This is a genomic window from Lientehia hominis (genome assembly GCF_021044755.1).
Taxonomy (GTDB): Bacteria; Bacillota; Clostridia; order Lachnospirales; family Lachnospiraceae; genus Lientehia; species Lientehia hominis.
The window spans coordinates 1-57,121 of the sequence record NZ_JAJNOR010000009.1; the positions used below are offsets into that span (position 1 = coordinate 1).

At 47.9% G+C, this 57,121-nt stretch carries 58 protein-coding genes and 1 other RNA gene (1 of these 59 cut by a window edge); 15 read left to right on the top strand and 44 right to left on the bottom strand.

Translation table 11 applies throughout. From position 1 onward, the window contains the following. Positions 1–312 precede the first annotated feature (312 nt). From LQE92_RS12625 to LQE92_RS12635, 3 genes are all read right to left on the bottom strand, one after another. Complete coding sequence (locus LQE92_RS12625; RefSeq protein ID WP_231063314.1) at positions 313–1,185, bottom strand: CvpA family protein; 873 nt, start codon at positions 1,183–1,185, stop codon at positions 313–315. A 95-nt stretch (positions 1,186–1,280) separates the two neighbouring features. Then, positions 1,281–2,108, bottom strand: a complete 828-nt coding sequence (locus LQE92_RS12630; RefSeq protein WP_231063315.1) for a Cof-type HAD-IIB family hydrolase — start codon at positions 2,106–2,108, stop codon at positions 1,281–1,283. A gap of 8 nt (positions 2,109–2,116) precedes the next feature. Further along, entirely contained in the window at positions 2,117–4,162 is a 2,046-nt protein-coding gene (locus LQE92_RS12635; RefSeq protein ID WP_231063316.1) for a tetratricopeptide repeat protein, read from the bottom strand. Positions 4,163–5,270: 1,108 nt separating this feature from the next. On the opposite strand from LQE92_RS12635, the gene LQE92_RS12640 reads away from it, so the two are divergent. Further along, complete coding sequence (locus LQE92_RS12640; RefSeq protein ID WP_231063317.1) at positions 5,271–5,951, top strand: AzlC family ABC transporter permease; 681 nt, start codon at positions 5,271–5,273, stop codon at positions 5,949–5,951. Beyond that, positions 5,948–6,271 (top strand): branched-chain amino acid transporter permease, encoded by a 324-nt coding sequence (locus LQE92_RS12645; protein ID WP_231063318.1) that lies wholly within the window; start codon positions 5,948–5,950, stop codon positions 6,269–6,271. The genes LQE92_RS12640 and LQE92_RS12645 overlap by 4 nt, the downstream gene beginning before the upstream one ends. 75 nt (positions 6,272–6,346) lie before the next feature. Here LQE92_RS12645 and recR read toward each other — a convergent pair whose 3' ends face one another. The 4 genes from recR to LQE92_RS12665 form a co-directional block, all read right to left on the bottom strand. After that, entirely contained in the window at positions 6,347–6,943 is a 597-nt protein-coding gene (recR, locus tag LQE92_RS12650; protein ID WP_231063319.1) for a recombination mediator RecR, read from the bottom strand. Further along, positions 6,943–7,287 (bottom strand): YbaB/EbfC family nucleoid-associated protein, encoded by a 345-nt coding sequence (locus LQE92_RS12655; protein WP_231063320.1) that lies wholly within the window; start codon positions 7,285–7,287, stop codon positions 6,943–6,945. Before LQE92_RS12655 ends, recR begins: the two co-directional genes overlap by 1 nt. Before the next feature lie 39 nt (positions 7,288–7,326). Next, a complete protein-coding gene (gene dnaX / locus LQE92_RS12660) occupies positions 7,327–8,961 on the bottom strand; it encodes a DNA polymerase III subunit gamma/tau (RefSeq protein WP_231063321.1) in 1,635 nt (544 codons plus the stop codon). A gap of 123 nt (positions 8,962–9,084) precedes the next feature. Beyond that, on the bottom strand, positions 9,085–10,188 hold the full coding sequence (locus LQE92_RS12665; protein ID WP_147597712.1) for a 6-phosphofructokinase: 1,104 nt from the start codon (positions 10,186–10,188) through the stop codon (positions 9,085–9,087). A 243-nt stretch (positions 10,189–10,431) separates the two neighbouring features. Between LQE92_RS12665 and ade the strand changes: the two genes are divergently transcribed. Next, positions 10,432–12,222: an adenine deaminase gene (ade, locus tag LQE92_RS12670; protein WP_231063322.1), complete on the top strand. Its 1,791-nt coding sequence runs from the start codon at positions 10,432–10,434 to the stop codon at positions 12,220–12,222. Positions 12,223–12,311: 89 nt separating this feature from the next. Here ade and ffs read toward each other — a convergent pair. The 10 genes from ffs to dapA all read right to left on the bottom strand — a co-directional run bounded on the left by ffs (position 12,312) and on the right by dapA (position 21,480). Beyond that, an RNA gene (gene ffs, locus LQE92_RS12675) (signal recognition particle sRNA large type) lies at positions 12,312–12,574 on the bottom strand. A gap of 53 nt (positions 12,575–12,627) precedes the next feature. Further along, positions 12,628–13,431 (bottom strand): pyrroline-5-carboxylate reductase family protein, encoded by an 804-nt coding sequence (locus LQE92_RS12680; RefSeq protein WP_231063323.1) that lies wholly within the window; start codon positions 13,429–13,431, stop codon positions 12,628–12,630. A 16-nt stretch (positions 13,432–13,447) separates the two neighbouring features. Beyond that, the gene (locus tag LQE92_RS12685; protein ID WP_231063324.1) at positions 13,448–14,359 is read right to left on the bottom strand and encodes a DMT family transporter; all 912 of its coding nucleotides are present in this window, start codon (positions 14,357–14,359) and stop codon (positions 13,448–13,450) included. Position 14,360: 1 nt separating this feature from the next. Then, positions 14,361–15,530 carry a pyridoxal phosphate-dependent aminotransferase gene (locus LQE92_RS12690; protein ID WP_231063325.1) on the bottom strand — a complete coding sequence of 390 codons (1,170 nt, stop codon included), beginning with the start codon at positions 15,528–15,530 and terminating at the stop codon, positions 14,361–14,363. Positions 15,531–15,561: 31 nt separating this feature from the next. After that, a complete protein-coding gene (locus LQE92_RS12695) occupies positions 15,562–16,272 on the bottom strand; it encodes an ABC transporter ATP-binding protein (protein ID WP_231063326.1) in 711 nt (236 codons plus the stop codon). Next, complete coding sequence (locus LQE92_RS12700; protein WP_231063327.1) at positions 16,265–17,044, bottom strand: ABC transporter ATP-binding protein; 780 nt, start codon at positions 17,042–17,044, stop codon at positions 16,265–16,267. The genes LQE92_RS12695 and LQE92_RS12700 overlap by 8 nt, the downstream gene beginning before the upstream one ends. Further along, a complete protein-coding gene (locus tag LQE92_RS12705) occupies positions 17,041–18,072 on the bottom strand; it encodes a branched-chain amino acid ABC transporter permease (protein WP_231063328.1) in 1,032 nt (343 codons plus the stop codon). The genes LQE92_RS12700 and LQE92_RS12705 overlap by 4 nt, the downstream gene beginning before the upstream one ends. 10 nt (positions 18,073–18,082) lie before the next feature. Then, on the bottom strand, positions 18,083–18,985 hold the full coding sequence (locus LQE92_RS12710) for a branched-chain amino acid ABC transporter permease (protein ID WP_231063329.1): 903 nt from the start codon (positions 18,983–18,985) through the stop codon (positions 18,083–18,085). Positions 18,986–19,096: 111 nt separating this feature from the next. Further along, a complete protein-coding gene (locus LQE92_RS12715; protein WP_231063330.1) occupies positions 19,097–20,326 on the bottom strand; it encodes an ABC transporter substrate-binding protein in 1,230 nt (409 codons plus the stop codon). A 233-nt stretch (positions 20,327–20,559) separates the two neighbouring features. Further along, positions 20,560–21,480, bottom strand: a complete 921-nt coding sequence (dapA, locus tag LQE92_RS12720) for a 4-hydroxy-tetrahydrodipicolinate synthase (RefSeq protein ID WP_231063331.1) — start codon at positions 21,478–21,480, stop codon at positions 20,560–20,562. Between the two features lie 210 nt (positions 21,481–21,690). Between dapA and LQE92_RS12725 the strand changes: the two genes are divergently transcribed. Next, positions 21,691–22,425, top strand: coding sequence for a FadR/GntR family transcriptional regulator (locus tag LQE92_RS12725; protein WP_231063332.1), 735 nt, complete (start codon positions 21,691–21,693; stop codon positions 22,423–22,425). Positions 22,426–22,480: 55 nt separating this feature from the next. Beyond that, the gene (locus LQE92_RS12730; protein ID WP_231063333.1) at positions 22,481–23,356 is read left to right on the top strand and encodes a dihydrodipicolinate synthase family protein; all 876 of its coding nucleotides are present in this window, start codon (positions 22,481–22,483) and stop codon (positions 23,354–23,356) included. A 73-nt stretch (positions 23,357–23,429) separates the two neighbouring features. Here LQE92_RS12730 and LQE92_RS12735 read toward each other — a convergent pair whose 3' ends face one another. Next, positions 23,430–24,122, bottom strand: a complete 693-nt coding sequence (locus LQE92_RS12735) for a FadR/GntR family transcriptional regulator (protein WP_231063334.1) — start codon at positions 24,120–24,122, stop codon at positions 23,430–23,432. 113 nt (positions 24,123–24,235) lie between these two features. Between LQE92_RS12735 and LQE92_RS12740 the strand changes: the two genes are divergently transcribed. Then, entirely contained in the window at positions 24,236–24,454 is a 219-nt protein-coding gene (locus LQE92_RS12740) for a helix-turn-helix domain-containing protein (protein WP_147597726.1), read from the top strand. A gap of 24 nt (positions 24,455–24,478) precedes the next feature. On the opposite strand, the gene tadA is transcribed toward LQE92_RS12740, so the two are convergent. After that, the gene (gene tadA, locus LQE92_RS12745) at positions 24,479–24,973 is read right to left on the bottom strand and encodes a tRNA adenosine(34) deaminase TadA (RefSeq protein WP_231063335.1); all 495 of its coding nucleotides are present in this window, start codon (positions 24,971–24,973) and stop codon (positions 24,479–24,481) included. Between the two features lie 114 nt (positions 24,974–25,087). On the opposite strand from tadA, the gene LQE92_RS12750 reads away from it, so the two are divergent. Further along, positions 25,088–25,783, top strand: coding sequence for an anaerobic ribonucleoside-triphosphate reductase activating protein (locus LQE92_RS12750; protein WP_231063336.1), 696 nt, complete (start codon positions 25,088–25,090; stop codon positions 25,781–25,783). A 19-nt stretch (positions 25,784–25,802) separates the two neighbouring features. Here the strand turns inward: LQE92_RS12750 and LQE92_RS12755 are convergent, their stop codons facing one another. Together LQE92_RS12755 and LQE92_RS12760 are read right to left on the bottom strand one after the other, a co-directional pair. Continuing rightward, entirely contained in the window at positions 25,803–27,173 is a 1,371-nt protein-coding gene (locus tag LQE92_RS12755) for a C39 family peptidase (protein WP_231063337.1), read from the bottom strand. Between the two features lie 64 nt (positions 27,174–27,237). Then, a complete protein-coding gene (locus LQE92_RS12760; RefSeq protein WP_231063338.1) occupies positions 27,238–28,326 on the bottom strand; it encodes a hypothetical protein in 1,089 nt (362 codons plus the stop codon). Positions 28,327–28,499: 173 nt separating this feature from the next. Here LQE92_RS12760 and LQE92_RS12765 point away from each other — a divergent pair, with 173 nt between their 5' ends. Beyond that, entirely contained in the window at positions 28,500–28,769 is a 270-nt protein-coding gene (locus LQE92_RS12765; protein WP_231063339.1) for a hypothetical protein, read from the top strand. A gap of 190 nt (positions 28,770–28,959) precedes the next feature. Here LQE92_RS12765 and LQE92_RS12770 read toward each other — a convergent pair whose 3' ends face one another. The 3 genes from LQE92_RS12770 to LQE92_RS12780 form a co-directional block, all read right to left on the bottom strand. Continuing rightward, entirely contained in the window at positions 28,960–30,303 is a 1,344-nt protein-coding gene (locus LQE92_RS12770) for a glucose-6-phosphate isomerase (protein WP_231063340.1), read from the bottom strand. A gap of 98 nt (positions 30,304–30,401) precedes the next feature. Further along, positions 30,402–31,226: a hypothetical protein gene (locus LQE92_RS12775; protein ID WP_231063341.1), complete on the bottom strand. Its 825-nt coding sequence runs from the start codon at positions 31,224–31,226 to the stop codon at positions 30,402–30,404. A 174-nt stretch (positions 31,227–31,400) separates the two neighbouring features. Beyond that, the gene (locus LQE92_RS12780) at positions 31,401–32,102 is read right to left on the bottom strand and encodes a 5'-methylthioadenosine/adenosylhomocysteine nucleosidase (RefSeq protein ID WP_231063342.1); all 702 of its coding nucleotides are present in this window, start codon (positions 32,100–32,102) and stop codon (positions 31,401–31,403) included. A gap of 125 nt (positions 32,103–32,227) precedes the next feature. Between LQE92_RS12780 and LQE92_RS12785 the strand changes: the two genes are divergently transcribed. Together LQE92_RS12785 and LQE92_RS12790 are read left to right on the top strand one after the other, a co-directional pair. After that, positions 32,228–32,476 carry a TIGR03905 family TSCPD domain-containing protein gene (locus LQE92_RS12785; protein ID WP_231063343.1) on the top strand — a complete coding sequence of 83 codons (249 nt, stop codon included), beginning with the start codon at positions 32,228–32,230 and terminating at the stop codon, positions 32,474–32,476. A 19-nt stretch (positions 32,477–32,495) separates the two neighbouring features. Beyond that, entirely contained in the window at positions 32,496–33,563 is a 1,068-nt protein-coding gene (locus LQE92_RS12790; RefSeq protein ID WP_231063344.1) for an undecaprenyldiphospho-muramoylpentapeptide beta-N-acetylglucosaminyltransferase, read from the top strand. A 65-nt stretch (positions 33,564–33,628) separates the two neighbouring features. On the opposite strand, the gene LQE92_RS12795 is transcribed toward LQE92_RS12790, so the two are convergent. Next, complete coding sequence (locus LQE92_RS12795) at positions 33,629–34,045, bottom strand: HIT family protein (RefSeq protein WP_231063345.1); 417 nt, start codon at positions 34,043–34,045, stop codon at positions 33,629–33,631. A 211-nt stretch (positions 34,046–34,256) separates the two neighbouring features. Between LQE92_RS12795 and LQE92_RS12800 the strand changes: the two genes are divergently transcribed. Further along, positions 34,257–35,072 (top strand): sensor histidine kinase, encoded by an 816-nt coding sequence (locus LQE92_RS12800; RefSeq protein WP_231063346.1) that lies wholly within the window; start codon positions 34,257–34,259, stop codon positions 35,070–35,072. Here the strand turns inward: LQE92_RS12800 and LQE92_RS12805 are convergent. The 11 genes from LQE92_RS12805 to LQE92_RS12860 form a co-directional block, all read right to left on the bottom strand. Continuing rightward, the gene (locus tag LQE92_RS12805) at positions 35,007–35,651 is read right to left on the bottom strand and encodes a rhomboid family intramembrane serine protease (protein WP_231063347.1); all 645 of its coding nucleotides are present in this window, start codon (positions 35,649–35,651) and stop codon (positions 35,007–35,009) included. The genes LQE92_RS12800 and LQE92_RS12805 overlap by 66 nt on opposite strands. 27 nt (positions 35,652–35,678) lie before the next feature. Continuing rightward, positions 35,679–36,896 carry a DUF6382 domain-containing protein gene (locus LQE92_RS14570; RefSeq protein WP_231063348.1) on the bottom strand — a complete coding sequence of 406 codons (1,218 nt, stop codon included), beginning with the start codon at positions 36,894–36,896 and terminating at the stop codon, positions 35,679–35,681. 15 nt (positions 36,897–36,911) lie between these two features. Continuing rightward, a complete protein-coding gene (locus tag LQE92_RS12815; RefSeq protein ID WP_231063349.1) occupies positions 36,912–37,328 on the bottom strand; it encodes a hypothetical protein in 417 nt (138 codons plus the stop codon). Between the two features lie 15 nt (positions 37,329–37,343). Then, positions 37,344–37,745 (bottom strand): prepilin peptidase, encoded by a 402-nt coding sequence (locus LQE92_RS12820; protein WP_231063350.1) that lies wholly within the window; start codon positions 37,743–37,745, stop codon positions 37,344–37,346. Positions 37,746–37,766: 21 nt separating this feature from the next. Further along, positions 37,767–38,531, bottom strand: coding sequence for a hypothetical protein (locus tag LQE92_RS12825; protein ID WP_231063351.1), 765 nt, complete (start codon positions 38,529–38,531; stop codon positions 37,767–37,769). Between the two features lie 282 nt (positions 38,532–38,813). Next, entirely contained in the window at positions 38,814–40,802 is a 1,989-nt protein-coding gene (locus tag LQE92_RS12830; RefSeq protein WP_231063352.1) for a DUF5702 domain-containing protein, read from the bottom strand. Then, positions 40,792–40,989: a Flp1 family type IVb pilin gene (locus LQE92_RS12835; protein WP_147597745.1), complete on the bottom strand. Its 198-nt coding sequence runs from the start codon at positions 40,987–40,989 to the stop codon at positions 40,792–40,794. Before LQE92_RS12835 ends, LQE92_RS12830 begins: the two co-directional genes overlap by 11 nt. Before the next feature lie 30 nt (positions 40,990–41,019). Next, the gene (locus LQE92_RS14575; protein WP_231063353.1) at positions 41,020–42,378 is read right to left on the bottom strand and encodes a type II secretion system F family protein; all 1,359 of its coding nucleotides are present in this window, start codon (positions 42,376–42,378) and stop codon (positions 41,020–41,022) included. Positions 42,379–42,422: 44 nt separating this feature from the next. Beyond that, complete coding sequence (locus tag LQE92_RS14745) at positions 42,423–44,339, bottom strand: ATPase, T2SS/T4P/T4SS family (protein WP_331001300.1); 1,917 nt, start codon at positions 44,337–44,339, stop codon at positions 42,423–42,425. Between the two features lie 2 nt (positions 44,340–44,341). After that, positions 44,342–45,370, bottom strand: coding sequence for a P-loop NTPase family protein (locus LQE92_RS12855; RefSeq protein WP_231063354.1), 1,029 nt, complete (start codon positions 45,368–45,370; stop codon positions 44,342–44,344). Between the two features lie 69 nt (positions 45,371–45,439). Next, positions 45,440–46,015, bottom strand: coding sequence for a prepilin peptidase (locus LQE92_RS12860; protein ID WP_231063355.1), 576 nt, complete (start codon positions 46,013–46,015; stop codon positions 45,440–45,442). A 162-nt stretch (positions 46,016–46,177) separates the two neighbouring features. On the opposite strand from LQE92_RS12860, the gene LQE92_RS12865 reads away from it, so the two are divergent. The 3 genes from LQE92_RS12865 to glgB are packed head-to-tail and all read left to right on the top strand — an operon-like array spanning position 46,178 to position 49,704. Next, entirely contained in the window at positions 46,178–46,432 is a 255-nt protein-coding gene (locus LQE92_RS12865) for a YaaL family protein (RefSeq protein ID WP_231063356.1), read from the top strand. A gap of 37 nt (positions 46,433–46,469) precedes the next feature. Further along, positions 46,470–47,819, top strand: a complete 1,350-nt coding sequence (locus LQE92_RS12870) for an alpha-amylase family glycosyl hydrolase (RefSeq protein WP_231063357.1) — start codon at positions 46,470–46,472, stop codon at positions 47,817–47,819. Between the two features lie 4 nt (positions 47,820–47,823). Further along, on the top strand, positions 47,824–49,704 hold the full coding sequence (gene glgB, locus LQE92_RS12875; protein ID WP_231063358.1) for a 1,4-alpha-glucan branching protein GlgB: 1,881 nt from the start codon (positions 47,824–47,826) through the stop codon (positions 49,702–49,704). Between the two features lie 147 nt (positions 49,705–49,851). Here glgB and LQE92_RS12880 read toward each other — a convergent pair whose 3' ends face one another. The 3 genes from LQE92_RS12880 to LQE92_RS12890 all read right to left on the bottom strand — a co-directional run bounded on the left by LQE92_RS12880 (position 49,852) and on the right by LQE92_RS12890 (position 53,249). Further along, complete coding sequence (locus LQE92_RS12880; RefSeq protein WP_147597170.1) at positions 49,852–50,298, bottom strand: MarR family winged helix-turn-helix transcriptional regulator; 447 nt, start codon at positions 50,296–50,298, stop codon at positions 49,852–49,854. A gap of 79 nt (positions 50,299–50,377) precedes the next feature. Further along, entirely contained in the window at positions 50,378–52,795 is a 2,418-nt protein-coding gene (locus LQE92_RS12885; RefSeq protein WP_231063359.1) for an HAD-IC family P-type ATPase, read from the bottom strand. 163 nt (positions 52,796–52,958) lie between these two features. Next, positions 52,959–53,249 (bottom strand): helix-turn-helix transcriptional regulator, encoded by a 291-nt coding sequence (locus LQE92_RS12890; RefSeq protein ID WP_231063360.1) that lies wholly within the window; start codon positions 53,247–53,249, stop codon positions 52,959–52,961. 427 nt (positions 53,250–53,676) lie between these two features. Between LQE92_RS12890 and LQE92_RS12895 the strand changes: the two genes are divergently transcribed. After that, on the top strand, positions 53,677–54,189 hold the full coding sequence (locus LQE92_RS12895; protein ID WP_231063361.1) for a helix-turn-helix domain-containing protein: 513 nt from the start codon (positions 53,677–53,679) through the stop codon (positions 54,187–54,189). Between the two features lie 91 nt (positions 54,190–54,280). On the opposite strand, the gene LQE92_RS12900 is transcribed toward LQE92_RS12895, so the two are convergent. From LQE92_RS12900 to LQE92_RS12920, 5 genes are all read right to left on the bottom strand, one after another. Beyond that, positions 54,281–54,898: a manganese catalase family protein gene (locus LQE92_RS12900; protein WP_231063362.1), complete on the bottom strand. Its 618-nt coding sequence runs from the start codon at positions 54,896–54,898 to the stop codon at positions 54,281–54,283. Continuing rightward, on the bottom strand, positions 54,885–55,175 hold the full coding sequence (locus LQE92_RS12905) for a spore coat protein CotJB (protein WP_231063363.1): 291 nt from the start codon (positions 55,173–55,175) through the stop codon (positions 54,885–54,887). Before LQE92_RS12905 ends, LQE92_RS12900 begins: the two co-directional genes overlap by 14 nt. Beyond that, positions 55,165–55,359: a spore coat associated protein CotJA gene (locus LQE92_RS12910; protein ID WP_231063364.1), complete on the bottom strand. Its 195-nt coding sequence runs from the start codon at positions 55,357–55,359 to the stop codon at positions 55,165–55,167. The genes LQE92_RS12905 and LQE92_RS12910 overlap by 11 nt, the downstream gene beginning before the upstream one ends. 138 nt (positions 55,360–55,497) lie before the next feature. Continuing rightward, complete coding sequence (locus tag LQE92_RS12915) at positions 55,498–56,040, bottom strand: DUF4340 domain-containing protein (RefSeq protein ID WP_231063365.1); 543 nt, start codon at positions 56,038–56,040, stop codon at positions 55,498–55,500. Continuing rightward, positions 56,037–57,121: the 3' portion of a GldG family protein gene (locus tag LQE92_RS12920; RefSeq protein ID WP_231063366.1), read on the bottom strand. It continues 439 nt past the right edge of the window; the window shows 1,085 of its 1,524 coding nt (coding positions 440–1,524); its start codon lies beyond the right edge, outside the window; it ends in the stop codon at positions 56,037–56,039. Before LQE92_RS12920 ends, LQE92_RS12915 begins: the two co-directional genes overlap by 4 nt.

Genomic DNA, 57,121 nt, shown 5'->3' on the forward strand with positions numbered 1-57,121 from the left:
TCAGGGGTTGGAATATACTGTTCAGTTATCAAGGTCCTGTGTCTCGCTGCGTTAGCGACAACTTCTATAGGATATCATAGCCGCCGCTTCCTGTCAACCATTTTTTTCTTTTTCTTCCACAGCGTTTTCTCGCATTTGCGGTTCTATCCGCCGTGGAGTTTTAATATATCATACCAAAATATGGTTTGTCAAGGGCAATCCCTGGTAAATTTTACACAGATTTTTCACTTGAAAAATAGACATTTTTACCCCCCTGAAAGACAGTCCACATATACCTGTGGCGCAGCTTCTATTCTATACAATCTATTGTGGTCAGAACGTCTTTCCAACGACCATCATCAGAAGCCTGATCAAGATATTTTTATGATACAACATACTCAAAAAAGCGTTATTCTCAATTTGCCCCAGCACATTTTGTCCAAAAGCGGTCGCCGTGAACGGAATCAGCAACAAAAATAAAATCTCCAGCAGCAAAAGTCCTTTTACGATTCCCAGAAGCGCCCCGGCAAAATGATTGATTCCATGTATAATAGGAAGTCTGTCTACTACATTAAATACCAGCATCAGAATCTGAAGCGCGAAGAACACAATCATGAACGTAACAATATATCCGATGATATTCAGACATATGTTGCTTATAAAGCTTCCTATATAATCTGTGAACTGATTCACGCCCAATTCCTTGTATATCGCGGAATTATTATTTTCTTCCAAAGAATTTCTAAGGCTCTCCGGTATCGGCAGGCTCTCTATGACCTTGCTTTGCTGCGCCGTAGAAAGGTTTTCGTTCACCTGCTCCAAAAGCTCATCAAGTCCAACTCCTTTAGGCAGCGTGGTCCCCGCCGGAAGGACCGTACCTGCCGGAAGGACTGTACCGTTGGGCAGCTGAATGTCCATAGGAAGCGTAATATCCTTTTCCAGCGTCACACTGTCTCCGTCCGCATTTATTCCCAAGTCTTGTTCCTCGGTGATCATTCCTGCTACTTTTCCTTCAATCCACTCGTCCAGCTTCGTATTGCTGCGTAAAAAACCAGTGACAAGCGGATTCAACGCCATTACGATGATACCTGATAAAATCAGGGCCACCAAAGACAGACTGCTTTTAAAGAATCCCCGAAGACCTCCCACTATTATGCTCATGATCAAAATTATTATCGTTACTATAAAAACCAGATTAATATCCATCGCGCCTTCCTATTTCAGATTATGCCCCAAGCTCTTACGTGGAACAAAGAACTCCGTCATATAGTATTCTCCGCCTGCAATATAAGCCTTTATCCTCATAAGACAAACTTTTCAATGGCCAAGGCCACTCCATCTTCATCATTGGACAAAGTGACCGTATCCGCCGATTCCTTTACTATGGAAGAGGCATTTTCCATAGCCACCCCCATTCCGGCCGCTTTCAGCATAGAAATATCATTTTCACCGTCGCCAAAAGCCATGACCTGCTCTCTTTCCAAACGCAGGTGATACGCCAGCGCAGATAATCCGCTGCCCTTTGTAGCCTCCAGGTGGTTGATTTCAAGATTATTACCAATGGAAGAGGTCACCGTCAGATAAGAAAAACGTTTCAGAGCTTCCCTCGCCTCTATGCGGCTGCATTCTCTTTCCTGTTTAAAGAACACGTTAAATTTTTCAACGCTGTTTCGCGCGTCCGCCACATAAGAGCGCATTCCCTCTGTAGGGACTCTGGTGGAACGAATCAAAAAGCTTCTGGATTCATCCGGCATGAAATCCTCTATATGCCAGTAATATTCAGGCTCCATCCTTGCAATGCCGTCAATGCAGGCATCCTGCATGGTTTGATAGCCGGAGATAAAATCCCATACCTCTTCCGCCTGGTCTCTGGAAAAAACCTTCTTGAATATCGCTCTCTGTTCCTTTAAATCCCATACCACGGCTCCATTCACAGTTATGGCATAACGAACAAACGGCAGGTCCCGCACCTCCGGTGCGAGACCTGTCACGCTTCGTCCCGTAGCTGGTACAATATGAATCCCCCTGGCCGAAGCCCTGGTGAGCACATCCAAGGTACGCTTTGTCAGCCGCTTGTCCGTGGTCAGCAGTGTTCCGTCCAGATCCAACGCTATCAGCCGAATACTCATAGTCCACCTTACAAATTCTTAAAATATTGTTCTTTTAAAATCAAATAGCCTTTTTTATCATATTTCGAGCCAAAAAGCCCCTTCAGCCCTCTATGCTCTGCCTTATCAATTGCTTCATCCACCAGAGCTTTTGCTTCCTGCTCCGACAGCGGAATGCCATCATTTCTCATCCGTTCCGCCAGCGCATAGATGGCCAAGCCCGCCATCTCATCAATAATACATTCTTCTTCCTCCGCATATGCATTGACGCTGGTCACAAAATCGTCCACGCTCATCTGTTCTTCGTCTTCCAGATAAACACACAGCTTGTCTAATTCCAGATTTTGAACCAGCAGCTTATCAATCCGTTCCGGAGAATCAACCAGCACAAGTACCATGGAAACAAACGGCTTCTTTAATTCTCTGACAAGCTCTTTGACCGCGGATCCCGTCAGGTCCGCTGCATTATCTACGATCAGATCCCTTCCAGCCAGCCGGGTGAATGTATTATGAATCCCTTTAGCACTCAGTTTCGCCCCTGAAATCTTAGCCACTTGAGTGGCAGGCACTCCCAATATCTCGTGGGTCTTTTTCAACTTTTCCACTGCCAGAGGAATCCTGCCTTCGCCAGGCTCCTCCTCCACAACTACACATGTTATCTGCTTCTCATCTATTTCTTCTTCTTCCAGCTCTTCTTCCGGCGTTTCAAATACTTCTTCCGCCTTCTCATCCGCTTCTGCCGGAGCCTTGTCTTCTTCCTGTCCCTCGTCTTCCGCGGCCGAATCAGCATCGACAGCCTTCGTTTCCGGAATCATCTCATCTGCCTTGTCCTCAGCCGGGATTTCTTCATTCTGTCCGTTTTCCTCAGATTCGCTCGACTCCGCATCTGGAATTTTCCCAGCTTCGTCTTTCTCTTCGGCAGCATCCTCTGCAGGGGTTTCCTCTGCTGCCTTAGGCTCTTCTTCCACTACTTCCGCGTCTATTTTTTTATCCGCTTCCTCTTCCGGAATCTCCAAATCCATCTCTTCTGCTTCATCTTCTTGTTCTGAATCAGCAAAAACGGAAGCAGCAAGTGCTGCGGAAACTTCATTCAAAAACTCTGTTGTCTGTGTGATTTCCGGCTTTGAGCTTTTAAGCTCTTTTGTCTGAGCCAGAATTTCTTTTGTATCTTGCCCAGCTGTTTCCTCAGCCTGAGGCATTTCTTCCGCCGCAGCTCTTACGGACTGCGCCAGATCCGCCTCCATGTCCTGAAACTGTGCGTTCTGCAAAAGCACATCGGATGTGATCCCCACTTCTTCGTCAACGGAAGCTTCTTCTGTCGCCTCAGGTTCATCCGTCATTGCGGCTTCCTTAAGCCCTTCGTCCTTCAAGGTAGGCTCCTCCCCCAGGAGGCCGGAATCCAGCGTTTCCTGAGAGTACTTTTCTTCGAATTCCCGTTCCACGGCTTTAATACGTTCTTCAAATTTCTTTTTATTTACAAGCTTCTCCTGCTGAGACGGAGTAAGCGGCTCATACTGCATTTTCAATTCCAGAGCTTTGTCCACATAAGGCCCTACGCTGAACCACAAAATGATTTCATTGCACAGCTGCACGCAGTCCTTGGACCTGCCTGCTTTATGATATAGGTAAGCCAGCTCGTAAGCCCACTTTTCTTCAAACTCATTTTTGCGGTAAAGTTCCAGAATGGTGATCAGCTTTTCCAAAGGTTCCCCTCTGGAGGACTCAATCTGATAAGCTAGAATCAGCTTGCTGATATCATTGGGAGCTATTTCCTGGAATTCTTCAAAAAAGTCTTCTGCTTCATCCAGATTGCCTGACTTAACGCAAAGCTCCGTCAATTTATACAGCATACGGCGCCCCACCGGAACGCGTTCATATGCAATCAGAAGAACGTTTTTTGCCTCGGCATAATTTTTGACCTTCTCATAGATCTGGGAAACAAGCGTCAGCATTTTTATGTTTTTAACGCGCCGCCAATCAATCGTATCCGCAATCTTCGCCGCAGTCACATAATCCTTTTTTTCAGCATGCTTTTTAATCTTATCTTCTTTGATACTTAATTCATATTTATCCACGGTATCACCTCAAAAATAATTGATAACCTATACGTGTGCACTCTAAGTTTAACATACTCGATTTTTCTTGTCAAAAACAACAGTAAAAAAAGGGTACTTTTCGTACCCTTTTTTATATTTTATATATTAAATTGTATTGAACTTCTTTTTCTTTCACTATCCAAGTCCGGCAACATCTCCTGTCATCTCTAATGGATTTTTATTTACAGGCTCTTGTCTGCCAGCTTTTTAAGCTTCAATCGAAGGAAACATGTGATATCCTGTTCGCCTTTTTCAAATTGTATATAGCCTATGTCCTTAACGTCAACTTCCTATCCTTTGACGCTTCATCTCCATTACCTACATGCATTCTGATTTTTATTTTAATTTCATTTACGATGAAAACTCTATGATTCTCATATACGCTATCACATCTGATCCGAAGCTCTTCTTCGATCTGTACATTTTCATATACTTAATTCGGATACTTACGATATTATTTATATATTCTCTATATAATGAAGGCGGTTCCAACAGGATTTATCTTTCATCATATGAGAACCATATTGAGTTTTCAATCGTGAGACTTCAGTGTCCAGCGGAATCTCCTCCTTCCCATTTTCCTGTCCACAATCCCTCTCAACTTCGATTGACGACCTTACACGAATTCTGAACCTCTCCATCTTGCAGCTTATGGATTTCTTTTATTCCTGTAATACGTCCCTGTTGTTTCGAAGAAGCTTTTTTTATCATCCATCGGCCGGTTCTGTCTAATTTTGATTGATATTCCTATGCAATCGCCACTGACTCCTTACTTCCTCTGTACTGATTTTACCAAATCAGATTCCTTTACATCTGATCTGTTTTCCCGAATCCTTTCTCGTCAGATTCTTCTATGGGCTTCTCTTGTTGTGAGGATTTGTTATTTGTTTATTTGTTGTAACTGTATAATAGCACACTCGATTTTGATTGTCAAGCGGTTTTTTTAGTTTTTTTATTTTATTTTTACCAATTAATTGATATAAATGTTATATTATTCAAAATTAACTGTAATTTCAAAAATGTTGCATACAGAAGATGAAATAGCTATAATAACAATGAGGAAAATATAGGCAAAGGGGTTTTTCATATGATAAAAAAAGCGTTCCGGGCGGCGTTTCCTTTAACGCTGCCTGTTTTCATGGGTTATTTATTTCTGGGTATCGCTTTCGGTGTTCTTCTGAGCAGCGAGGGCTTTCATGTAGGATGGGCTATTTTCATGAGCGTGATCATTTATGCCGGCTCTATGCAGTTCGTTGCCATAGAGCTTCTGACGCTTCCTTTTAATTTTTTGTCCACGCTTCTCATTACACTTATGGTCAATGCCCGGCATTTATTCTACGGGCTTTCCATGCTGGATAAGTTCAAAGATTCCGGTAAGCTGAAGCCCTACATGATCTTCTCTCTTACGGATGAGACATTTTCTCTCCTTTGTTCGGCCAATCCACCGGACGGAGTCAGCAAAAAATGGTTTTTCTTTTTCATTGCAGTCCTGAATCACTTTTATTGGATTCTGGGCGGCGTAATCGGAAACGCAGCGGGAAACCTGATTCCCTTTAACTCCAAAGGAATCGATTTCGCTATGACCGCCCTTTTTATTGTAATATTTGTAGATCAATGGGAAAACAGTAACAATCATCTGCCGGCCGTCCTGGGAATCGTCATTACCGCCGCCTGCAGACTGCTTTTCGGCACCAGCTGGTTCATACCCGCAGCTATGCTCTGTCTGCTCTTTTCTTTAACTATGCTCAGAAGGAGGGAATCCGCATGATATCCGTGATCCTTACGATCCTTACTGTCGCCGCAGTCACTTTTTTGACCAGGCTGCTCCCGTTCCTTCTGTTCCCCGCCAATAAAGAAACGCCGGCCTTTGTTTCTTATGCAGGCCGCGTTCTGCCCTATGCCATTATCGGCATGCTGATCGTCTATTGTTTCAAGGATATCCGATTTTATGCATGGCCCTTCGGCATACCGGAACTTCTGGCCAGCGCCTTCGTCGTCCTGATACATAAATGGAAGCATAACCTTCTCTTCAGCATCGGCGGGGGAACTCTTTTATACATGATTCTGGTACAGGCTGTATTCGTTTAGCAGACATTTCCCATCATATAAAAAAGAATCCCGCGGCGCAGGATTCTTTTTATTATTCTCATATATGCCGGACGGTCACAGCTCCGTCCTCCCCTCCAGAGCCCGGAGCAAGGTCACTTCATCAATATACTCCAGATCACCGCCCACCGGTACGCCGCTCGCTATCCTGGTCACTTTAATGCCCGTCGGCTTGATCAGCTTACTTAAATACATAGCTGTCGTCTCCCCCTCCAGGCTTGAATTCGTAGCGATGATCACCTCTGATATATCTCCCTGGAGCCTGGTCATCAGTTCCTTCAGCCGGATATCCGCCGGACCAATCCCCAATGCCGGGGATATCGCTCCATGCAGCACATGATATACACCTTCGTAACGTCCGGTCTTTTCATACGCCGCCAGATCCCTGGTACTTTCCACTACCATTATAGTGCCATGATCCCGTTTATCGCTGGCGCAAATAGGGCACAGCTCATTATCCGTCAGAGTAAAACACTCACGGCAGTACCGTACTCCTCGCTTTGCTTCCACCAAAACCTCTGCCAGACGCTTCACCCGTTCTTCCGGCATGTTTACAATATGAAAAGCGAGACGCTGGGCAGACTTGGCCCCTATGCCGGGCAGCCTGGACAGCTCTTCAATTAACGCTGTGATCTTACTGCTGTAATAATCCATCAGAAGGGGAAGCCTCCGCCAAGGCCGCCAGTCAGGCCGGACATGTTTGCCGAAGAAGCCTCTTCCATCTGCCGGAGCGCCTCATTGGTGGCCGCCATGATCAGATCCTGAAGCATCTCGATATCTTCCGGATCCACAACTTCTTCCGCCAGCTTCACGGATGTGATCTCCTTTTTGCCGGACACGGTCACCTCTACCGCCCCGCCTCCAGCAGATGCGGTAAATTCTTTCGTCTCAAATTCCTTCTGTGCATCTTCCATCTGCCTCTGCATTCTCTGTGCCTGCTTCATCAGATTGTTCATGTTTCCAGGCATGCCGCCCGGAAATCCTCCACGTTTTGCCATGTGAGAACTCCTCCTTATTATCCTGAATCTTTTATCATTCTAACTATTTTCCGTTATGATGTCCATATGAATTTTTGATTTTAACTCTTCTTCGCTGACATACTGCGTATCCGCAGATTCTCCTTCGGCCAGCAGTCTGGCGCGAAACTCCATTTCTTTCTGATAGTTCGCCCGTACATAATCTGCCAGCTGCTCCAGAACCTGTTCCCTTCCGCCGATCAGATAAAATGTTTCATCACGAAATCCCAGCATGATAGCACTATCACCAAAGGGTTCCACAACCGCTTCAGAGAGCGCCGGTCTGATAGACGCTCCCAGCTCCTTGAGAATACGGCCCCATTGCTCCCTGATAAGCTGCAGATCTTCGTACTGTGCTTTGGGAAGAGCCACCACCTTTTTTTGTCCCTTGTCCCCGGCGCCGCCCGGCCCCGACGGCGAACTCCCCGCATTTACAGTCTCAATGCGTTCGCCCCGCTGTCCGCTTCCGGTCTGGAGCGCGCCCTCGGGAATCAGAAAATCCCCCTTATCCAGGCGTTTCTCCAGTTCCTTCACTCTTTGTAACAGGGAATCCATATTTTCTTCCATCTGAGGCCTGGTAAGCTTTATTACCGCCAGTTCCAAAAGCACTCGTTTGCCGGATGAATACCGCATCTGGCTGGAAAGCTCTGAAAATATCCGAATATAGCGCATCAGGGTCTCACTGTCTACAAGCTTTGTCTCTTCCTTCAGCCTTTTGATATCCTCAGCCGTCATATCCAGCACGTCTTCTTCACCATCTGTGGCTTCCAGAAGCAGAAGATTTCTCATATACCAGGTAAACTCCAGTACAAACTGAGTCAATTCCCTCCCCTGGATCACCAGCTCTTCCACCAGGCGGATGCTTTCTGCCGTGTTTCCCGATGCGACTGCCCTCAATAATCCGCTGAACACCTCATTATCCACGGCGCCCAGCACTTCAAGCACTTTTTCATAGGTTAGCTTCTGTCCGTAATAAAATGCCACACACTGGTCAAACAGGCTGATGGCATCTCGCATGGAGCCGTCTCCTTTTTTCGCAATATAGCGGACAGCCTTTTCTTCTGCCTCTATTTGTTCCGCCGCGGCCATTTCAATCAGGCGCGCAGCAATCGTTTCTCCGGAGATTCTCCGGAAATCATACCGTTGGCATCGCGATAAAACGGTGACAGGAATTTTATGGACTTCCGTGGTCGCCAATATGAAGATCACATAAGACGGCGGTTCTTCCAATGTCTTAAGCAGCGCGTTAAACGCGCCCGTGGACAGCATATGCACCTCGTCAATGATATAGACTCTGTATTTTCCTTCCGCCGGGGAATACTGAACCTCATCCCGTATTTCCCGTATATTGTCCACACCATTGTTGGAAGCCGCATCGATCTCCACCACATTAACGGAATTTCCGGCTGCTATGGTTCTGCAGGTATCGCATTCACAGCACGGATTCCCATCCATCGGGTGCTCACAGTTGACCGCCTTTGCCAATATCTTCGCTATGGAAGTCTTTCCTGTGCCTCTGGTGCCGCAGAACAAATACGCATGCCCGATCCTTCCTGTCTTGATCTGATTTTTCAATGTGGTGACAATATGATCCTGTCCTTTGACATCATCAAAGGTCCCGGGCCGCCATTTCCGATATAACGCCGTATATGCCATGACTCTTACTGCCTTTCTCTGTCTGTCCTGTTTCCCAATCCTTCCGTGCGGAATATTCCGCAAAGGCGGAAGAGAAAAGGGGACGGGTCACGGACCCGCCCTGCCTGTATCTCATAACATCAATTACTTTCCGGCCGGTTCGTCCGCCGGTTCATCGCCAAAGCTTATGCCCAAAAGCCGTGCCTCTTCAATGATCGATGCCTCAGGATCCACCATTTTCAGGCGGCCTGCCACTTCGTCAAGAGGCGTTTTTGAAATCTCACGGCTTTTTACCGCCACCATATATCCATACTCTTTGTCACGGATCATCTTAGCCGCGGCAGCTCCCAACCGGGAAGACAAGACCCTGTCATAGGCACAGGGCGCACCGCCCCGCTGCATATGCCCCGGCACCGTCACACGGACTTCCAAACCTGTACGTTCTTCAATCTGGGCCCCTATTTCATATGACACGGACGGATAGACCAGATTCGTTTCCTTCTTTTTTTTCAGCTCTTTTTTACTGAGCCCCGCATCTTGTTTGGAAATAGCTCCTTCCGCCACCGCTATGATGGAAAAATCTTTTCCTGCCTTTTCTCTTTTCTTTAACGCCGCCACGATGGAATCAATATCGTATGGAATCTCCGGTATCAGAATAATGTCCGCCCCGCCTGCCATGCCGGCATTCAGAGTCAGCCATCCGACCCGATGGCCCATGACCTCTACAATGAACACACGGCTGTGGGAGGCGGCCGTAGTGTGGATACAATCGATCGCGTTGGTCGCAATATCGACCGCGCTCTGGAATCCAAAAGTCATGTCGGTTCCCCAAAGGTCATTATCTATGGTTTTCGGAAGGCCTATAACATTAAGACCTTCCTCACGAAGCAGATTTGCCGTCTTCTGACTTCCGTTCCCGCCCAGGACCACAAGACATTCCAAACGGAGCTTCTTATAGGTGTGTTTCATCGCTTCCACTTTGTCCAGATCGTTTTCATCATGGACACGCATCAGTTTAAACGGCTGTCTGGAGGTGCCAAGAATCGTACCTCCCTCCGTCAGGATGCCGGAAAAATCCTCCGGCTGCATAATGCGGTAATTCATATAGATCAAACCCTTATAGCCATCCTCAAAACCGATGATCTCCACATCGTCATACATCTCATACAGAGCTTTTGCCACACCGCGCATGGTCGCATTCAGACTCTGGCAGTCACCTCCACTGGTCAACATGCCGATTCTCATCATAAAACCGCCTCCCTCTGCTCATATTTTCATAACCGCCGCATTCTATTACATATCCGAAAACGAAAATAAAACTCAACACTATTATATAATAAACAAAGGCCCGGGGCAAGCCCCAAGCCTAAAACTATAAATTCTTTCCGCAGCAGGCCGGCGGTCTTTGAAAGTTTTCCATGGATGTTTTTTAGGCCGTTCCATGATATAATAGCTTCAATATCCAAATCACTTTGAACAGGAGGCAATTTTATGATCAATACTTTTTGCAAAAGACCGCTCTGGGATGTCAGCGGTACCCTGGCCGCTGTGGCTGGGGGCAGCTTACCGGCTGATATGGTCCTCATCCATGCGAGATTAATCAACGTCTGCACCCATGAAATAATGGAAGACGTTTCTGTGGCAGTCTCCTGCGGACGTATCGCCCTCGTAGGGGACGCCTCACATTGCATCGGCCCGGAGACCACAGTCATAAACGCCGACGGGCAATATCTCTCGCCGGGCTTCCTGGACGGCCATATACATGTTGAATCCTCCATGATGGGCGTCGGTGAATATGCCCGTTCCGTCATCCCTCATGGTACTGTCGGTATCTACATGGATCCCCATGAAATCTGCAACGTGCTGGGACTCGACGGTGTGAAATGTATGCTGGAGGACGCCTCCAGAACGCCTCTCAAAGCAATGCTGACCACTCCCTCCTGCGTCCCCGCAGTCCCGGGCTTTGAGGACACCGGCTCTTTCATAGGACCAGAGGAAGTCGCGGAAACCATGAACTGGGAGGAATGCGTCGGACTGGGAGAAATGATGAATTTTCCGGGAATTCTTTCTTCCTCTGAACATACCCATGGAATCACGGGCTCCACTTTGAAAGCGGGCAAAATCGTCACTGGCCATTATTCCATGCCAGAGACTGGAAAAGGGCTGAACGCTTATATCGCATCCGGCGTCCGCTGCTGCCATGAATCCACCAGGGCAGAGGACGCGCTGGCAAAAATGCGTCTGGGCATGTACGCCATGTTCCGTGAAGGGTCCGCGTGGCATGATCTAAAAGAAGTGGCGAAAAGCATCACAGAACACAAGATTGATACCCGCTTCGCCACTCTGATCTCCGATGACACCCACCCACACACGCTTCTTTCCAAAGGTCATCTTGATCACATTGTGCGCCGCGCCGTAGAAGAAGGAATCGACGTCATGACCGCCATCCAGATGGTGACCATCAACTGTGCCCAATGCTTCCAGATGGATCATGATCTCGGAAGCATAACACCTGGCAAGTGCGCAGATATGGTCCTGATGGAAGATCTGGAAGGATTAAAGGTCTCCAAGGTATGGATTGACGGTGAGCTGGCGGCGGAAAATGGAGCCATGCTGAAAAATTTTGCTCCCTATTCCTACCCCGAATGGGCCACTCATTCCATGCATATCAAGGATTCTATTACAGCGGAAACCTTCCGGATACCGGCCAAGTCCGGGCGGACCGAGGTGCGGGCGATTGAGATCATTCCTGCAAAGGTCGGCTCCTGCGAACGCCACATCACTCTGGAATCTAAGAACGGATTTCTGGAATCCGACCCGGCCCAGGATGTTCTTAAGACTGTCGTGTTCGAACGTCATCACAATACTGGCACAAAGGGATTTGGCTTTGTTAAAGGCTTTGGCATCACCTGCGGTGCCATGGCCTCTACCGTAGCCCATGACGCACATAACCTGCTGGTCATCGGTACAAATGATGAAGACATGGCCCTGGCTGCCAATACCCTGATCCAGTGCGGCGGCGGCATGACTGCCGTTCAAAACGGACAGGTTCTGGGTACTGTTCCCCTCCCCATCGCCGGACTGATGAATGACAAACCGGTGGAAGAGATGAGCCATATGGTAGAAAGCCTGGAGCGCGCCTGGGAAAAGATCGGCTGCTCCATGCCTTCTCCGTTCATGACTATGGCTCTGATCCCCCTGGCCTGCCTGCCTGAGCTCAGGCTCACCAACCGGGGCCTGGTAGACTGCGTCAGCTTCCGGTCTGTGCCTTTGGAAATATAAAATAACAAAACAATAATAAAAAAGGAATTTCTTTTCTGGCTGACGCCGGTCTGGAAATTCCTTTTTGCATTCTTTTGTTTTATTTTAATCCGCACATCCTGCTTCGAAAAACGCACCACAAACGGTACCTCTACAGCCAGCTCGGTCCAGGCAGCCTCACGGCACACAAGATATCCTGTTTAGTGCTGCTCCATTCCTGGCCTGACACGGTTCACAGGGTCTTGTTGCGTAAGACCCAGACTTCAACGCCGCTTATAAAGGGCAGCTTCACAGTTTGTAATCCTCGGCAGGATATCACCCCTGCTATAGCGGATTGCAGGTACAGGACACCGCTAACTCCCCGGCTGTGCGGAAATTTTATGACAAAGTCATACTTAAACAGTATACCGTGAGAACGAATATTTGTCAAATGCTTTCATCGTCTGTACATGCGGCCAAGGACTTCTCGATCACTGCAAGAACCGCCTCATGAACGGCATGATCAAAGCCCAGCTTGTGAAGCATAAAAACCCCCTCTATCGCTGCGCCTCCCGGCAAACATACCTGGTCCGCCAGCGCAAGGGGATGGACGGCACTTTTCAGCAGCATTTCAGCGCTCCCCAAAACAGACTGAGCAGCTATCTCCAAGGCTGTCTGCTTTGGCATTCCATTCTTCAAGGCGGCTTCAGCCACTGCGTTAATATAGATATAAGTAAACGCGGGAACCGCACTGCCGATACAGCCAAAAATCCCGGCAAATCTTTCTTCTGTTTCCATGTATGTTCCGATTCCTTCGAGAATCTTTGCCACAAATAGTTTTTGTTCTTCTGTCACTTTATCATTGAAACACATCCCAGTAACAGAAGCGCTCACTTTCGCGTTTATGTTCGGTATGATCCTCGCAACGGCTGAATTTGGAAACCATTTCTCCATAGACGCAAGTCTCTTTCCCTCCACCAACGATATGATGAGCTTTCCGTCCGCTTTTTTAAGCCTTTCTGCGGCGAAAGCCAATTCTCCGGGCATTACGGCCAAGACAAGGACATCACTGTTTTCCGCCGTCTCCTCAAAGGATCCGCACACCTTAAGACCACACAATTCCGCCAATGTCTCTGCCCTTTCCCTGTGAAGATCATAGCCGAAAAGCTTCAAATCTGCTGTCCCCCGGCAGTTAATCCCTTTAATAATGGCCAAGGCCACGCTTCCTATTCCGACAAAACCGATCTTCATACCTCCAGCCTCCTGTCTACACCGACAATGCAACAATACCCGAAATACAGACAATGGCTCCGATAACCTCTGCCGCCCTGATCTTTTCCCTGAGCACAAATACCGTAAAAATAAGGATCATGACCGGGGACACCGATGTTATGGCCGACGAAATCCCCGCGGGGATATAATTAAGCGAATGCAGGGTCAGGGTAGTCCCGACGGCACATCCGCAGATACCTCCGATCATTACCAGTCCCAGTTCCTTTGGATATTTCAGTGCCTGGCCTGCCGCCGCACGTCTTTTCCCCACCAGCATCACGACAAAAAATCCCCCGATACCGGCAATAATCCGCACCTGACTGGCCGCCAAAGAGCCACCGGCCGTCTCGATCAGCCGCAGTCCCTGGCTGCTGAGAAGTACGCCTCCCGCCTGCCCCAGCATTCCCAGCACCGCAAAAGCCACGCCGAGGGCCGTCTGTTTTCGCTGGCCCGCGCCTTCCGCCTGCCGTCTTCTTGCCAGCAATACGATACACAGCCCCATCGTTATCAATAAAATGCCGGCCCAGTCCACAGGCTGCAGAATCTGTCCATATAATTCCCAGGCCGCCAGAGAGGTCACAATGGGACTGGAATAAAAAATCATCATTGATATGCGGTAGGGCAGATACAGAAAGGAGGAAAAATAGAAAAAGTCTCCAAATACAAATCCTATCAGACCGGAAAGGCTCAGATAAAGCCATGCCCTCGGACTCACTCCCGCAAGGCTGACCGTCCCATACATCATCAGACGTATCACCGCCACGCATATCAGCGCTGTCATTGTTTTCAGGAAATTGACCGTAAAGATATTTATCTTTTTTCCCGCCGCGTTAAAACAGGTACAGGTCACCGCATCGCTGAGAGCGACTCCGAGCGCGCACAATTCTCCAATTATATGTCCGTGCATCTTAAATATTCAGCTTACTCATAAACATATCCAGGCGGTTAAGTCCTTCTATAATGGTCTCATCAGATACGGCAAAGGACATACGGACGTATCCCTCTCCATATTCGCCGAAAGCATCTCCTGGAATCACTACCAGACCGGCCTCGTCAATCAGGCGATTACAAAACTCATCGGAACTCATATTGGCCCCTTTTACATTTGCAAAAGCATAGAAGGTTCCCTTAGGAGCCACACAGCTGATTCCTTTTATGGCATTAAGACCGTCAACAATCATTCTGCGCCGTCTTGTATATTCTCCCAGCATAAAATCAACGACCGTCTGATCCCCTGTCAGCGCCTCAACAGCGCCCCACTGGGCGGGAACATTTGTACAGGAAGCCTCCAGTTCATGCAGCTTATTGCAGTATTTGATAATCCTTGCACTTGACATAACATAACCGACACGCCAGCCAGTCATGGCATAAGACTTGGAAAAGCTGTTGACCGTAATGGTCCTTTCCTTCATTCCCGGCAGAGAAGCCAGACTTACATGCTCGTTCCCGTCATATACCAGTTTCTCATATACTTCGTCCGACATAACATAAAAATCGCGCTCTTTTGCCAAAGCTGCAATTTCCTTCAGAAGCTGCAGATCAGCCATGCCGCCTGTCGGATTACAGGGAGTATTGAGAATCAGCAGCTTTGTCCTTGGCGTCACTGCCTTCCTCAGGTTTTCAATATTATACATGAACCCATCCTCTTCGAGCATCGGAACGACCACTGGCGCCGCGTGCAGCAGCTTGACCAAGGACGGATACGGCGACCAGTAGGGGCCTGGGACAAGCACCTCATCTCCCGGCTCTATGATTGCCTGCATCGACAGCCAAATCGCCTCTGTGCCTCCGTTCGCAACCATGATTTCTGTCTGAGGATCATAATATATATGATTGTCTCTCTGCATTTTATCCGAAATTGCTTTCCGAAGTTCATAAATCCCTGCATTTGTAACATAATGCGTATGTCCCGCCTCCAGCGCCTTTTCCGCGGCGGTGACAATGTTGGGGGCCGTATCAAAATTAGGTTCACCCAGTACAAATTTTACAAGCCCCTCTTTTCCGTCCACTTTATTAAATACTGTTCTGATCTTAGAATTAGGAGCCGCCAAAACATACGGATTTAAGCTAGTAGCCATTGTGCTTACCTCTTTCTTTTTAATAATTAAATCAGCATCCCAGGTATGCTGCACGGATTGCGGGATCATGCAGCAGATTCTTTGCGCTGCCCTCCTTGACGATAGTGCCTGTTTCCAGAACGTATGCCCTGTCCGCATTTTTAAGGGCAATATTTGCGTTCTGCTCCACCAATAAAATTGTTGTCCCCCGTTTGTTAATGCGTTTGATGACCTCAAAGATCTCCTCTACCACAAGCGGCGCCAGTCCCATGGAAGGCTCATCCAGCAGCATGGTCTTTCCATGGGTCATGATTCCCCGGGCAATTGCCAGCATCTGCTGCTCCCCGCCGGAAAGTGTTCCGCCAAGCTGTCCTGATCTTTCCTTAAGGCGGGGAAAAATGTCAAAGCAGTCCTCCAGATCCGCCTTGATCTCTCCGGTATCCTTGCGGAGATGAGCCCCCATTACCAGGTTATCGTATACGGTCAGATTCGAAAAAATCCTCCGTCCCTCGGGAATATGTACAATCCCCTTCTCTACGATCTTATGAGCCGGCAGCTTTGTAAGATCGGCGCCGCCGTACAGGATCGAGCCTTCTTTTGCCTTTTCCAGCCCGGAAATCGCACGGAGCATGGTTGTCTTTCCCGCACCGTTCGCTCCGATCAATGTCACAATTTCGCCCTCGTGCACTTCAAAGCTGACGCCTCTGACGGCATTAACGCTGCCATATGATACATGGAGATTCTGGATCGATAAATCACTCATCCTCGTCTGCTCCTCCTTTCCCGAGATACGCTTCAATTACCTTGGGATTGCCCTGGATCTCTTCCGGCGTCCCTTCCGCAATGGTCTCTCCGAAATCCAGTACAAAGATTCTGTCCGCGATCTTCATTACCATGCTCATGTGGTGCTCGATCAGCAGGATTGAGACGTCATACATTTTCCGTACCTTTGCGATGATACCCATGACCTCCTCAATCTCTGTCGGATTCATGCCGGCCGCCGGTTCGTCTAAGAGCAGGATTTTAGGCTTCCCCGCCAGCGCACGGATAATTTCCAATTTCCTCTGCTCGCCATAGGGCAGATTCTTCGCCTGAAGTCCTGCTACATCCTCCATCTCAAACAGCTTAAGAAGTTCCATAGCTTCCTCATTGATCTGCTTTTCGGCCAGCTTATACTTTTTCGTTCGGAACAGCGCCTCAAAAAAGGAATATTTTGCTTCCCGCTTCATTGCGATCCGTATGTTTTCCATTACGCTCAGGCTGCTGAACAGCCGGATATTCTGGAAGGTTCTGGACAGCCCCATTTCATTGATCTCATAGGGCATTTTTCCGACCATGGAGATATCATCCAGCGCCAATTCCCCCTCCGTAGGCAGATACATCCCCGTGAGCATATTAAAGGTCGTTGTCTTACCTGCTCCATTGGGGCCGATGATGGCCACCAATTCCCCGGATTCCATTGTGAGGTTGAAATCCTTTACAGCCTGTAAGCCTCCAAAGCGTATCCCCAGATGCTTTGCTTCCAGCTTGCTCATGACTTCGCCTCCTCTTTTTTTCTTCTAAGCCTCCGGCGTATCCATTTCCTCAGTTTGGAATCTGTCGCCTCGATGGTCTCCAAATTCAAGAATTTGAATTCCCTTCCGCCAAACAGCCCGTAGGGCTTCCAGATAATAATGTAGAGCAGGAGCAGCGCGTAAATAACGAGGCGCCAATCATTCAAAAATCTCAGAAGCTCCGGCAGGATCGTCAGTACTACCGCACCAAAAATGGAACCGCTGATGGTTCCTACACCGCCCGCATACAGGTAAACGATATAATCGGTGGACTTTGCGGCGGAGAAATTATCCGGCTGGATGAACTGAATCAAATGCGCGTAGAGGCCGCCGGCCACTCCTGCCATGAACGCCGCAAACACAAAGGCCAGCACCTTATAATTCCGGCAGTTGACACCCATCGCCTCCGCGGCTATATCATTTTCCCTGACCGCAAGGCAGCTGCGCCCAAAAGAGGACTTGATAAAGTTCCGGCTGGCATATATGGCGATCAGAAGGATGATAAACACCCAGGTAAAATTTGTTAATTTAGGAATACCGCTGAATCCCAGAGCACCGCCCGTATAATCTACCACCCGCCATACCGCACGGATGATCTCTCCAAAACCCAGTGTGACGATGGCGAGATAGTCGCCTTTTACTTTCAGCGTGGGCATGGCGATGATAAAACCAAAGACCGCCGCGATGATTCCTCCTGCTACGACAGCCGCCAGCAGAATCAGGTTGTCCGTAAGCGCTGTTCTCTCCAGCACCTGAAAGGCCAGCCTTGAAACAATCGCGCTTATGTAAGCTCCTATGGACATAAAACCCGCATGCCCCATGGAAAACTGTCCCGTGATTCCGATGACCAGATTCAGACTGATCGTCATGATAACATTAATGCCGGCAATGGTGATCACCTGAAACAGATAAGCGTTGATGAGGCCCATTTTATTCAGGCCTACAATGACCAAGTAAATAAGCAGAAATATAAAATATTCCGGCTTAAATATTTTTCGTACTGTTTTCATCCTGTTCCTCCTATACCTTTTCTCTGGCAGCCTTGCCGCCCAGCAAGCCTGTCGGTTTGTAGAGAAGAACCAGGATCAGGATAACAAAGCACAGGCCATAAGAAATGCTTGCCGCAAAGGATTGTAAAAACACCTCCATAATACCGATGATCAAGCCTCCCAGCATGGCTCCCTTAATGCTGCCGATTCCTCCGATAACGGCTGAAATAAACGCTTTATTTCCGATTGTACCTGCCATATACACATAGATGGTCGGATACAGGCTTCCGTACAAAATACCGCAGATGGCGGCCAAAGCCGCTCCCAGAGAAAACGTAATGGAAATAACCCGGTTTACGTTGATTCCCATAAGCGAAGAAGCATCTTTGTCCACAGATACTGCCTGCATCTGTTTCCCAAATCCCGTATGGTAGCACAGCCGCTGCATAAACAGAAGCAGCAGAGCCGCGATCGCGATCACAATGATCTGAACCGATGAGATCTGATATCCTCCTATATTTATATTTACCTTAGGCAGCAGGGTTGGAAAATTTTTTGGCAGCGCTCCAACTCCGGGCAGGCAGCGCATTAAATTCTCAATAAAAAGCTGAACGCCGATCGCCGCCACCAGAGAAGCCACGGTCGTTCTGCCCCGCAGTGGTTTATATGCAAAGCGCTCTATTACAAAACCTACTCCCGCGCCGAAAAGCAGCGTTGCGATCATGATTAACGGAACAAGTATAGCCATGCTGCCGGTGCCGCCAAACCATTGAAACAGAAAATACGCCGCGAAAGCGCCAAGCATCATTAAATCTGCATGTGCCAGATTGATCATTCTAATGATACCAAAAACTAGTGTATAACCCATCGCCAGCAGCGCGTACAAGCTGCCCAGCTGCAAGCCGTAAATTAAAAGCTGAAACACATGGCCCATAAACATCACCCCTAATAGACATAGACATTTTTTAAGTTAGGTGCCGGCACGAATGCCGGCTCCTAACCTAATCAACAGGAATCCTTCCGTTATGTATGATAAAGCCTTTCCCTACGGCTGAACGCTAGTCACATAGTGTCCGACGCCGTCTTCATATTTCATGATGACCGCCGCTTTGTTGGGGTTGCCTCCCTCGTCAAAGGTAACTCTTCCGGAGGGGAGATCAAGGTCTGTGGCAGCGATATTGTCGCGGAGCTCTTCCTCACTGAAGGAAGTGAGATTTTCCAGACCGTTAATGACAATCTTCAGAGCCTCATACGCCAGGGTTGCATGCGCCGCGGGCTTATAACCGTTTACCTCTTCAAATTCCTTCACCCAGGCCTGTGCCACTTCATTATCGCTTTCTGCGCTAAAACAGGAAATATAGTAGGAGCCTTCCAGCGCCTCTGCGCCGGCCGTTTCGGGAACTGTTGTAACATCCCAGGAGTCGGGCCCCATCATGGTAGCGGTGATTCCCATGGCATCCGCCTGCTGGATCTGAAGCGGAATCTCGCTGGCCTGATTGGGCAGCCATAAGAGATCGGGCGTCTTTGCGTTAATATTGGATAGCTGTGCATTGAAATCCTTTACATCTGAGCCGGCATAGGTCTCCACTGCCACGACCTCGCCGCCAAGGGCTTCAAAATTTTCCTTAAAGGATTCCATCAGACCCGTTGCATAGGCATCCGCGTTGGAATAGAGAACGGCTGCCGTTTTTGCGCCCAGCTCATTGTAAGCATAGTTCGCTGCCACTTGGCCCTGGAAAGGATCTATGTAACAAGCGCGGAAAATATAGTCGCCAATCTGAGTAACCTTTTCATTCGTCGCAAAGGTGGAGATGACCGGAATTCCCGCTTCCTGTGCCAGGGGCGCTCCCGCCAGAGTCAGGGAGCTCTCATCAGGACCGACGATCGCCACGGCGTTCAGGTCATTGATACACTTGGAGTAAGCATTGGCAGTCACATCGGCCTTGGAATCCGTATCCACAAACTCTACATTTACTTTGACCTGCTTGCCCATGATGGTGATGCAGCCGTCCGTTGCCTCAAGCTCCTTCTGGATCACCGCCCAGGCATCCTTTTTGTACTGGCCGGCCTGCGCATTCTCACCGGACATGCTCGCCACAAAACCAATGGTGATTTCATCGGGCACCTGGGAATTATCTTCCGAAGCGGCTTTCGTCTCTCCGCTCTGGGTTTCCGTTCCCTTTGCATCCGCAGGCTTTTCCTCTTTTTTACCGCAGCCGGCAAACATACCAATCGTCATTGCAGCAGCCAGCAGAAGCGCACACATTTTCTTCATTGTTTCTTCCTCCTTTTTAATTGTTGTTATTTTGTATGACATATGACATAGTACAATATTATCAGCTTTATTTGCCTTTGTCAATCTTGATTCCAACATTTTGTACATTTAAGCCTCCTGAATATACAGATTACAGGACATTTTACCCAAAATAGAGAATGCCGCCGCAAGCCATTCTTTTTTGAATTCTGGCTGCGGCGGCATTCGATCATTCTATATGTACCAAATGTAAATTACAGCTTTCCCTGTTTTTTCAAAATAGCAAGGGTTACCTCCATCTCCGCATCGGTCGCCGGAGCCAAGGGGCCTCTCGCCGGCCCCAGCTTCACGCCTGTCACCGCTTCGATAGCCGGACGGAGAATGGAATTGGGCAAAATCCTTCCGTTCTGCCCAGTACTCTTGCAAAACTCATACATGGGCATGAAGATTTCCTTCGCCTTCTCGTTCTCTCCCTTTTCAAAAGCCTCGAAAATCGCGCGAATCTCATGGCCGTAAATATGAGCCCCGCCGCTCACAATGCCCATAGCGCCCTGAACGATCGTGGGAAGCAGCATAACATCGTCTCCGTTGTAAATGGCAAAGTCGGAATCGATATCCTTTGTCGCAAGGAAGAAATCTGTGACCTGGGTGGGATTTACGCCCGCCTCATCCTTTACGCCCACGATATTTTCAATGGCCGCCAGACGGCCAACGGTAGCAGGCTCCAGATTGATGCCAACAAAAATCGGGATATTATATAACAGTATATCGGCCTTTGTACTCTCAGCAATCCTCCTATAGTGTTCGTAAACTCCCTCCTGGGTGGGCTTATTGTAGAACGGGCATACAATAAGACAAAGCCCAATTCCAAGCTCCTCCGCTTTTTTCGTAAGGGCAATGGTCTCCTTTGTGGAGGCGCAGCCCGTTCCGGCGATAACGGGCTTTCTGCCCGCAGCCGCTTTCACCGCGGTCTCGAACAGCTTCACGCGCTCGTCAAAGGTCAGCAGGGAAGCTTCGCCTGTCGTCCCGGTCACAATCAAAGAATCACAAACATCTTTTTCAATCACATAATCAATCAGCTCTGCATATTTTCCATAATCGATTTCTTCATTCTCATTGTAGGGAGTAATGAGCGGAAGTAAAATCTTTCCATACTTTTTAACTACACTATTCATTTCTTTTCATTCCTTTCTTTCATAAACTATACATTGAATTGGTTTGGTATATTGTATGATGTCATATATCGTATGTTATATGGTTTCTATTTTTTTGTCAAGCGTTTTTTAGAACAAAGATTTTTAAACTCCTTTACAATTATTAAATTTTCTTTTATAATACCCTGTAATATCGTATGACATCATATAATAATTTATAGGAGTGTGTGCATGAAAGAAATCCAGAAAATATCCATTACCGATATGGCCGCTGAAAGTATCAAGGAACTGATTACCAGCGGAAAATATATTCCCGGCCAGAAGCTTCCTACAGAAGCCAGCTTCTGCCAAATGCTGGGTGTCAGCCGCACCAGTATCCGGGAAGCGCTCCGTGTCCTGCAGGCACTGGGCTTTGTGACCATTAAGCCTGGAAAAGGTACCTTTGTCTCTAAGCAGGAACTCCCTCTGGCATCTGGCAGTAACTGGTACGATACCGAGGACGCCAAATTTTCCGACTTTATGGAAGTACGTTTCGCCATCGAGCCTCTGGCCGTGCGCCTCTCTGTAAAACGCGTTACTCCAAAAGAAGTGGCAGACCTGGCGGAAATCCATCAGTCTTTTTTAAACGCAAACAAAACCCATGACATGGCAAAGCTGATTATGCTGGATGAGCTCTTTCATACAAAAATCATGTCCTATACGAAGAATCCGCTTTTGATAAATATCAATAAACAACTTTTAAACTGTTTCCGCGTCTACCGCGGCGAATCCTTTACCAGCGATCAAGTATATAACAACGCTGTACAGCCTCATGGACGGATCCTTCAGTGTTTTTACAGAAAAGATCCGGAAAATGCTGTGCTGGAAATGCAGAGACATCTGGAAATAACGGACTCCGATATGAAACGAATCCACAAAAAACATACGAAGCTAAAATCCTCTATTGACATTGCTGGTGAACCATGATATTGTGTTTGTATGATTGTATGATGTCGTATAATATTGACAAGGAGGGAGCAGCATGTACGCAAAAAAATTAGAGGGTATTATCCCTCCGATTATTACCCCCTTTGATGAAAAGGGAAATATCGATGAAGTATTGATTGCGAAAGAGATGAAGCTGGCGGTCGACTCCGGCGTTCATGGTCTGAGCGTCAGCGGAAGTACAGGCGAAGGGCCTACTTTAAGAGACGAGGAGTTGAAAACTCTTATCACCATTGCAAAAGATTATGTAAAGGAAGAACAGCCAATCGTCTGCGGAATCATGCGTACCTGCACAAGAGATGCCGTAAGAGCGGGCCTTGCCGCCAAGGATGCCGGAGCAGACGCCTTAATGGTGACCCCCACTGCTTACAACGTTCTTGTACCGGACGAAGAAGGTATGTTTGATTTTTACAGCACCATTTCCAAAGAGTGCCAAATGCCCATTATCATTTATAATGTGGTCCCGCAGAATACGGTCACTCCTCAGCTTTTCAAGCGGCTGATTGAAAACACAGAATATGTCCGCGGCATAAAGCAGAGTGTAGGAGGCGTTTCTGCCCTGTATGCCATGAAAATGATGTGCGGCAGCAAAGCCAAGGTATATGCCGCAACCGACGATATGCTTTACACCTGCTATGATCTGGGGGCTGACGGCGCCATCTCCGCAATCCTCGCAGTATTTCCTAAGCTGTGTGTAGAAATGTGGGAGTGTTCCCAAAGCGGCAATAAGGCCCGCGCGCTGGATATCCAGAATCAGCTTTATTACCGCTGGCAGGCCATAACCGGAAATCAGTTCCCTATTCGGTTAAAATATGCCTTAAAGCTCATGGGCCGCGAACCGGGTTTCTGCCGGAGTCCGATCACCCATCTGTCAGAGGAAGAAAAACGTCAGATTGAAAGGGCTTTTTCTTAAATATCCGCCGCGTGAAGAATTTATTTAAAAAGAGCTTTTTCATGAAAATGAAAAAGCTCTTTTGCCGTTCCTGTTATTTTTTCCGCAGATACTGTATATCTGCATAGGTAATGTCCAAATGTCTCTTCATCTCTGCCACAGCCTGTTCTGCATCCCGTTTCTTAAAACAGGAAAGAATTGCTTCGTGAAGGGCTGCCGCATTGCCATATACTTCATTGTCCGCAAAAGATTCTCCCCGGTAAGAGCGCAGACGTTCTGTCAACTGTTTATTAATCGCGATCAGAAGTGGATTTTTTGTATAAGATATGATCTTCGTATGAAAAAGCTCGTCCAGCATGATCAGTTTTGCCATATCATGGGTCTCATTAGCCGCGGTAAAGGATTTCTGAATTTCTGCCAGTTCTTTTATCTGTTCTGCAGACACGCGTTCTACAGCCAAGCGGACGCCTAATGTCTCAACTGCATAACGTACCTCCTTAAAATCTGAAAGTTCCGCGTTATCCGCCTCATACCATTGTTTATCTCTGCCGCCGTCTTCCTTTTTCTCCGCTGCAAATGCACCGAGACCAGGCTTGATCACCACATATCCCAGTGCCTGCAGTACGCGAAAAGCCTCCCTTACGCTTGTCCGGCTCACTCCCATCATCTGGCACAGGCTGGCCTCCGCAGGGAGCTTTTGTCCGGGTTCGTATTCACCGGATTCAATTAATTCTTTCACGTTCTCTACAACAGCATCTGTAATGGAGATCCTTTGTATCTCTTTCATCCCTGTACATCCTCTCGAAAATTTGGCAATATCTTCCAATATTATAGCTTATATATTGACTATAGTCAATCAATCACTCATATTCTATCATCAAATGAAGGAGTGTGCAGACCATGATTGTATATACACCATTTTGGCAAACCCTGGAGGCCTCCACCGAATCCACCTATTCTCTGATCAACAAACATGGAATATCTTCCAATACCCTCAGCCGCATGAGAAAAGGTCTGCCGCTTTCTACCGTGACCATCAATGACTTCTGCAGAATATTCAACTGCTCTGTCGGCGATATCGTCGAATACATACCCAACGATGACGATCAGCTTCTCTGACCGCGGCAATGGACGCTTTCTCCTTTAAAGCTTAACAGCCGTTTTTTCCTTCTTCTCCTCTTTCAGGCGGCTGCGGAGTCCTTTGAAAAAATCCTTAAGAAGCTTCGAGCACTCCTCCTCCATAACCCCTCTGACCACCTTGACCTGATGATTGAACTCCGGCATCTCCAGCAGGTTCAAGATGGAACCGGCACAGCCAGCCTTGGGGTTCATGCACCCTATGACCACTTCGCTCATCCGCGCCTGTACCAGCGCCCCCGAGCACATTTGACAAGGCTCCAGTGTCACATACATCGTACATCCCTCCAGTCTCCAGTCCCCCAGCTTTTTGCTGGCTCTTTTGATGGCCTGAAGTTCTGCGTGCGCCAATGTATTTTTATCGGCAGTTCTCCTGTTATACCCTCGCGCGATGATCTTGTCCTCCTTGACTATCACACATCCGATGGGGACCTCGCCTATGGAAAACGCTTTTTTTGCCTGCTTAATGGCCTCCTTCATATAGTGTTCCTGGTCAGCCATGATTCATACTCCTTTCTGTCTAAATTTCGCCGCCGGTCCGGGGTTGTGATCTTCGCGGAAATCAGCTACAATGGCAGTTGGAACACTTTTACAAAACGATCAGGAGGCACGACTATGATCATTTCCGGTTTCCAAAAGACCACCCTGCTGGATTATCCCGGCCATCTGGCCGCTACGATATTTTTTAACGGCTGCAGTTTCCGCTGCCCCTTCTGCCACAACAGTGAGCTTCTTACATCCGATACAGCACCCCAGGCGATGACAGACTCTGAAGTCCTGTCCGTCTTAAAAAAGCGCGCCGGCATTCTGGAAGGAGTCTGCGTAACCGGCGGCGAGCCCACCCTGCAGCCGGAATTGCCTGAATTTCTGTTATCTGTCAAAGACATGGGACTCTTGGTGAAGTTGGACACCAACGGATACCAGCCGGATGTTATGATTTCCCTCTGTGAACAAGGACTGGTCGACTACATCGCCATGGACATCAAATCCTGTCCGTCTCGTTATCCCATTGTATCCGGCTTTCCCCATCTTGATTTTTCCCGCATTCAGAAAAGCGTCTCTTATCTGATGCAGGGCCGTCTTCCTTACGAATTCCGCACCACCGTAGTCCAAGAGCTTCACTCCCAAAAAGACTTTGAGGAGATCGGCCGGTGGCTGCAAGGCTGCTCTGCATATTATCTGCAGAATTATCAAGATTCGGAACACGTGCTGTGTCCTGGATTCCACAGCTTCTCCAAAGAGGAGCTTCTTGATTTTATCTCTGTGATAAAACCTCTGATTCCAAATGTGAACCTCCGGGGCGTTGACTGAACCGCCGCGGAAAACCGTATCAGGATTTCCAGAAGATTCCATATCCTCTGCCTGATTGATTATCCAGGATCGTCTGCATATCGTCATATGTAATGTCAGTGCTGATTCCGGGATTATTGACTATCACCCGTCCGTCCTCTGTCATTCCTGCTAAAGTCACATAATGATAGACTGTGGCATAACGGCCTCCTTCCCCTTCCGGTTTCATAGACATCACGATTTTGGCTCCGGATTCCAGCGACTGGCGTATTTTATCCGCGGACAGTGACGCTGTCCCCGCTTCAACCCGAAGTCCATAGTCAACGCCTGCCGCCATACACATCTTTCCGCCGTATGAGCCCTGCTCGATATTCCGGTATCCATCTTTATCATATCTGGCCGCAACCTCCGCCGGAGTGATGCGCTCATCTTTAAAATACGACAATACCATGGCAATCGCCGTTGGACAGCAGGCGTCGCTGGCTATGGTCCCTCCTCCAAAAGCCTGGCTTCCCCACTCGGCGGACCCCTGCTTGTAAAAAGGTACCGGTGAATCCAAAAGGCTCTCTACCTGCCGCTTTAAAATAGTATCATTAAATTCCTTCTCACTCATTTTCATAAGTTCTTCACATTCTGCCCGCTTTTCTTCCGTCCATCCATCCCATTCTGACGGTATCGGAAATGTAAAAGAATCCGTATCATAAATCTCATCCCTCGGCTTGTTTTCCAAAATCACCACTACCTTATACTGAGAATCCAAAGCTGCCTCCGTCCCCTCAAATACGCTTGAAAGGCTTATGCCTCCGGCCCCCAGCCAATCCGCGGCTGCCCCCGCCGATGGAAGGAGAGATTCTACGGCGGATTTCTGAAATTGGATTCCGGCGATTCGGTACGAGTGGGTCTCATTCCATAGGTTATCCGCATACCACTGGCAGAGAATCCGATTATAAAATGTATAATTCCGGCAGACAGCCGTCATGGCCAGCACTTGTCTGGATGTATCCTGAAATCCCTTTCCATACACAAAATACTGCTTCTCCCTAGGCACCCCGGAGTTTTCCAGTATCTGGGCCTGTTCCTCTTTCCAAGTCTCCTCCTTGTTCTGGATAAACGCATAAAGCGTTTCCAGATCCGCCGTCCCGCGGATTCCTGAAGCCTCGTCTTCCCCTGCCGCATCGTCTATTTCCTGTGGACCTACGAGCATTTCCTGATAAGGCGCAATCTGCAGACCGTGTATTTCCGTTTCTGGGCTTTCTCCATCCCCGCCGTCTGCATCCTCAATCCTATCCACATTGGAAGTCTGCTCCTGCGACGAAGCAAAAACACGCCTGCCGGAAAATAAAAGCACACAGATAAGTACTGTCGATATCAATATAACTGGCATATCCGCCGTTTTCCTGGTTTTCTGCATCTATACTCCTTCCAGAGAATTCCTTCTATCCTAAAACAAAGAGTCCGGCCTGCCGGACTCTTTTCTATTTCACATTTTTATAAATCTGCTGAGCCTCTGTAATGCTGGAAGCCAATCCCTGATTCAAAATGTCTATCAGCTTATCCAGCTTATCCTGGTGCATAAACTCCTGACCGATATACGGACCATACTCGTCCGTGAATTCAATGGTCTTCTGCTGGACGCTGCTGCTCATTTCCTTATTAGCCGCGTTCACCTGCTGAAGCTGTCTGGCCATTGTCTCCAATTTTTCCCTGTTGTTTTCAAGAATCTCCTGTTCCAGCTCCTGTTTTGTATCATTCTCAAAGATGCCCAGGGCTTCCTGCTTCCGTTTCGCTATATCCGCCAGCTCGTTTTCAATTCCTGAAATTTCCCTGTCATACTTGCCCAGGTTGTAGACCGAATCGTTTTTATCTTTTTCAATCGCTTTGACAATGACTCGTATCTTCCGTTTATTAGCATCAATCATATCGCGGTTTTTCCGCGCGTCCTTCATGATCTCCAGATGATTGACCTTTGTCCTGTTGTTCAATGCAATATATGTGCCGCAGAGCACAACGATGACAACGATATAGATTACGATCAAAAGCCACGGCTGATGGCCGGGAACCGCCCAGTAAATACCGCAGGGCAGCACCAGAAAACCGATTACAAAAGTCAAAAGCAAAATCAAAACTTCCGAAAATCCCTTGGTAAAATACAAGGAGTAATAAAATTTGGTATTACAAAAAGACGGGATTCTGTTCTGGTGGAAGGTAGTCGCGTTCTGGAGCTTCAGCTGCCTGTTTTCTTCCCGAAGCTGCGCCGTCTCATTATCGATACGTGCCTTTACCCCCTGATCCTTCGCCCTCTCTCTGTTTCCTCTTGCTTTTTTTAACTTGTCCTGTGTCTTGCTGATCTCTCTGTCATAACTTAAGGTGATTTCCTCTTTCCGCTTACTGACGGTAGATTCAATCTCTTCTTCAACCGCTTTTTTTTCTGTGGCCAGGGAGCGTGTTAACCGTTTTTCTTCCGACTGCAGACGGCTGCTCTTCGCTTTCTCCGCCTCCAGTTCAGCAAGCGCTGCTTTCGCTTCCTGAAGAAAGCCCACATTATCCTGTATTTCCCGTGCCATGGTTATCCTCCTATGTATGACTTGCTTCCATGTTTTAGTTTACACTACTTTATCCCCTCCCGCAAGTATTTTTATATGGCAAAAGGCCCGGTAGTGGTTGCCCGTGCCTAAAATCGATGGTATACTGGACTGGAAGTGGTGAACCATCTGCACATTATTAAGGAGGGCTTCCTATGTTCCGCCTCTGGGGAAAAGAATTCCAAAATAATCATCTGATAAAGGATATCGTCATTTGCAGCGGTGACACGGAATTAAACCGGACCCGCAAAGTATTCAAAAGTCTGGAGGAGATCTGCATGGCCTTTGATCTAAGCGTCCCAATCTGGCTGGACGCCACGGTGGAAGAATTCCGAATTCATTCAAAATGCCGTTTCACACAGGACTGTTTCATTGAACACATTAACTTCGATTTTTTGGAGATTCAAGTAATTGAAGAAGATTAAGCAAGACAACCCTTTCCGGCTGCGGCCGGCCTATCAAAACTGCCCCGGAGCCTTTTTCATCTCAAAGGCCGGGGCAGTTTCTAATTCATCTATCTATACTCCATTACGCATCAAACGCTTATGATTTTCCACATATCAGAGCCGCTGTCCGCAGACGGCCACCTGTTTGCCGCCTTACCGGTCCCGCGAATCATAGTCTGGCAAGAAGGGTCTCCCTCTGTTCCTCATAGCCCGGCTTTCCAAGAAGAGCAAACATATTTTTCTTGTAGCTCTCGACCCCTGGCTGATTAAAAGGATTTACGCCCAGTATGTATCCGCTGACGCCGCAGGCGAACTCATAAAAATAGAACAACTCGCCAAGGCAGAATTCATCCTGCTTCGGCACACAAATTTTCATATTCGGCACCTGGCCGTCCGTATGTGCAAGCATCGTGCCATTCATGGCATTTTTGTTTACAAAATCCATAGACTTCCCTGCCAAGTAGTTAAGTCCATCCAAATCTTCCGCCTCTGCTTCGATCAGGATCTCTCCGCACGGTTCTTCTACCGAAATCACGGTCTCCATAAGATTTCTGGAACCGTCTTGAATAAACTGGCCCATAGAGTGAAGATCCGCTGTCAGGTCCACAGCCGCCGGGAAAATTCCCCGCTGGTCCTTGCCCTCGCTCTCTCCATAAAGCTGCTTCCACCACTCCGCTAAATAATGGAGACTGGGTTCATAATTCGCTGTAATCTCAATCCCCTTTCCTTTTCTCAGAAGGATGTTCCGAACTGCCGCATATTGAAGAGCGTCATTCGTCTCAAAGCCGTTCTCCAAAGCACGTTTCCTTCCTGACGCTGCGCCTGCCATCAATTTTTCAATATCTGCTCCGCTAACCGCGATGGGAAGCAGGCCTACTGCTGTCAGGACGGAAAAACGTCCGCCCACATCATCCGGAACCACAAAGGTCTCATAGCCTTCTTTATCCGCCAGAGTCTTAAGTGCACCCCGGGCTTTATCCGTGGTTGCATAAATCCTCTTTCCGGCTTCTTCCACGCCGTACTTATCAGTCAGCAGCTTCTTTAAAATACGGAAGGCGATTGCCGGTTCCGTAGTCGTTCCCGATTTTGAAATCACATTTATGGAGAAATCTTTTCCATTCAGCAGGTGAATCAGATCCTTCATATACGAGGTGCTGATGTTATTCCCCACAAAATAAATCTCCGGAGTTTTCCTGTCCTCCTTTGACATGCAGTTATAAAAATTATTTCTCAGGAACTCTATGGCCGCCCTCGCCCCAAGGTAAGAACCGCCAATACCGATGACAAGGAGTACGTCGGAATCCGATTGAATCTTCGCCGCTGCTTTTTGAATTCTTGTGAATTCTTCTTTATCATAATCTACCGGCAGGTCAATCCATCCCAAAAAGTCGTTCCCAGCCCCTGTCCTGGACACCAGCACTTCCTTCGCATCCAGTGCCAGCTTTTTCATATTGACGATTTCTTCTTCAGAAATAAAGGAAGCTGTCTTACTGTAATCAAACGTTACCTGCATATTTTTTCTCCTTTTTGTATTGTCCTCACGTCCTGAGGTATTTGTGATAATTATACAAAATTCACGGTCTTTCCGCAAGGTCCGAACGGATTTTTATGCTATTCATACAAATATTCCTGGATAATATCCTCAATCAGGTGCTCTTCCTCATCCGTAAGCTTCCTCGCGTGGCCGCCGCCATGGCGGCCTGATGCAATCCGCTCCAAACGCTTTTTCAGAAATGCCGCATCCTGTTCTCTTCCTGCAGCTTCTTCGCTTTTTCTCAGCAGATCAGCTGCCTGTCCATCTAAAACACTTGGATTTTCACTATATGACGCATCGCCTGAAACGGCCGCTTCCATCACTCCTCCCGGCCCTCCGGATGCCCCTGCTCCTTCCATGGCCGGCGTTAGCTCCGCCGGCTTGCCCGATTCCAGACGTTTGACCAGCGTGTTCTCAAAATAATCACGAATACAGAGCAAAAGCTGAGAATATTTTCCGGGAGTATTGCACAGCGTTTCCCATAATATCATGGCACCGCCCAATGCGAACCCGGAAAATACATATAATACCACAGTCCTGGTCACTCCCGCGTACCAATAGGTCATAAAGGACGCCACCATGCCTCCCAGGCAGAGAAAAGCGGCCGCCAGACGGTTTAAACGCTCCAGCCGGTTCAGACGTATTCCTAAAAATTTATACTGTCCAATATTTCTTTCCACATAGACAGGGATATTATTGACTCCGCTGCTTGACCGATATGTATTTTCAAATTTTACTTTCCATTGTTTCAAATACTTATCCTTGGCTGTTCCCATGTTCTCCGACTGCTTTATCAGCTTTCGGTATCTTCCGTTTACCAGGAATTTACTGAGTACGCCTAAAATGCTGAATGCCAGCATAATATAAAGCACCTTTCCTGTTTCTAAAAACTGTAGCAACATAGTGATTCCCCTTTCTTTTCCGGACTCTGTCCGAATTGTTCAAACTTGCTCCGGTGTATCCGCGCGCAACCTCCGGAGATTACACACATTGTATACCACAAAAAGTTTGGATGAGAAGGAAAATCGTTCGTTTTTTTCCGACAGGAATTTCCATGAGGATTCTTAACTATTTACTCAAACCAGTTCAAGACGGCCCACCATATCCTTAACAAGAGCTACCGTATGAGAAATTGCTTTTGCTTCAAACGCGGGGTAATCCATGGATGCGCTGTCATCCGCTTTATCGGAAATTGCCCTCACGATCAAAAAGGGAATCCCATTCAGATAAGAGGCTTGTCCGATGGCCGCGCCTTCCATTTCTGTACAAAGGCCGCCAAAAGTCTTTATAAGCCACTCCTTTTTTTCCTTGTCCGCCACAAACTGATCTCCGCTCAGTACACGCCCTTTAAAGGTCTTGATGTCCGGGTTCACCCTCCGGCAGCTTTCCTCCGCACAGTCTGCCAGACGCCTGTCCGCCTGAAAAGAAAGTGAATCCATTCTGGGTATCTGGCCCGCCGGATATCCAAAAGCCGCTGCATCCACATCATGCTGCAGTACATCCGTGGACAAAACTATATCCCCGATATTGATCTGTGCGTTCAGAGAACCTGCTATTCCGGTATTGATAACAGCATTAACTGAATAAAAATCTGCCAGGACCTGCGTACAGATTCCGGCATTTACTTTCCCGATCCCGCTCCGCACAACTACAATATCTTTTCCGCTGAGTCTGCCCCTGCAGAACTCCATGGAGGCCTTTGTTTCCACCGAGACTTCTTCCATCGCTGACTTCAGCTGATTGACTTCTTCCTCCATTGCACCGATAATACCAATCATATGGCCATTCCTCCTATTGCCTGTTCTGGTTTCATTATACCTTCCGCCGGAAACCGTGGCAACGAAAAACCTGATACAATTTTCTTATTTTGTGCTATACTTGCGTAAAAGGAGGTAATATGATCATGACAACTTATAAAACCCGCGGCGTATGCAGCCGTGAAATCCGATTTGAGATTGAGGGAAACACGATCAAAACTGTCCAGTTCATCGGAGGCTGTGCCGGAAATACCCAGGGTGTAGCCCGGCTGATAGCCGGTATGGATGTGGATGAAGCCATACAGAAAATCGACGGCATTGACTGCGGCGGACGCGGAACTTCATGTCCAGACCAGCTGGCTAAGGCTTTGAAAGAATATAAAGCAACTCATTAACGTTCAGGAGCAGTTCATCATGAAAAAAATCATCTTAACCGGCGGAGGAACCGCCGGACATGTTACACCTAACCTGGCTCTGATTCCTACCTTAAAGGAACAGGGTTACGAAATACGGTATATCGGTTCTTATAACGGCATCGAAAAAGAACTGATTGAAAAGGCCGGAATCCCCTATGACGGTATCTCCTCCGGAAAGCTGCGCCGTTATTTCAGCTTCAAGAACTTTTCGGACCCATTCCGCATATTAAAGGGATATTTTCAGGCAAAAAAAATACTGAAACGTGAAAAACCCAACGTTATTTTTTCCAAAGGCGGTTTTGTGGCAGTGCCGGTGGTATTAGCCGCAAAAGGGCAGCATATCCCCGTCATCATCCATGAATCCGACATGACCCCGGGGCTGGCAAACAAGCTGTGTATACCGTCCGCCAGGAAGGTATGCTGCAACTTCCCTGAAACGCTCAAATACTTGCCCGAAGAAAAGGCTGTCCTCACCGGCTCCCCTATCCGGAAGGAGCTTTTAAATGGTTCTCCTCTTTCCGGCCTCAAGTTTACCGGACTATCTTCCAAAAGACCGGTGATACTGGTGATCGGCGGAAGCCTGGGATCCGTAAAAGTCAATACGGCTGTCCGGAATATCCTCCCGGAACTTTTAAAGAACTATCAGGTCATCCACCTATGCGGAAAAGGAAACCTGGATAAATCTCTGAACTCTCTGGATGGCTATGTGCAATACGAATATATCAGTTCTCAGCTGAAAGATCTATTTGCTTTATCTGACCTTATGATTTCACGTGCAGGCGCCAACGCTATCTGCGAGATTCTGGCGCTCCGAAAGCCGAATATCTTAATACCGCTGTCGGCAGCTGCCAGCCGCGGAGATCAGCTGCTGAACGCAGAATCCTTCCGGAAACAAGGCTTCAGTGAGGTTCTTCTGGAAGAGGATTTAACGGATGACGCGCTGAAGGCGCTGATAGAAAAAGTATATGCCAATAGACAGGATTACATAAACGCGATGAATACCAGCAAAACGGCTGATGCCATCGGCAGCATCACGACAATGATGAATGAAATATGTCTCAAATGATACCCGCAGCCGATGTGCTGCTTGCTGTAAGGCGGGCCGAATGCCCGCCTTTTTAATTTCTGTTCTCACAATTCCTTTTTAATACACTCCGCCAGTTGGGCCAGCTCTTCCTGAGAAGGGCTCTGAGGTTCCCAGCTGACCATCCGGGGGCCGCCTTCATAGCGGGGTATAATGTGAAGATGAAAATGGAATACAGTCTGGCCGGCGGCCTGTCCATTATTCTGAACTAAATTAAAGCCCGCGCAGTTCAGGCTTTTCTTCATGGCAGTCCCAATCTTCGCGGCCAGTGCCATCACCTTGGAAGATGTCTCCTGATCCAGCGCACAGACATCCCCAAAATGATTTTTCGGCAGAATCAGCGCATGTCCTTTAGAAGCCGGTCCCAAATCCAGTATCACGCGGAACAGATTGTCCTCATACAGAGTCGCCGCGGGAATCTCTCCATTAGCTATCTTGCAAAAAACACAATTTTCGTCTTTCATTGACATCACTCCTATTTTCTTTATATCTGGTAATTTCCTATATATATAGTTTACAATCACCAGTTTTTTTTAGCAAGATGTTTCTATTGTCTTGTCTTTTTTTGTCGAACGAATTTGTTTGCCTAATTTTTCGGGTAATGTTACTCTCAAACTGATAACATGGTTTATACTGGAAAAATTCCGTTTAATTACCAAATTAGGACGTGTGACTATGAATGATGAAAAAGAAGACTTATATCGGCCTCCAGCCGGTAGCATGGAACAGCTGATCAGAGAAAACAATAATCTGAAGGCCGAAAATCGTCAGCTGAATCAAAAATTAATAGAGTTAGAGGAAGATACACAGGCATCTCTCTCCGCTATTTCCCACGAATTACGAAATTCGCTTACCCTGTTGGTTGGTTCCGTACAGCTCATGGAGCAAGATTATCCCAATGTCGCCTCAACACGGTATTGGAGCAGTATACATTCCGACCTGTCCCATATGCAGGCGTTTCTACAAGATCTATCATCGTTTAAATCCCTTAAAGCACTTGTACCTCACTGCCGGCTATGTGATCTGACCGCCTTTTTGCGAGATGTCTACCATAATTGCCAGACATGGTTTGACGGAATCCATAGGCGGTTGATTTTATCATGTCCGAAAACCCACTCCATCCTATATGCCGATACGGCCAAACTATACCAGGCCATCACCAATCTCATCAAAAACGGTCTAGAGGCTTTGGGGCACGAAGGAACTGTTTCTCTTTGTCTGCGTGAGGCCACCGAAGATGAGACCCTGCTCCTCGGCACAGAAACAACCGTCATTGAAATCAAGGATACCGGCGTGGGGCTTTCCGCAAAACAGCAGGAAGTTATTTTCCAGCCTTTTTTTACCGACAAAGCCAATGGGACTGGCCTCGGTCTCCCCATAGCCCGAAATATTGTGGAGTCCCATGGCGGCAAGCTTTGTATAAGCTCATGTCCCGGTAAAGGGTCTGTCTTTACAATCCTTCTGCCACGCCTTCCAAATGCTGTTAAATAACAGGCCGCAGAGCGTTCCTGCCAGAAATCCGGCTATATGTGCCACCGTGTTGATTCCCGCGTTATTGTAGCCGCTGTAAATGATCAGAAAGATCATGATCAGCATACGGCTCCTGCTGAAGCCGGGAACTGACCCCCGGTTCCGGAAGATCAGGCAGAACAAGGTCCCGACCAGACCGAAGACCGCTCCGGACGCACCGGCTGACACGACTGTCTTCCCCAGCATGCAATACCAAAGAATCGTAGCGGCATTTCCGGCCAGACCGCTGACAAAATAAGAAAACAGAAACCGGACTCTACCCAGCCTTTCTTCCAGCATCGCCCCGATGATTACCATGATCAGCAGATTTCCGCCAATATGCTGGATGTCAAAATGCATGAACATAGATGTAAACAACTGGCTCCAGCCTCCGATATAAGTTCCCTCCACCACAAGCAGCGCTCCCTTGTCCACTATCCCGGACGTCGTTCCCAATGCCCCGCTCAGCAGAAGATAAATAAAATAAATGACATTGACTGCAGCTATCGCGATCGTGGCATATGGAAGCCGCCTCTGTCTGGACATGTCTGTACAATTCATGGTTCTCCCTCTTTTCCTGAGGTCACATTAACATGATTTCTCTTTTCTGTCAAACTCCATGAATTCATACGTAAGCCCCGCGATCCAGATATGATCGCCATGACGTATCCGCTTTTCTTCATTCGGTAAAAGCGGACTGCCATTCAACTTCGTTCCGTTTGTAGAATTCAGATCCATTATCCAGTACATTCCGTCTTTCTTCTCCAGCCTGAGATGCAGCCGGCTGACACCATGAAATCCAGGATTATAATGAACCCAGTTCTCCTGTGTCCCTATCAGAAATGGAAAATGTGTCAGCGGAACTGCCTCCTGGCTTTCCTGACAGAAGAGGGTCGGTGACAGCATTGTATCTTCCTCCACATACAATACCTCTGTTGGGCGTTCTTCCGTAAAGCTTTGTATCTGCTCTCCTCCGTTTCTGATTAAAAGTCTCCCGTTATCCGGTTCCTGTTCATCCCACATAGTTTCCAACCCATCCGGAGGCCGGCGAAAAATCTTTTGTAAAATACTTCTGATACCCGTATGGTATCTTATTTTATCTTTCTTTTCTCCTGACAGCATATCATCAATCTGCTCTTCCCCTTCCGCTTCTCCTCCTCTCTTTGTATCCTCCCGCCAGCCGTTTCCTTCTCTGCCCGCGGTTTTTTCCACCTGATGTCTAATCTTGTTCTCATTCAGACAAGCTGACAGTGTTTCTGGTTCTGCCTCTCCCGAAGCGCACAAACGATATAACCGGAAAACCAGCCCTGCTGACTCTGCGTCCTCTTCGTCTGCCTTTTCCAGCAAATATTGAGACAGCCGTTTCATGTGTTCTCTATATCCTCCTTCCTGTCCCGGACAAATAAAGAAAAAATACAGTGGCCCTTCCAGCCGCACATAAATATATTCTGGTTCTAAAACAAGGTCGTCCCGGTCAAGCAGGAATTGTTCCAGCCTTAAGATCACATCTGTCAGCTGCTGCAGAAATTCTTTTATTTCATCTCCTGTCATATATCGTATCTCCATCATTCTGGAGACAGGCTGCATTCCAGTAATATCGTACCCGTAATACATCTTATTATCTTCCCATTGTATACTCAGCTGTGCCAAACCGGAAATCCTATTTCTCCGGACCATCTCTATTTGAGAATCCCAATACTCTCGTTTCCCACCTCCGCAGGATACAGATGCAGCTCCTGCCTGTTTCGGTTTCACCTGAAACATAATATAATTATGGCCCTGTTCCCTTTTGTAAAACGCTTCCACTCATCCGCACCTCTTTTAAAATCCAAAGTCTCTGATCATCTGTTCCCCATATATCAATCCGGCTTCTTCCCATTTCTCGAGATAAGGCTCTCTGAGAAAGAAAAGGGATTGAATGAGCCGTGACAAAAACCGGGGGGTTCCGCCGCATTTTACCGTGACCGTCGACTTTCCTTTACTGATTCGGATTGGAATATCCGGAGACGACAGGGCCGCCAGATACTCTGTCTTCTTCCAACCGTTTCCTGTCTTTTGAAATGCCTCCCGTTCCGCCACTTCATGTATTCCAGCGCATATAGCAACCTTATCACGGAGAATAAAACTATAGGATACCACCAGGAGTATCAGCGCAAATCCCAGCGGGAGCAAGAACGCCGCCTCCACCGTATATCCCCCTTTTATCTTCCCGTTGATCAGCCATTTACCACCATTCATTTCCTTACCCCGTCCTTAGAAAAACAGCATTTGACATATGTACCCTCCCAACATGAATGGCGCAAATGGCAGCGTGTGATCCTTTTTCCTTTTGATCATCACAAAGAAAAAAGCTGCCGGGAACATAAGAAGCAGTCCGCCTTCCAAAAGCAGTATACTTTCTTTCCACCCATATGCTGCCCCCGCTGCCGCTATCATCCATCCGTCCCCCATACCGATCTGGCCTGGAAGCAGCCAAGCAGTCAAGCTCAGAAGAACTCCCGGAATCACATTCAGCAAAGTCCTCCATCCGAGCCCCTCCCGCGTCATCCAGATCCCTGTACCCAGAACTATTCCCGCAGCCAGCAGCAGGATTGGTATTTTCCGATAACGGCAGTCCCAATAGGTACACGCTCCCAAAAAGATAACAAGAAACATGGTTCTGTCCGCCTCCATTCTTCATATATTTTTGCTGTTTTCTAACTTGGAGGTATTTGCCCCGCACCGGCTGCAAGGTCCTTTTCCTCCCACCTGCGACAGCGGAACCTTCATGATCCAGCGGTTCAGTCCACTGCAGTTTCTTGTCCTGTGATATCGGTTTCCGGTATCCGTGATATACACCGTCCCCGTCATCAAAGCGTCTTTCATACATCTTTCACACGGGCGGTATTTACTTCCCTCCTCATTTCTGAGGCCGCTCACAGAGTTTCCGGCCACCGATCTGATCGAGAGTTTCAAGTATGTACACTCCCGTTTCCTGTGATAGACTGTTCCATTCTGTGTAATATAAACGTATTCCTCCGTCTCATCATATTCTGTACTATCCTGTACCACAGACGACTGACCAGTCCAGCATCTTCTCCGGCATCTCTGCGCATAAGTCCCTTTCAGCGGGCCAAACAGCAAAAGCTCCGGTCCCGCCTGATAATAAACAGAAACATTCAGAAAGTCCTCTTCTGACGGCAAAGCGCCTTCAGCATTGTAAACCACCTTCAGGCTTCCTGGACTGATTCTCAGACCTTTTGTCGTCTTTGTAACTTCCTTTTCTATCTGGCCCCAAAAGCTTCCCTTTTCCAGAAAAGAACTCGTTTGACTGATTGCTTCTGCTCTCACCGTCTCCTCCATAGCAAACTGCAGCTCTATCTGAAACTCCATCAGGTGAAAAAAGTAAAACAGCAGACATATGGTCAGCAAAAAAAGACTCATCGCAAAAGACGCTTCCACCGTCAGACTTCCCATAAAGCTTTTTTGTGAGGCGGAGGCAGATGCCCTCTTCCGCAGACATTTGTTTAATTCTATATTCTGTTTTCTTGGTTTTTGACTTGGCTTACATTGTACTTGGAGAGGTTTTTGGAGCTCCGCTCTCAGGGGCAAATTATTGGGAGCGAAAGCTAGAGTTTGAAAATGAGAGTTCCTGATTACTTGTTGGATGATATGCCTTAAGGAAAAGGGCACCTGTCTCCACCTCCTTTCGCGGCAGATTTCTGTTTCCTGCTTTATTTCAATTTATTTTTCCCCGGCAGACCGCGGGTTTTGATATCCGTATGCCGCCAGTTTCCGGAATCTGTATTTTCCGGCCGAAGCACCGTCTCTTTTCATAAACGGAATCTGAGAAAACCTGGCCTCTGCCTGAAATGTAGTCTCAACCGATACATGATAAACGCAGTTTTCCATAAAAAATCCGGGATCCTTCTGTCTGAAATTCGCTTCCATCAAATCCATGGCGCGAAAACCCTGTCTTTCTGTTTCCCCCAGCAGGAACAAAATCTGAAGATATCTCTCATAGATCCAAAAATCCTGCTGCCCTCCGGTTCTCTCCTCTTGTGTACGGTTCTGGATTGTCTTTCCTTCTGCTTTCAGGCTTTCCTCTGCGCCGGTCAAAGACAGGTTCCAGTCCGAGCTGCTCTTTAGAAGCGGGACCTCATCGCCTTTTATCAGCCTCCTTACATCATTAACCGCTTCTGCCAAGGCCCATGCCGCGAGCAGAAGTTTCGCGGTCAGCCGGATCAGCGGATAGATTCCGGTAAAGCCGACCAACGCTGCAGCCAGGGCCTCAGCCTCCAGGCTCTTTTCTTTATCCTGTAAAAGATACATGAAGTTCATCCCCGACCTCAGTCCTATCAGTTTTTCCACTGCCGCCGTGAGGTTCTCTTTGTCATTATTATATTTACCAATGATATATTCCATTTCGTAAGACAACACCGTGTCTTCCTCTGTTTTTCTAAAGGTCCCGAAATGCTCCGTCATATACAAAGCCGCTGTTCCCTTCTTAATCGCCGTTTCCATGGCACCGTCCGGAGACTGCCCTTTGGAACTGCCAAGCCCCGAAGGATAGGTGCCTTCTTTTAAATACGCCTCTGAAACCGTCCCTGTATCATCCAGGACAAGTGCAAGGACTCCCTGGTCCTTCCAATCCTTCACCGCCTTTAAAAGGGAGCTTTCCTCTCTTTTTTCGTCCTGTCCTTTTTCATAAGGCAGATCTTTCATGGATTCCTTTCCTTGTTTCACCGCTTCTGAAAACGCATCTGTAATCTCTCCGTTTTCCCAAGGCTTGATATTCAAAAGCCCGCCGGCCTGTTTTTCTAGCAGCTCTTTCAGAGAATCCGCGGCCTTTCTTCTGCTCCCTTCCTCTTCCGTGTACTCTGACAGATTCCTGATTCCCTCTTCCATAATCTCATACGCTGTCTCGCTGACCTTTTCCTGTTCTTCCAGCAGCCGGGCCTCCTCCAGCTCTACGCCCTTTTTCAGCTGTTCTGTAAATGTCATAATCTTTTCATATTCTCGACCGGATATTCTCAAAGCTTCTGCCGCACAAGATGCGGCTTTATCTGTCATTTCACTTCCCATGGTTTCCGGCCATTCCTTAAGTTCCATGGCCTTATATAAAGAATCATACTGTTCTTTCAATTTTCTTCCCTGCTCGTCCATGAGAGCAAAGCTCTCTTCAATTTCTGTGACGGCCGTTCCATATTCAGACAGCTGTTCCATGTAAGAAGAAACCGTTTCTGCTTCCTCTGCCAATTTATCTTTTCCAGTCAATGAAGATATCATCTTTTCAGCACCATGCTTTTTCATGTCCTCGCCGATTTCCTCAAAAAAGGGGGCTCCGCCGTCATCCATCACTGTTACGATCTCCACGGCCTGCGATCCCTCAGAGCGGAATCCATACAGATCCGTTCTGCTTTTTACAGCGCCATTTCCCGTTTCTTCATAGTAGGAAAGATAGTCTTCCATCGCAGGAATAAGACCGGGACTATCCGCCACAAAAAACATATGATACTTTTCCCATAAGGGCCGGTAATATCCGGCAAAGACAGATTCCAGGGCTGACTCCTGCGCCTGAGCGGTGAAATAAGAAAGGGCAGAATACCGGGCCGACTCCAGTGATGTACAGACTATGGCGGTCAAGACTGTCAGGATAAGGGCAAAAAACACGGTCAGACTTCCTTGATACCCTCTGTTCTCCCATTTTCTTATCCGTTTTTTAGTATACATTTTCCGCCTTATCATTCACCTCAGAAAAAATACTTTTCACCAATGAAGTCAATTGTTTTTTAAAAATTAATACCAGAGAAATCAGCACCACCAAGATCAATATGATCTCTACCACTCCGATCGCTGTTTCTTCATTCCAAAAATCCCTCGGTTCCGGGTCATATTCCGCTTGTCGGATTCTCTTCATACTGCCAGCTCCTTTCTCTTCCCGCTCCATTTAAAAAGATAAAAATGCAGGAACCATGATCACGGTCAATACCACAAACAACATCATGAACATCGGAAGCATCATCTTTGTTTCCGCTTCCTCTCCCAGCCTTCTGGCCACGTTTTTTCTGTTCTCAAAGGCCTCCTCCGCTTCTTTCTTTAATCTTACCGCCAATCCGGTCGTACCCTGACGCAGATTTTGCTCCAGTAAAGCTCCAAACTTCAAGTAAGAATGCAGGCCGCACCTCCTTCCAAACTCTTCATAGGCGGCGCTTTCATAAACCCCGTTTTTCATCTGGTTCCAGGTAATCCTCATTTCCTCGTACGCATAGCGGGACTTCTGTCCTTTATCCTTTTTTCCTTCGTACTCCCTTACCATCCTTTCCCAAACATTTCTTGTCGTCATACCCGCCTGCACCAGTACCGTAAATTTGGAAACCAGTTCTGGATAATCTAAAAGCATTTCTCTTTCCCTGGCACGAAGCTTCTCTTTCTGCCTCTGTTTTTTTCCCGCGATCAAAAGTATCACAGCTGCCACGGGAAAAAACATAACGACATAATTCTGTTCTCTGCCTTCCTGTGAGTACCATTCAAGTGTTTCTCCCCCATACGCAATGGGAAGTTCCACATTCTCGTCACTTCTGGCCGACTTCATCATCTGCCTGATCTCTGCTTTCAGTCCTTCCAGAAACCTTTCCTCCTCCGTCTTCTCCATTGGATACACCATCAGAAAAACATCATATTCACTGACCAGTTCCCCGTATGAGAGGGCCAGCCGGTACTTTCCCTCTTCTCCCGTTTCTGCTATTTCGTCCTGCGTCTTCACGATCTGCCCCCAGTCATCCAAAAGCTCCCGCGTCTCTGAAGTCCAGTCTGCCTTGATCAGACCATTCAGCGCCTTTTCCGGTAATGTCAAAGCAGTTTTCACCTGTTCCAAAGAGTCATTCTCTCCCAGCATGGTTTCGCATATCTCCTCATAAGCTTCTTTAAACTTCCCTTCCATCTCTTGTTCCGTGCAGACCTTTTCTTCCACCGTGATCTCCACCGGCAAGCGCACCCCCTTTCCTCCCTGTACCTCCATCTGGTAAACTGCCGGCCCCTTTCCTGCTTCTGGCCTTGTGAGATCATATACCGGCTCCGGCGGCTGTTTTATCAAAGCCGCCCCCAAATACAAGAGAAATCCAGCAATTATGAGAAGCCCAATCTGTGATATCTGCCTGCCGTCCTGCTCCCTGAGACATCTTTCAGGGTCGGAAGCCGGATACAGCTGACGGCATCTTCGGATACGTTCCGCCGGAACTGCCGGTTTTCCACGGCTTTTTCTAAGTAAACGGTATTTGTCCACAATAAAGAGGCCTATCTTCCTCACTCTCTGACTCCTTTCTCTTTATTTCTGAGGATTTTTGCAGATGATTAGACTTTGATATCGGAAATCCTGTCAGCCAGCAGCCAGGCGGCCAGATAAAGGACGAAGCATCCTGTCATGATCAATTTCCCAAACCCTGTATCATACAGGATAGAAAAAAACCCGGGAGAAGTTACGTCCATATAAATGAGCAGCAGAACAGGTACGGCTTTCATCACCCTCTGCTCATACTGCCTGCCTCTCAGCATTGTATAAATCTCCTCACGCACCTCCATTCTCCCGCTTATGGTCTGGACCGCCTCCTGGATGATCTTCTCCAGTTTTCCTCCTGTCCGCCTGGCAGAAGTAAATACCTCCGCAAAGTTTTGAATATCCTGGATCCCGCATCGAGACGCCATCTCCTCCACTGCCTGTTCCAAAGGCACATTCATTTCCGTTCGCACAATCACCCTTTCAAACTCTTTCGTCATTCTTTCTTCTTTTCCATACAGCAAAGAAAGCTCTGATACCGCGTCCCGAAACGCATTTTCTGCGGAATGGCCGGCTCTCAATGAAGCGGACAAAGCCAAAATGCCGTCTCGGAACTGACTGCTCCGTTTCTGTTCCCTTTTTTCTTTATCGCGCTTTTCCATCCGGTCTGCCAAATAAAAAGCCAGGGGCATCATGAGTAAAAAAGCAACCCTGCTTCTGTAGAACAGATAGGAGAAAATACCGGTCAGTCCAAAGCCCTTTACACAATTCAAGATTCCGGGAAATTTCCATTTTGGCCTTTTAATCTTTTTTCCCGGTTTTCCACATAGTTCACTGCCGGTGGAAACCAGCTCCCCTTCTGGACGTCTGCGTTCATAAAGGACGTTGAGACGATATTCTCCTTTGCTCTGTTCATATCCATTCACCTCCAAAATAGTCTCCACTTCCCGGCTCCCGTCACGTCTGCGCATTAGATGGACCATGATATCGATGGCAGAAGCAATCTGTTCCCGTATGGCAGCAAGCGGCAGATCACCTCCCATCATAGCCATGGTCTCCAGCCTGGCCATCATATCCCTGGCAGAACGCCCATGACCTGTGGAAAGCGATCCGTCATGTCCGGTGTTCATAGCCTGGAGCATGTCCAGGCAGGCCCCATCCCGAACCTCCCCCACGATAATGCGGCTTGGCCGCATTCTCAAAGCCGTCTTTATCAGATCCCGTATGGTGATTTCCTTCTCCCCTTCTCCGCTGGCTCTTCTGGCCTCCAGCCGGACCATGTTTTTCACATTTTGAATCTGCAGTTCCGCCGAATCCTCTATGGTGATTATCCGCTCATCGCTGGGAATCCAAGCGGACAAGGCGTTTAAAAGCGTAGTTTTTCCGCTTCCCGTACCTCCTGAGACAAATATATTCTTTCTGTCCCGGACACTGTCTTTTAAAAAGTCTGCCGCCTCCTGTGTCATCGTCCCGACCGACACCAGATGGTCCAAAGAGAAGCATTTCTTTCCAAATTTCCGAATCGTCACCGCCGGACCGTTCAAGGCGGCGGACCGCAGTACGACATTGACCCGGGATCCGTCCTCCAGTCGGGCATCCACAACGGGATTGGCTTCATTGACAGTCCGATTGACCCGGGATACAATCTGCTGTATGACATCCTCCAGCTTTTCCTGGGAAGAAAACTTTTTATCACTTTCCACTAACACTCCCTGCCGTTCCAGAAAGATGCTGTCTGCTCCGTTCACCATGATCTCTGTAACACTTTCGTCCTCCAGAAACTCCTGAAGTACGTCCAGACGTCTCAGACTGTTAAATAAGTGAACACGCAGGGGAATCCTTTGATCCAGCGGAATCTTATTCCTTCTGCTCTCTGCGACGATTTCCTCATCGATGAACTCCAAAAGACGGCTGTCTTCCACCTGTCCCTCTCGTTCCAGGCGGTCCAGCAGACGTTTACGCAGCTGCTGCTCTGTCTGTGATTCACTCTTCATCCCTACACCCCCTGGCCGTATCCATATCTGTCAAGCAGCTCCCTGACATAGCTCCCCATCTGGCCATAAAAAGCTTTTATAAGACTATATCTCCTAATCTCTTCCGGCCCGGCCGGAACCCGGCACCGGACGGCGTGCTCTCCCGCTCCTCTCTCCTGGAGCCATTCCAGAAACATGCTGATCCTCATCTCATCCGCCGGCGATTCCCGCCCCGGAACAAACAGCCGGCTGCATAGTCTCATCAAATGTTCCTTTCCATAAGCATGTTCTCCCATATCCAATACTGCCAGCTCATACCCTCCCAGTTGTGCCAGCTCCAGAAAAAATCCGGTTTCAAATGGCATTTTATCCTGGTACAGATCCTCCGGAATCTTGACCGGAAAAATATATTCCGCCTGTCCCCATCGGCCGGCAGCGGCCTGGATCCTGGCGCCTGTCAATTCTTTTTGGCTGTAATAATAAAAAAGCTCCGACAGCTCTGCCTCCTCTTGCCTTTCCTCTCCAACCAGAAAAGGCAGGCTTGAAAACTCGTCCAGCGTAAGGAACAGCACTTTTTTCTGCTCTGCCAGAATCCGGCTCATAATCAGTCCCAAAGAAGTCTTTCCACAGCCATGTACCGGCGAACAGACGCCCAAAAAGGAAACCGTATTTCCATCGGCCTGGTCACGTTTTCCCTCCATGATCAGACCTCCTTCCAAATCCAGAATCCGTTTCCAGATCTGCTCTGCCGATTGGTATTTGTCTATCTGTGGAACATTTGTTCCATCGTCTGAAAAACCATTTCCGCCTCCTTTCTCCGTCAATACGGCGAACCATAGGTCCCGGCAATTCCGACACAGCTCTGCCGCTTCCAGCCCCACCAGAGCCATATCAAGCCCCTCGTCCGCAAGACAGCTTTCAAGCGTCTCCAATCTGGTAAAAATTTTGATCTCCAGCATATCCTCGCAGCGTCTGCGTAAATAACTGCCGAGTCTTCTTGCGTACTCCGCTTCTCTGTCGTATATTCCAAATCGCCTGCGGTGTCCGCCCATATTATTCCTCCTCTCTGCTTTGCAGCGTTTCGCGTTCTGTCTGCTGCTGGCTCCTCCTTATCTGAATCGTCAGGAAATCATCATCCACAAAGTATAGCCCAGCAATAGGGCGGCTGAAAACGGTATAGTATTTCTTTTATCCGCTTCCTCCGGTTTAAGATAAACAATCCATTGATTTTGGGAGATACATCGCCTGAACCAGGCCAGAAAATAAGAAAATCTTTGAAATATGATGTGGTATCGAACCATTTGCAGAAACGCCATGGCTCCTCCTGAGATCAGGCTGCAAAAGAAACATCCGGCAAACGCCGCTGTTCCCATCCAAGCTCCCATGATACAGCATAGTTTAACGTCTCCTGCACCTATCACACGAAGTTTCCACAAGGGATGAAGTATCAGAAACACCGCGGCAGCCCGGAACAAATAACACAGAATTCCGGCTTCTGAGCCTGCCCGCGCCGCTATCCTGCCTAAAGAAGGAATTCGGCAAAGAAATGCCTCCGGGGAGCAAAAGTCAGGCCATGCTGTCCCAGAAAGGAGCATCCCGGTCAGGAACCAGGCCATCAGCCAGAAATTTGGTATACGGCGCTCTATAGTATCCGACAGCGCCGCCAGGCCGCAGACTATAAATAGCAGCCACTTCACCGGCATCCTCCATTCCATTATTCAATTAATCTACTTGGGATATTCGCCCTGAAAACGGGCTGGTTTGAATTGGTGATTTTGATTATGCATGATAAAAAAAGATTTGTCAAGTATAATTTTCTCCAGAATTTGGCATACTTGGGGATGAAAGGAGTGACTGCCATGAGAAAACAATCAGCACGCCAAAACCGGTCCGGAGGTGCCCCGGAGAACCCGGCTTTTTCCATATCACCCGATGAGCTCCGGGAAGATATCCGCCGGACCAAAGATTCCCTGGACTACGCCCTGGATAATTTCAATCATGTGACGGACCCCGTATTGATCGATTATTACAGCTATACTCTGAAAGCCGCCCAGATCCGCTATCAGTTTCTGCTAAAACAGGCAAAGTATCTTGACCTTACTTCCTGCAATTGATAAAATGAAATCATGTCAGAAAGAACGGGAGGTAACTATGTCAGCCTGGTATGACAACAGTGTCTTTTACCACATGTATCCGCTGGGGATGACCGGCGCACCAAAAGAAAATAGAGAAGAGCAGACTGAGGGGCGCTTTGGACAGCTGGATGCGTGGATTCCCCATATCAAAGAATTGGGGGCTTCGGCCATCTACATCGGCCCTCTATTTGAATCCACCACCCATGGCTATGATACCCGGGATTTCCGCCTGGTGGACAGGCGTCTCGGGACCAACGAGGACTTCCGGAAATTTGTGAGCCTGTGCCATGAGTCCGGCATCCGTGTGGTAGTGGACAGCGTCTTCAACCACACAGGCCGAGAGTTTTTTGCCTTTAGGGACATTCAAAAAAAACGAGACGGTTCTCCTTACAGAGACTGGTATAAAAATGTGAACTTTTGGCAAAGCAGCCCTCTGGGAGATTCCTTCACTTATGAAGCGTGGCAAGGGCATTATGAACTGGCCGCCCTCAATCTGAGAAACCCCTCGGTGCGGGATTACCTCCTTGATGCAGTCTCATTCTGGGTACAGGAATTTGATATCGACGGTATCCGTCTGGACTGTGCCAATGTCCTGGATTTTGATTTTATGAAAGCGCTTCGGTCCCACTGCGACCGGCTGAAGCCGGAATTCTGGCTCATGGGAGAAGTCATCCACGGCGACTACAGCCGCTGGGCCAATGAATCCATGCTTCATTCTGTGACTAATTATGAACTCCACAAGGGGCTTTATTCCGGTCATAATGATTATAACTGTTTCGAAATCGCTCATACCATCCGGCGCCAGTCCCAACAAAACGGCGGTATCTACCGGAATATCAATCTGTACACCTTCGTGGACAATCACGATGAGGACCGGATTATGAGCAAACTCAAAAACAAGAATCACATCACCACTGTTTACACCATGTTATTTACTCTGCCTGGGATCCCCTCCATTTACTACGGTTCGGAATGGGGAATCGATGGAGCGCGTACTCCATATTGCGACGACATGCTTCGTCCCGCCATATCGCCGGACCAGTTCCCGGAATACCATACGGGGCTGACAGACTGCATCGCAAGGCTGGCCCGCATACACAAAGCCCATCCTGCCTTGTGTACTGGAACATACAGAGAACTGTTTCTGACCAACCGGCAGTATGCTTTCTGCCGTTCATCAGAAAATGAGCATATTATCACCGCCGTCAATATCGATGACGGTGACGCCGATCTGTCTTTCTCTCTTCCCATGGAAGGAAGCCGGACCGTCGATTTGCAGACAGGTGAGAATTTGTTGATTGAAAACAATCACCTCAGTCTTCATCTGGCTGGCTGTGAAAGCAAAATATTAGAAATTGTGGGGTAAATTTATGGGGAACACAACGGGGTTCATCACAGAGACCGACTGTTATCTGTTCGGAGAAGGCACTAATTATAATATCTACGAAAAACTCGGAGCACATCCGATGACCCGCCGCGGCAAAAAAGGCGTCTATTTCGCGGTCTGGGCCCCGCATGCCGTTTCCGTGGCCGTATCCGGGGAATTCAACGGCTGGGCCCCCGACGAGCATATCATGACTCCCATAGGCTCGTCTGGGATCTATGAACTTTTTACCGATTCGGCAAAGCCGGGAGAGCTTTACAAATATGTCATTACCACACAAACAGGAGAGCTTCTCTACAAGGCTGATCCCTACGCCTTTCAAGCAGAGCTTCGTCCCGGTACAGCCTCCCGAATCTGCGGCTGTACAGATTATAAATGGACCGACAGCCGCTGGATGGAAAAGCGGAAAAACAGTCTTCCCACTCTTGGACCTCTTTCCATTTACGAGATTCATCTCGGCTCCTGGAGGAGGCACGGTGAAAGCTTTCTTTCTTATAGAGAGCTGGCCAGGGAGCTGGCAGAATACATAAAGGATATGGGGTACACCCATGTGGAGATCATGGGACTTTTAGAATATCCCTTCGACGGCTCTTGGGGATATCAGGTGACCGGTTATTATGCCCCCACTTCCCGCTACGGGACACCGGAGGACTTCAAATACTTCATCGACTATCTCCACAAAAAAGGCATTGGCGTCATTCTGGACTGGGTACCGGCCCATTTCCCGAAAGATGCCCATGGACTGGCAAACTTTGACGGCGCTCCGCTCTATGAATATTCCGATCCCAGAAAAGGGGAGCATCCTGACTGGGGCACGAAAGTTTTTGATTACAGCAGGCATGAAGTATCCAACTTTTTGATTGCAAATGCTCTTTATTGGATAGAAAACTTTCATGTAGATGGTCTGCGCGTGGACGCGGTCGCCTCAATGCTTTATCTGGATTACGGTAAGCAAAACGGGCAGTGGGTCCCGAATATCCACGGCGGACACGAAAACCTGGAAGCCATTGAATTCTTTAAACATTTGAACAGCATCATGAAACGCCGGAATCCTGGCAGCATGATCATAGCGGAAGAATCCACGGCATGGCCCCAGGTGACGGAGCCGCCGGAATACGGCGGTCTTGGCTTTACGTTTAAATGGAATATGGGATGGATGCATGATTTTCTGGAATATATGAAGCTTGATCCTTATTTCCGAAAGGACAACCACAGCAAAATGACCTTCGGCATGACCTACGCGTGCAGTGAAAATTTTATTCTGGTGCTCTCTCATGACGAGGTGGTACATTTAAAATGCTCCATGCTGAACAAAATGCCCGGTGAACTTCCAGATAAATTCGCCAGCCTGAAGGCCGGGTATACATTTATGATAGGACATCCGGGAAAGAAGCTTCTTTTCATGGGGCAGGAGTTCGGGCAGCTGAGAGAATGGAGCGAAGACAGGGAGCTCGACTGGTTCTTGTTGAACGAACCGCTCCACCAGGAGCTCAGGGACTATTTCCGGGACCTGCTCCATCTGTATAAAAAATATTCTGCTTTTTATGGGGTGGACTACGACTGGAGCGGGTTCGAATGGATTAACTGCAATGACACGGAACGGAGTATTTTCAGCTTTGTGCGGAAAAGCCCTTCTGCCCGAAATAACATGCTGGTCATCTGCAATTTTACCCCCGTCGCCCGTCCAGAATATCGGGTCGGTGTACCGAAAAAGGGGAAATTCACTCTATTGCTTGACAATGAACATGGTCTGCTCGGAAAAGAACAGCAAACGATTTATACCTCACAAAAGAAACCATGCGACGACAGAGATTATTCCTTTGCGTATCCTCTGCCGGCCTATGGGACGGCCATATTCAAATTTTAAAAAATATGATACATGGTTCTTTTTGGAATTGTTATTTTCAGGCTCCGATGAGCCGCCTGAATGGAAACGGATTTCCTCTTGCCCCGCAGATCAGACAGAAAAAACTTCAGCCGCCGCAGAATGGATTTTTCCATCTGTGACGGCTGTTCATATCTTTTCTTTATATTCTTCGAAAAATTCCTTCAGATTGGTCATGGCCCGAACAAGAAGCCTGCTCTCCTCCGGATCCATGTCCCGGACAAGGGCTTCGGTCATTTTCTTGTGAAATTCCTCGTGATGACGATATGCCAGCTTTCCTTTAGCTGTCAGCATAATGTATACCACCCGGCGGTCCTGTTCACTTCTCTCTCTTTTCACATATCCCTTTTTTACCAGGCTGTTCATAGAAATCGTGAGCGTACCAGTTGTTACACGAAGCTGCTTGGCAATGGACGACATGTTTTTAGGCGCACCAATACCAATCGCTTCAATTACGTGCATATCGTTGTTGGTAATATCCTTAAACGTATCCGTGATAATCGCTTTCTGCTCAATATCCATGATATCATTAAACAGCTTTACCAATATATGATTAAATGTATCGTAACTGTCCATGACGTCCGCCTCCCTGCATCTCACGGCCTTTCCCTTTTCTTCTTGTATATTAGTTATATTATACACAATCTACGGGAAATCACAAGGTCCGAGGGTATTTTTGCCGTCTTCCGTTCCATCTGGTGATCACCGTGGGAACAAGACGAGACATCAGCATTAGAAACGGATAAGATGCTCCCATTATCACCAGCAGTACCAGAAGCTGGGAGAACGTTAAAAGGACCAGGGAATACAGCTTCCCAAACAAAACCACATTCAGGGCCATGGCAGCAGCCATGGACGCCCAAATGGCAAACCTCTTTCCGTCAAAGGGACAGCAGACCTGTGCCAGCACTAAAATACCCACAAACCCCACAGTAATACCCGCCATGGTATTCATGACCTCTACCGGATATCCCATGATCTTACATGCGACGGAGACTGTAAGCACCGCACACACATTAGTAAGGCCGCCGGGAAAAGCCTTAGCCAGCACATTATATATAAATTTTCCCCTTATCAGCCCTTCATTCGGCTCCAAAGCCAGAAAGAAGGACGGGATTCCGATGGTAAACCCGCTGATCATAGTCAGCTGTATCGGCGTGAGGGGATAAGGGAGCGGAGCAAATAAGAGAACAATCGTCACTAAAAAAGAAAAAATATTTTTTACCAGAAACAAGGCGGCCGCCCGCTCAATGTTGTTGATTACTCTTCTTCCTTCCGCCACTACCTTCGGCATAGAGGCAAAATCCGAATCCAGCAGAACCAGATGGGCCGCGTGACAGGCTGCGTCACTGCCGGAAGCCATGGCCACGCCGCAGTCCGCATCCTTTAGGGCGAGCACATCATTCACTCCGTCCCCGGTCATCGCCACTGTATGCCCGGCCTTCTTCAGTGCTTTGATAAATGAGCGTTTCTGCTCGGGTGTCACCCGGCCGAATACCGTATAACGTTCTGCCGCTTTTTCTATGGATTCTTCTGTCTCCAGCGTCCTGGCATCAATATAATTTTCCGCGCCCGCTATGGCCGCCCGCTGTGCGACCTTAGAGACCGCCTCCGGGTTATCTCCAGATATTACCTTGACGATGACTCCCTGTTCCCGGAAAAAACGAAAGGTCTCCGCCGCGTTTTCCCTGATATTATTGGCAATGACGATATATGCGGCGGGGCGGAATGTCCCGGTCAGCGGGCGGCCTTCATCCAATTGCCCGAGATACTCCCCCACAAGAATGATCCGTTCTCCCCGGCGGGAATGACGTCCGATACGTTTTGAGAGCTGGGGGAAATTCCCTCTCAGCAAAACCTCCGGGGCTCCTACCACAAAGGTGCCCTTCCCCCGAAAAGCAACGGCGCTCCATTTTGACGAGGATTGAAATGGAATTTTGCGGGATACCTCCCACGGTATCTGCTTCCCAAAATATCGCCGCATGGCCATAGCCGTCTCGTTGTCGGCTTCCATCTGCGTGTAAAAAGCGTTCAGCATCTCCGTAACATATGCCTGGCTGTAATGTTCCTCATCCAGATAAACAACCTGATGTACCCTCATGGAGGGTTCTGTGATAGTACCGGTCTTATCCACACACAGCACGTCCACCCTGGCAAGTGTCTCAATACAGCTCATTTCGTGTACCACGGTCCGGTTCTTCCCGAGACGCATCACACTGAGCGCAAGGGCCACACTGGTCAGCAGATATAACCCTTCCGGTATCATACCCACCAAAGCCGCTATCACCGCAACCGCCGCCCGCGGAATATCCAGCTCCATGATCCAGTGCTGTTTCCAAAACAGCAAAAGTCCAAGAGGGATCAAGAGTACGGCAATGACATGAAGTATCCGGTCAAGGGAGTCCATCATCTCCGACTTTTTTCCGAATCCCTTCTTCTTCGCTTCCATCGTCAGCCGTGAAACATAGGAATCCTCACCCACATGAGTCAGTCTCGCCCGGCACTTTCCGGAAAGAACAAAACTGCCGGATTTAAGCGCCGATCGCTTCTGTTTATAAACGGCGTCCGCTTCCCCGGTTATCAGTGCTTCGCTGACCCTGACTTCCCCGTCCAGTACCGCCGCATCCGCCGGTATCTGGCAGCCTGCCTTAAATACCACCACGTCATCCCGCACCAATTCTTCGGATGCAAGCTCTCTTTCCTTCCCGTCTCTGATCACATGGAATCTGGAGGCAGAAAGAAGCGAAAGCTGATCTACCACCCGTTTGGAACGCAGCTGCTGAATGATGCCGATGACTGCGTTGACCACGACCGCGATCAAAAACAGCATCTGTTTATAGCGCCTCACCAAAATCAGACAGACCGCCAGGACCGCGAATATCAGATTAAAGAATGTAAACACATTTCCCACTATGATCTGTCCTGTGGTTTTAGAGGGCGCTTCCACCGGAAGATTTTGCAGGCCGGCCTGTTTCCTGTCCTTTACCTGCCCATCGGTCAATCCTCTGTCCGGCTCCGAATAAATCACCGGTACTTTTTGAAGATGTGCTTTTCCCCTGTCCTCATGCCCCATATGGGCCCCTCCCCCATTGTGATTTTCTGCAACATGATACTATTTTATCATTAAATATCCCGGTTGTGCAAGGCGGCTTAAATACCAAACTTCATTCCGCCTCCGTCATAGTCGATGACAATAAAGCCAGTTCTGTATTCGGTCGTCGGCCTCCGCGGCCTCTCTACATTGTTTTCGTAAAATGCCGGCGTCCTGCACCAGAAGCTGCCGTACCGACATCTTTATCCCTCCTGCTCTTTTCCGCCCTGGATTTCCTTTCACTCTCATGGAACAAAAAAATTTCTTCAATGGAACATCCAAATACCTGAGCAATGTCATAAGCCAGCCAGATTGATGGTTCAAATTTCCCTGTCTCAACCGCATTGACTGCCTGTCTGGAGACTCCTGCCAGCTTTCCCAGCTGTTCCTGAGTAAGCCCCCTGGCTTCCCGAAGAACTTTAACTCTATTTTTCATATAATCCAACCTCTAACTCTTCTTCCCCCGCCCATAGGCAAGTCCGGAATTGTTCTGCCGGTTTACTGCCTGCCACACCGTTATGGATGTGCGCCATATCCCTGATTCCAGAAAAGAATCCGATATCCGCAAAGCGTTTTTGATTGCAAAGACAAGTTTATTTGGAAAGGTTTCGTAAAGTATACCTTACTCCATTATAAAGAACGTTTTTTCTCTTGTCAATAAACCGACGCTATTCCATGTTTAAAGATAAATCCGCAAATCAGGACAGCAGTAAGGTTAAATAGAACTGTTTTTGTTTGCAAGCGATATCGAATAATCGTATAATAATCTCTATAAATCTTGAATGTTAATGTGCGTTGCTTGCAGCAACGGGCAGTTCCTCATATAATAGCGGCAACATCTGAAAGAAAAGAGGTTATCCTTAATGCTGAACGAAAACATGAAAGCAATCAGAAAATCAAAAGGACTTTCTCAAGAAGAACTTGCTGTCAAGCTGAATGTGGTGCGGCAAACAATCTCTAAATGGGAGCAGGGGTTGTCAGTTCCTGATTCTGATATGTTAATCTCCATATCGAAAGTGCTTGAAACACCCGTAAGCACTTTGCTTGGGGAAACGGTTGCCGAGTCAAAAGTTGATGACTTAAAAGCGATTTCCGAAAAACTGGAAATTATAAACTTACAATTTGCTCAAAGGAAAACTGCGAGAAGAAAACTACTTCATTGGCTATTTATCTCATTGTGTATGATAATAGTTACAATTTCTACGGTCTTGATAATATTAAATAGTCCTTACCTGGGCTGGGATTATAATGACCCCGAAACCGCCGTTTTAGGAGTAGCTTTTCATTCATTTGAATGGCTGTTTGTCAGGTTGGCACCGATTATCCTTATTGGAGCAATCGTTGGAATTTTCATGACACGGAAGAAGCCTGCGTGATTTCAGGATATAACATCAGGAACAGACAGCGCGTAATAATAAAACGGTATCAGAGAAATCTCTGATACCGTTTTATTTGTATCACTGATGTTTATTGCTTCGCCTGCATCATCTGCTTATCGAATTCCGGATTAAAATAGTAATAGTTCTTTGAATCCAGACTGTCTTTAATCTGCTCCAATGCCTCTCCGAAACGCTGGAAATGGACAATCTCCCTTGCTCTTAGGAATTTAATGGGTTCTCTGATCTCTGGATCATCGATGATCCTCAGAATATTATCATACGTTGTCCTGGCCTTCTGTTCTGCCGCCAGATCTTCAAATAAGTCAGTGATCGCATCACCTTTTGACTGAAATTCGCATGCATTGAAAGGTATACCGCCTGCCGCCTGCGGCCAAAGTCCGGAGGTATGATCGATATAATATGCGTCAAATCCTGCTGTCTTCGCATCTTCAGGCTTCATATCTTTTGTGAGCTGGTAGATGATCGCACATATCATTTCCATATGCGCCAGCTCTTCTGTACCGATATCAGTCAAAAGTCCTGCCGTCTTTTTGCATGGCATCGTATATCTTTGGGAAAGATATCTCATAGAAGCCGCCAATTCCCCATCCGGTCCTCCGAACTGACTGATGATCAGCTGTGCGGATTTGGGACAGGTTTTTGTGATCTTAACGGGAAACTGAAGACGTTTTTCATAATTCCACATGAGCTCTTCCTCCTTCCTGACAGTCCCAGGGAAGAGGTCCGTCTACCCAGGTAAAATGCGGTTCTTTTTCCGGATGCTCTGTGCATACACAGTCGATGGTCAGAGGATTATAATTTTCTTCAAATTTTTTCAGAAGGTTTTTCCTCTCCGCGCTGTACTTACCAAACCATCCAAGAGCTTCCTTATCCGTTGGATGGGTATCCAGATAAAGGGATAGATCACTCAGCATAAAGCTGACTTCGTTTATCTGTTCCAATGCTTCACATCTACCTCCCAAGAATCTCACCTCCCTTAAAAAAAGGCAGGTCAAGATTTCGGAACATCGTTCCCTGTTTCAATGCTTCCTTAGGCTCATATATTTCGCCAAAAGGCTGCTTCGGAACGGTTCCCATGGCCAGCACGCAGGTACATTCCTGCCTGAAGCCTTCCTTATGAGGCTTTCCATTACAAGTACATTCCATAGCCGATCTCCTTTCTACACGTAATGATGATACGTTCGTTCACAACGTATCATCATTTTTAGTATGCCGCTTTTGCCTCGGTTCAACCGAAAACAAAATGGCTGATGTGGAGAAAGCTGTCAGCTATGGAAAGCAAATTTAATTTTTTTCGTCTTCCGCCTCCGTTTCCTCCAATGTATCCAGAGCGGCAGAAAACTTGGACGGCAGAGAAGATGAGATCAAATAGACCTTGTCTTCACCATTTATCATAGCATAATATCCGTCGGCTGCCTCATTTTCGTTTCCGATGATGAGCTCTCTTGTTCCCTCCTTTGTTGTGATGGAAATCGTGTTGGACGGCGTATCCAGTCCATATTCCGAAAGCTCCTCATGATCTTCCAGTACCTGCACCGCCTGAATTTCTGCCAGCGCAGCTGCCATAGAGGCCATCGAGGTCTGGTTCATGGAAAGCTCATGGTTTCCGTCATAGCGCCACGTGTCTCCGTCCTTGGAAAAAGCGAGTGTGTCCTCTCCGCACACATACGAAAAGCCCGTAATAACGTCTGCTTCCATCTGATTGACGTAAACCTTCTCTTCTTCTCCACTGTCCGTTTTATTCAGATCCAGACGCCTTACCACAAAGTAAGCCCCAATACATATGACCAGAAGTATCAGTACGATAATCAGTTTTTTCCCTTTCATCGTTTTCTCCTCCTATACCAGATGACGCCGCCGGAGGCCACTGACGCGATGGGAAGCACTGCCACCATGATGATGCTCCACCAGTTGACGTTTGCAGCTGTCATGGTCAGGTACTCCGTTTCCAGGCTTTTTGCAGGAATAGCCACTGTAGTCTCGTGGTCCACAAGGCTGCTCAGACAATTCATGACCAGTTCGTAATTTCCCCCTGAAACAATGTTGTCCATCTGTTCCTCCAGAAGATACCCGGAACCGAAATAGACGATCTTCGTCTCCTCTCCCGTACCTTCCGTTCCTGTACCTTCTCCGTCCGGCTCATCGGTCGAACCGTCTTCCGAATCCTCTGTCGATCCCTCCGACGATTCTTCGGAACCGGACAGTTTCTCTGTGATCAATACGCCCAGGTCAAAAGGACCGTCAATATCTCCTTTTTCCTTCTCTGTCGTCGTCATGTTGACCGCGTCTATTTTGGCGTAAGCAGAATCAGAGGTCTTCAGCAGACTTGTGATATCCACCGTTTCTCTTTTGGAATCCAATGTTTCAATTCCCTGAGAAATAAACGTGAACACTCTGCGGTTGGCGGAGGTCAAAGAAGAAGTCAGCGTACTGCTCTGGATGCCCGGAAGCAGATAAAAAGAACTCTGAGGATGATAGTAATTGGAATCTCCTTCTCCTACCATGCTGTCCATGGGGGCCACCCCATAATATTCCAGAATGGAATTGAAATTGGGGAGAACCTCTCCGGTATAGGTGCTGGTAATGAAGGCCTTGCCGCCTTGCTTTAAGTAGTCGAGGATCATGGCAGTTTCTTCATCAGAAAAATCCTTCTGCGGGGAATTGATCAAAAGTGCGGCGGCATCCTCAGGAATCGAGGTGCGGGAGACGAGGCTTAAGGATTCTACATCAATATTCTCCTTTTCAATCTGTCCGGTCAATTCTGTGCTCAGTTCTCCTTCACTGTGCCCTTCCAGTACATAGATCTTTGGAATCTCTTCTGAGGTCACATATGCGACGGCGCTGGTGATCTGTCCTTCTCCATCAAATCCGGAGGTATATGCCTGATACGTGGAAGAGTCATAAGAAG

Excerpts from the sequence above, each read along its gene's own strand:
- LQE92_RS12735 (WP_231063334.1), bottom strand. The coding sequence starts at position 24,122 with ATGAAAGAGATACAAAGGATCTCCATTACAGATGCTGTTGTAGAGAAC.
- LQE92_RS12640 (WP_231063317.1), top strand. The coding sequence starts at position 5,271 with ATGATAAAAAAAGCGTTCCGGGCGGCGTTTCCTTTAACGCTGCCTGTT.
- LQE92_RS12815 (WP_231063349.1), bottom strand. The coding sequence starts at position 37,328 with ATGAATGGTGGTAAATGGCTGATCAACGGGAAGATAAAAGGGGGATAT.
- LQE92_RS12890 (WP_231063360.1), bottom strand. The coding sequence starts at position 53,249 with ATGAAAAATAGAGTTAAAGTTCTTCGGGAAGCCAGGGGGCTTACTCAG.
- tadA (WP_231063335.1), bottom strand. The coding sequence starts at position 24,973 with ATGGCTGACCAGGAACACTATATGAAGGAGGCCATTAAGCAGGCAAAA.
- LQE92_RS12805 (WP_231063347.1), bottom strand. The coding sequence starts at position 35,651 with ATGAATTGTACAGACATGTCCAGACAGAGGCGGCTTCCATATGCCACG.
- LQE92_RS12865 (WP_231063356.1), top strand. The coding sequence starts at position 46,178 with ATGAGAAAACAATCAGCACGCCAAAACCGGTCCGGAGGTGCCCCGGAG.
- LQE92_RS12800 (WP_231063346.1), top strand. The coding sequence starts at position 34,257 with ATGAATGATGAAAAAGAAGACTTATATCGGCCTCCAGCCGGTAGCATG.
- LQE92_RS12915 (WP_231063365.1), bottom strand. The coding sequence starts at position 56,040 with ATGAAAGGGAAAAAACTGATTATCGTACTGATACTTCTGGTCATATGT.
- LQE92_RS12695 (WP_231063326.1), bottom strand. The coding sequence starts at position 16,272 with ATGAGTGATTTATCGATCCAGAATCTCCATGTATCATATGGCAGCGTT.
- LQE92_RS12770 (WP_231063340.1), bottom strand. The coding sequence starts at position 30,303 with ATGCAGGTAACGTTTGATTACAGTAAGACAGCTTCCTTTATTTCTGAA.
- recR (WP_231063319.1), bottom strand. The coding sequence starts at position 6,943 with ATGGATTATTACAGCAGTAAGATCACAGCGTTAATTGAAGAGCTGTCC.
- LQE92_RS12775 (WP_231063341.1), bottom strand. The coding sequence starts at position 31,226 with ATGTTGCTACAGTTTTTAGAAACAGGAAAGGTGCTTTATATTATGCTG.
- LQE92_RS12910 (WP_231063364.1), bottom strand. The coding sequence starts at position 55,359 with ATGGAATGTACTTGTAATGGAAAGCCTCATAAGGAAGGCTTCAGGCAG.
- LQE92_RS12790 (WP_231063344.1), top strand. The coding sequence starts at position 32,496 with ATGAAAAAAATCATCTTAACCGGCGGAGGAACCGCCGGACATGTTACA.
- LQE92_RS12680 (WP_231063323.1), bottom strand. The coding sequence starts at position 13,431 with ATGAAGATCGGTTTTGTCGGAATAGGAAGCGTGGCCTTGGCCATTATT.
- LQE92_RS12780 (WP_231063342.1), bottom strand. The coding sequence starts at position 32,102 with ATGATTGGTATTATCGGTGCAATGGAGGAAGAAGTCAATCAGCTGAAG.
- LQE92_RS12765 (WP_231063339.1), top strand. The coding sequence starts at position 28,500 with ATGTTCCGCCTCTGGGGAAAAGAATTCCAAAATAATCATCTGATAAAG.
- ade (WP_231063322.1), top strand. The coding sequence starts at position 10,432 with ATGATCAATACTTTTTGCAAAAGACCGCTCTGGGATGTCAGCGGTACC.
- LQE92_RS12900 (WP_231063362.1), bottom strand. The coding sequence starts at position 54,898 with ATGTGGAATTATGAAAAACGTCTTCAGTTTCCCGTTAAGATCACAAAA.
- LQE92_RS12685 (WP_231063324.1), bottom strand. The coding sequence starts at position 14,359 with ATGCACGGACATATAATTGGAGAATTGTGCGCGCTCGGAGTCGCTCTC.
- LQE92_RS12710 (WP_231063329.1), bottom strand. The coding sequence starts at position 18,985 with ATGGGCCATGTGTTTCAGCTTTTAATTTACGGCTTGCAGCTGGGCAGC.
- LQE92_RS12690 (WP_231063325.1), bottom strand. The coding sequence starts at position 15,530 with ATGGCTACTAGCTTAAATCCGTATGTTTTGGCGGCTCCTAATTCTAAG.
- LQE92_RS12795 (WP_231063345.1), bottom strand. The coding sequence starts at position 34,045 with ATGAAAGACGAAAATTGTGTTTTTTGCAAGATAGCTAATGGAGAGATT.
- LQE92_RS12870 (WP_231063357.1), top strand. The coding sequence starts at position 46,470 with ATGTCAGCCTGGTATGACAACAGTGTCTTTTACCACATGTATCCGCTG.
- LQE92_RS14745 (WP_331001300.1), bottom strand. The coding sequence starts at position 44,339 with ATGAAGAGTGAATCACAGACAGAGCAGCAGCTGCGTAAACGTCTGCTG.
- LQE92_RS12755 (WP_231063337.1), bottom strand. The coding sequence starts at position 27,173 with ATGCAGAAAACCAGGAAAACGGCGGATATGCCAGTTATATTGATATCG.
- LQE92_RS12730 (WP_231063333.1), top strand. The coding sequence starts at position 22,481 with ATGTACGCAAAAAAATTAGAGGGTATTATCCCTCCGATTATTACCCCC.
- LQE92_RS12740 (WP_147597726.1), top strand. The coding sequence starts at position 24,236 with ATGATTGTATATACACCATTTTGGCAAACCCTGGAGGCCTCCACCGAA.
- LQE92_RS12855 (WP_231063354.1), bottom strand. The coding sequence starts at position 45,370 with ATGGGCGGACACCGCAGGCGATTTGGAATATACGACAGAGAAGCGGAG.
- LQE92_RS12725 (WP_231063332.1), top strand. The coding sequence starts at position 21,691 with ATGAAAGAAATCCAGAAAATATCCATTACCGATATGGCCGCTGAAAGT.
- LQE92_RS12760 (WP_231063338.1), bottom strand. The coding sequence starts at position 28,326 with ATGGCACGGGAAATACAGGATAATGTGGGCTTTCTTCAGGAAGCGAAA.
- dapA (WP_231063331.1), bottom strand. The coding sequence starts at position 21,480 with ATGAATAGTGTAGTTAAAAAGTATGGAAAGATTTTACTTCCGCTCATT.
- LQE92_RS12705 (WP_231063328.1), bottom strand. The coding sequence starts at position 18,072 with ATGAAAACAGTACGAAAAATATTTAAGCCGGAATATTTTATATTTCTG.
- LQE92_RS12830 (WP_231063352.1), bottom strand. The coding sequence starts at position 40,802 with ATGTATACTAAAAAACGGATAAGAAAATGGGAGAACAGAGGGTATCAA.
- dnaX (WP_231063321.1), bottom strand. The coding sequence starts at position 8,961 with ATGGCATATACGGCGTTATATCGGAAATGGCGGCCCGGGACCTTTGAT.
- glgB (WP_231063358.1), top strand. The coding sequence starts at position 47,824 with ATGGGGAACACAACGGGGTTCATCACAGAGACCGACTGTTATCTGTTC.
- LQE92_RS12895 (WP_231063361.1), top strand. The coding sequence starts at position 53,677 with ATGCTGAACGAAAACATGAAAGCAATCAGAAAATCAAAAGGACTTTCT.
- LQE92_RS12625 (WP_231063314.1), bottom strand. The coding sequence starts at position 1,185 with ATGGATATTAATCTGGTTTTTATAGTAACGATAATAATTTTGATCATG.
- LQE92_RS12700 (WP_231063327.1), bottom strand. The coding sequence starts at position 17,044 with ATGAGCAAGCTGGAAGCAAAGCATCTGGGGATACGCTTTGGAGGCTTA.
- LQE92_RS12645 (WP_231063318.1), top strand. The coding sequence starts at position 5,948 with ATGATATCCGTGATCCTTACGATCCTTACTGTCGCCGCAGTCACTTTT.
- LQE92_RS12885 (WP_231063359.1), bottom strand. The coding sequence starts at position 52,795 with ATGGGGCATGAGGACAGGGGAAAAGCACATCTTCAAAAAGTACCGGTG.
- LQE92_RS12785 (WP_231063343.1), top strand. The coding sequence starts at position 32,228 with ATGACAACTTATAAAACCCGCGGCGTATGCAGCCGTGAAATCCGATTT.
- LQE92_RS12715 (WP_231063330.1), bottom strand. The coding sequence starts at position 20,326 with ATGAAGAAAATGTGTGCGCTTCTGCTGGCTGCTGCAATGACGATTGGT.
- LQE92_RS12665 (WP_147597712.1), bottom strand. The coding sequence starts at position 10,188 with ATGATGAGAATCGGCATGTTGACCAGTGGAGGTGACTGCCAGAGTCTG.
- LQE92_RS12880 (WP_147597170.1), bottom strand. The coding sequence starts at position 50,298 with ATGGACAGTTACGATACATTTAATCATATATTGGTAAAGCTGTTTAAT.
- LQE92_RS12750 (WP_231063336.1), top strand. The coding sequence starts at position 25,088 with ATGATCATTTCCGGTTTCCAAAAGACCACCCTGCTGGATTATCCCGGC.
- LQE92_RS12630 (WP_231063315.1), bottom strand. The coding sequence starts at position 2,108 with ATGAGTATTCGGCTGATAGCGTTGGATCTGGACGGAACACTGCTGACC.
- LQE92_RS12835 (WP_147597745.1), bottom strand. The coding sequence starts at position 40,989 with ATGAAGAGAATCCGACAAGCGGAATATGACCCGGAACCGAGGGATTTT.
- LQE92_RS12820 (WP_231063350.1), bottom strand. The coding sequence starts at position 37,745 with ATGTTTCTTGTTATCTTTTTGGGAGCGTGTACCTATTGGGACTGCCGT.
- LQE92_RS12655 (WP_231063320.1), bottom strand. The coding sequence starts at position 7,287 with ATGGCAAAACGTGGAGGATTTCCGGGCGGCATGCCTGGAAACATGAAC.